General features: G+C 69.9%; 37 protein-coding genes, 1 tRNA gene, 2 rRNA genes and 1 pseudogene. 27 read left to right on the top strand and 14 right to left on the bottom strand.

Features of this window, described 5'->3' with window-relative positions:
• The 4 genes from ACIOKD_RS03715 to ACIOKD_RS03700 form a co-directional block, all read left to right on the top strand.
• Positions 1–74 (top strand): 23S ribosomal RNA (locus ACIOKD_RS03715); the annotation flags it as partial.
• Between the two features lie 110 nt (positions 75–184).
• Positions 185–301, top strand: a 5S ribosomal RNA gene (rrf, locus tag ACIOKD_RS03710).
• Positions 302–415: 114 nt separating this feature from the next.
• The gene (locus tag ACIOKD_RS03705) at positions 416–1,078 is read left to right on the top strand and encodes a DegT/DnrJ/EryC1/StrS family aminotransferase (protein WP_402077715.1); all 663 of its coding nucleotides are present in this window, start codon (positions 416–418) and stop codon (positions 1,076–1,078) included.
• Positions 1,079–1,172: 94 nt separating this feature from the next.
• Positions 1,173–1,245: transfer RNA gene (locus ACIOKD_RS03700), tRNA-Thr, on the top strand.
• A 79-nt stretch (positions 1,246–1,324) separates the two neighbouring features.
• Here ACIOKD_RS03700 and ACIOKD_RS03695 read toward each other — a convergent pair.
• On the bottom strand, positions 1,325–4,072 hold the full coding sequence (locus ACIOKD_RS03695; RefSeq protein ID WP_402077615.1) for a SpoIIE family protein phosphatase: 2,748 nt from the start codon (positions 4,070–4,072) through the stop codon (positions 1,325–1,327).
• 318 nt (positions 4,073–4,390) lie between these two features.
• On the opposite strand from ACIOKD_RS03695, the gene ACIOKD_RS03690 reads away from it, so the two are divergent.
• From ACIOKD_RS03690 to ACIOKD_RS03650, 9 genes are all read left to right on the top strand, one after another.
• A complete protein-coding gene (locus tag ACIOKD_RS03690) occupies positions 4,391–9,877 on the top strand; it encodes a HAMP domain-containing protein (RefSeq protein ID WP_402077613.1) in 5,487 nt (1,828 codons plus the stop codon).
• 313 nt (positions 9,878–10,190) lie between these two features.
• The gene (locus ACIOKD_RS03685; protein ID WP_107022506.1) at positions 10,191–10,877 is read left to right on the top strand and encodes a two-component system response regulator; all 687 of its coding nucleotides are present in this window, start codon (positions 10,191–10,193) and stop codon (positions 10,875–10,877) included.
• A gap of 247 nt (positions 10,878–11,124) precedes the next feature.
• The gene (locus ACIOKD_RS03680; protein WP_402077609.1) at positions 11,125–13,887 is read left to right on the top strand and encodes a DNA translocase FtsK; all 2,763 of its coding nucleotides are present in this window, start codon (positions 11,125–11,127) and stop codon (positions 13,885–13,887) included.
• Between the two features lie 520 nt (positions 13,888–14,407).
• Complete coding sequence (locus ACIOKD_RS03675) at positions 14,408–15,265, top strand: helix-turn-helix domain-containing protein (RefSeq protein ID WP_402077607.1); 858 nt, start codon at positions 14,408–14,410, stop codon at positions 15,263–15,265.
• A 150-nt stretch (positions 15,266–15,415) separates the two neighbouring features.
• A complete protein-coding gene (gene rimO / locus ACIOKD_RS03670; protein WP_402077604.1) occupies positions 15,416–16,897 on the top strand; it encodes a 30S ribosomal protein S12 methylthiotransferase RimO in 1,482 nt (493 codons plus the stop codon).
• Positions 16,894–17,739: a CDP-diacylglycerol--glycerol-3-phosphate 3-phosphatidyltransferase gene (pgsA, locus tag ACIOKD_RS03665; RefSeq protein WP_402077602.1), complete on the top strand. Its 846-nt coding sequence runs from the start codon at positions 16,894–16,896 to the stop codon at positions 17,737–17,739. The genes rimO and pgsA overlap by 4 nt, the downstream gene beginning before the upstream one ends.
• Complete coding sequence (locus tag ACIOKD_RS03660; RefSeq protein ID WP_402077600.1) at positions 17,736–18,281, top strand: CinA family protein; 546 nt, start codon at positions 17,736–17,738, stop codon at positions 18,279–18,281. Before pgsA ends, ACIOKD_RS03660 begins: the two co-directional genes overlap by 4 nt.
• Before the next feature lie 109 nt (positions 18,282–18,390).
• Complete coding sequence (locus tag ACIOKD_RS03655; protein ID WP_402077598.1) at positions 18,391–18,765, top strand: helix-turn-helix domain-containing protein; 375 nt, start codon at positions 18,391–18,393, stop codon at positions 18,763–18,765.
• Between the two features lie 285 nt (positions 18,766–19,050).
• Positions 19,051–19,521: a Dps family protein gene (locus tag ACIOKD_RS03650; RefSeq protein WP_402077712.1), complete on the top strand. Its 471-nt coding sequence runs from the start codon at positions 19,051–19,053 to the stop codon at positions 19,519–19,521.
• A 579-nt stretch (positions 19,522–20,100) separates the two neighbouring features.
• Here ACIOKD_RS03650 and ACIOKD_RS03645 read toward each other — a convergent pair.
• The 3 genes from ACIOKD_RS03645 to ACIOKD_RS03635 form a co-directional block, all read right to left on the bottom strand.
• A complete protein-coding gene (locus ACIOKD_RS03645; protein ID WP_402077596.1) occupies positions 20,101–20,865 on the bottom strand; it encodes an SDR family NAD(P)-dependent oxidoreductase in 765 nt (254 codons plus the stop codon).
• 31 nt (positions 20,866–20,896) lie between these two features.
• Complete coding sequence (locus tag ACIOKD_RS03640; RefSeq protein WP_402077594.1) at positions 20,897–21,745, bottom strand: DNA-formamidopyrimidine glycosylase family protein; 849 nt, start codon at positions 21,743–21,745, stop codon at positions 20,897–20,899.
• A 147-nt stretch (positions 21,746–21,892) separates the two neighbouring features.
• Positions 21,893–26,806, bottom strand: coding sequence for an ATP-dependent helicase (locus tag ACIOKD_RS03635; RefSeq protein ID WP_402077591.1), 4,914 nt, complete (start codon positions 26,804–26,806; stop codon positions 21,893–21,895).
• A gap of 181 nt (positions 26,807–26,987) precedes the next feature.
• On the opposite strand from ACIOKD_RS03635, the gene ACIOKD_RS03630 reads away from it, so the two are divergent.
• The 3 genes from ACIOKD_RS03630 to ACIOKD_RS03620 are packed head-to-tail and all read left to right on the top strand — an operon-like array spanning position 26,988 to position 28,926.
• Positions 26,988–27,932 (top strand): AraC family transcriptional regulator, encoded by a 945-nt coding sequence (locus tag ACIOKD_RS03630; protein ID WP_402077710.1) that lies wholly within the window; start codon positions 26,988–26,990, stop codon positions 27,930–27,932.
• Positions 27,854–28,621, top strand: a complete 768-nt coding sequence (locus ACIOKD_RS03625) for an AzlC family ABC transporter permease (protein ID WP_402077589.1) — start codon at positions 27,854–27,856, stop codon at positions 28,619–28,621. Before ACIOKD_RS03630 ends, ACIOKD_RS03625 begins: the two co-directional genes overlap by 79 nt.
• Complete coding sequence (locus ACIOKD_RS03620) at positions 28,618–28,926, top strand: AzlD domain-containing protein (RefSeq protein WP_402077586.1); 309 nt, start codon at positions 28,618–28,620, stop codon at positions 28,924–28,926. Before ACIOKD_RS03625 ends, ACIOKD_RS03620 begins: the two co-directional genes overlap by 4 nt.
• An 80-nt stretch (positions 28,927–29,006) precedes the next feature.
• Here the strand turns inward: ACIOKD_RS03620 and ACIOKD_RS03615 are convergent, their stop codons facing one another.
• On the bottom strand, positions 29,007–29,951 hold the full coding sequence (locus ACIOKD_RS03615; RefSeq protein WP_402077583.1) for a hypothetical protein: 945 nt from the start codon (positions 29,949–29,951) through the stop codon (positions 29,007–29,009).
• 80 nt (positions 29,952–30,031) lie between these two features.
• Here ACIOKD_RS03615 and ACIOKD_RS03610 point away from each other — a divergent pair, with 80 nt between their 5' ends.
• The 6 genes and pseudogenes from ACIOKD_RS03610 to ACIOKD_RS03585 all read left to right on the top strand — a co-directional run bounded on the left by ACIOKD_RS03610 (position 30,032) and on the right by ACIOKD_RS03585 (position 37,593).
• Positions 30,032–30,226, top strand: a complete 195-nt coding sequence (locus ACIOKD_RS03610; RefSeq protein ID WP_107021447.1) for a DUF3046 domain-containing protein — start codon at positions 30,032–30,034, stop codon at positions 30,224–30,226.
• 61 nt (positions 30,227–30,287) lie between these two features.
• Positions 30,288–31,550: an AI-2E family transporter gene (locus ACIOKD_RS03605; RefSeq protein ID WP_402077580.1), complete on the top strand. Its 1,263-nt coding sequence runs from the start codon at positions 30,288–30,290 to the stop codon at positions 31,548–31,550.
• 273 nt (positions 31,551–31,823) lie between these two features.
• A complete protein-coding gene (gene recA / locus ACIOKD_RS03600) occupies positions 31,824–32,954 on the top strand; it encodes a recombinase RecA (RefSeq protein ID WP_402077577.1) in 1,131 nt (376 codons plus the stop codon).
• Between the two features lie 3 nt (positions 32,955–32,957).
• A complete protein-coding gene (recX, locus tag ACIOKD_RS03595) occupies positions 32,958–33,944 on the top strand; it encodes a recombination regulator RecX (RefSeq protein WP_402077574.1) in 987 nt (328 codons plus the stop codon).
• Between the two features lie 310 nt (positions 33,945–34,254).
• A pseudogene (locus ACIOKD_RS03590) lies at positions 34,255–34,506 on the top strand (ArsR/SmtB family transcription factor); the annotation flags it as partial.
• A 555-nt stretch (positions 34,507–35,061) separates the two neighbouring features.
• Entirely contained in the window at positions 35,062–37,593 is a 2,532-nt protein-coding gene (locus ACIOKD_RS03585; RefSeq protein WP_402077707.1) for an FtsX-like permease family protein, read from the top strand.
• A gap of 302 nt (positions 37,594–37,895) precedes the next feature.
• Here the strand turns inward: ACIOKD_RS03585 and ACIOKD_RS03580 are convergent, their stop codons facing one another.
• The 8 genes from ACIOKD_RS03580 to ACIOKD_RS03545 form a co-directional block, all read right to left on the bottom strand.
• Positions 37,896–38,306 carry a rhodanese-like domain-containing protein gene (locus ACIOKD_RS03580; RefSeq protein WP_402077572.1) on the bottom strand — a complete coding sequence of 137 codons (411 nt, stop codon included), beginning with the start codon at positions 38,304–38,306 and terminating at the stop codon, positions 37,896–37,898.
• Complete coding sequence (locus tag ACIOKD_RS03575; RefSeq protein ID WP_402077570.1) at positions 38,303–38,845, bottom strand: cysteine dioxygenase; 543 nt, start codon at positions 38,843–38,845, stop codon at positions 38,303–38,305. Before ACIOKD_RS03575 ends, ACIOKD_RS03580 begins: the two co-directional genes overlap by 4 nt.
• 82 nt (positions 38,846–38,927) lie before the next feature.
• The gene (locus ACIOKD_RS03570) at positions 38,928–38,999 is read right to left on the bottom strand and encodes a putative leader peptide (protein ID WP_309544753.1); all 72 of its coding nucleotides are present in this window, start codon (positions 38,997–38,999) and stop codon (positions 38,928–38,930) included.
• A 103-nt stretch (positions 39,000–39,102) separates the two neighbouring features.
• Complete coding sequence (locus ACIOKD_RS03565; RefSeq protein ID WP_402077567.1) at positions 39,103–40,698, bottom strand: FAD-dependent monooxygenase; 1,596 nt, start codon at positions 40,696–40,698, stop codon at positions 39,103–39,105.
• A 208-nt stretch (positions 40,699–40,906) separates the two neighbouring features.
• Positions 40,907–41,803, bottom strand: coding sequence for an amino acid ABC transporter permease (locus ACIOKD_RS03560; protein ID WP_402077563.1), 897 nt, complete (start codon positions 41,801–41,803; stop codon positions 40,907–40,909).
• A complete protein-coding gene (locus ACIOKD_RS03555; protein WP_402077561.1) occupies positions 41,800–42,465 on the bottom strand; it encodes an amino acid ABC transporter permease in 666 nt (221 codons plus the stop codon). The genes ACIOKD_RS03560 and ACIOKD_RS03555 overlap by 4 nt, the downstream gene beginning before the upstream one ends.
• 90 nt (positions 42,466–42,555) lie before the next feature.
• On the bottom strand, positions 42,556–43,401 hold the full coding sequence (locus ACIOKD_RS03550; RefSeq protein ID WP_402077557.1) for a glutamate ABC transporter substrate-binding protein: 846 nt from the start codon (positions 43,399–43,401) through the stop codon (positions 42,556–42,558).
• Between the two features lie 58 nt (positions 43,402–43,459).
• Complete coding sequence (locus ACIOKD_RS03545) at positions 43,460–44,236, bottom strand: amino acid ABC transporter ATP-binding protein (RefSeq protein ID WP_402077554.1); 777 nt, start codon at positions 44,234–44,236, stop codon at positions 43,460–43,462.
• A 313-nt stretch (positions 44,237–44,549) separates the two neighbouring features.
• Between ACIOKD_RS03545 and ACIOKD_RS03540 the strand changes: the two genes are divergently transcribed.
• Both ACIOKD_RS03540 and ACIOKD_RS03535 read left to right on the top strand, forming a co-directional pair.
• Positions 44,550–45,236: a response regulator transcription factor gene (locus ACIOKD_RS03540; protein WP_402077551.1), complete on the top strand. Its 687-nt coding sequence runs from the start codon at positions 44,550–44,552 to the stop codon at positions 45,234–45,236.
• Positions 45,237–45,245: 9 nt separating this feature from the next.
• Complete coding sequence (locus ACIOKD_RS03535) at positions 45,246–46,652, top strand: ATP-binding protein (protein ID WP_402077548.1); 1,407 nt, start codon at positions 45,246–45,248, stop codon at positions 46,650–46,652.
• Positions 46,653–46,749: 97 nt separating this feature from the next.
• On the opposite strand, the gene ACIOKD_RS03530 is transcribed toward ACIOKD_RS03535, so the two are convergent.
• Entirely contained in the window at positions 46,750–47,745 is a 996-nt protein-coding gene (locus ACIOKD_RS03530; protein ID WP_402077545.1) for a TAXI family TRAP transporter solute-binding subunit, read from the bottom strand.
• A gap of 135 nt (positions 47,746–47,880) precedes the next feature.
• Between ACIOKD_RS03530 and miaB the strand changes: the two genes are divergently transcribed.
• The 3 genes from miaB to ACIOKD_RS03515 are packed head-to-tail and all read left to right on the top strand — an operon-like array spanning position 47,881 to position 50,499.
• Positions 47,881–49,401, top strand: a complete 1,521-nt coding sequence (miaB, locus tag ACIOKD_RS03525; protein WP_402077543.1) for a tRNA (N6-isopentenyl adenosine(37)-C2)-methylthiotransferase MiaB — start codon at positions 47,881–47,883, stop codon at positions 49,399–49,401.
• 35 nt (positions 49,402–49,436) lie between these two features.
• Entirely contained in the window at positions 49,437–49,706 is a 270-nt protein-coding gene (locus ACIOKD_RS03520; protein ID WP_328493580.1) for a hypothetical protein, read from the top strand.
• Positions 49,707–49,740: 34 nt separating this feature from the next.
• Complete coding sequence (locus tag ACIOKD_RS03515; RefSeq protein WP_402077539.1) at positions 49,741–50,499, top strand: class III extradiol dioxygenase subunit B-like domain-containing protein; 759 nt, start codon at positions 49,741–49,743, stop codon at positions 50,497–50,499.
• Positions 50,500–50,777 lie beyond the last annotated feature (278 nt).

Here is a 50,777-nt window from a genome sequence, read left to right as displayed (position 1 = left end):
GGTTGATAGGCCGGATGTGGAAGCCCTGTAAAGGGTGAAGCTGACCGGTACTAATAGGCCGAGGGCTTGTCCTCAGTTGCTCGCGTCCACTGTGTTGGTTCTGAAACCACGAACAACCCCATACCCCTTTTAGAGTGGCCACGGGGGGTGTGGTGCGGGTGTTTGAATCAGAGTTTCAAAGTGTTTCGGTGGTCATAGCGTGAGGGAAACGCCCGGTTACATTCCGAACCCGGAAGCTAAGCCTTACAGCGCCGATGGTACTGCAGGGGGGACCCTGTGGGAGAGTAGGACGCCGCCGAACTATTTTTGACAGAGCTGGTCCCTGAACTTAGGTTCAGGGACCAGCTCTTTTTTGTTGTGCGTCACTTGGAGTTCACGTTGCGCGACCAACATCACCGGCATGGGTACTGCTGCAATGCTCAGAGCCGCGGGTGTCGGAGCCGGTGACGAGGTCATCGTGCCGGCGTTCGGGAACGCCGAGGTGGCCGAGGCCGTCATCCTGGCCGGCGCACTGCCGGTGTTCGTCGACATCGATCCGAGTACGTACTGCCTCGACGCCGCCGAGGTGGAGGCGGCTGTCGGGCCGCGGACGGCCGCCCTGGTCGCCGTTCACCGCTTCGGGCGGCTCGCCGACATGTCCCGCTTGTGGGACATCGGCCGGCGGCGCGGGCTGCTGGTGCTCGAACAGGGCGAGTCCGAGGCGCCGTATGCCGAGGTCGAGGAGCGCAGGACTCACGCGACCTACCTCGATGGGCGGTTGCGGGGTGTACGGACTCCGGAGCGGGCCGCGGGGCACACCTACCAGCAGTACGTCGTGCGGGTGTTGGGGAACGGGCGGCCGGACCGGGACGCCTTCGCGCGGGCCGTGCGGGCCAAGGGCGTCGAGTGCAGGGTGCCGGTGAAGACACCGGTGCACCGGATGCCCGCGTTCAGGCGGGACGTCTGCCTGCCGGAGACCGAACGGGCCGCCGACGAGACGCTGGCTCTGCCCCTCGGTGCGTCGCTGACGAAGCGGGAGATGCAGCGGATCGTGTCCGCGTGCAATGCCCTCGGCGGGCTGCTCCAGCCTGCTTTCTAGGGCCAGAAAAGCGGTATCGAACGCAGTTGGGAGCACACCGGCGTTCGGGGTATGCTTTATCTCGTTGCCGAGAGGGAAACCTCGGAAGCAACAGGCCCCCATAGCTCAGTCGGTAGAGCGTCTCCATGGTAAGGAGAAGGTCAACGGTTCGATTCCGTTTGGGGGCTCAGACAGAAAAGGCCTCCGCCCTTGTGGGCGGGGGCCTTTTGCGTATCCCGGGGCCGATGGGGCCCCGGGACCGGTCCGTCAGTCCTTCTGCAGACCCGGGACGCGCATCGCCAGAATGGCCATGTCGTCGGACGGGGCGTCACTCGCGAAACGCTCGACCGCGCGCATGATGCGGGCGGCCACCGCACCGGCCGTCAGACCCGTGCAGGTGGTGAGTACTTCGGCGAGGCCGTCGTCGCCCAGCATGCGCGTGCCCTCGCGGCGTTCGGTGACGCCGTCCGTCACGCACAGCAGGACGTCCCCCGGATCGAGGGTCACCTCCTGCTCGTACAGCTCCAGGTCGTCCATGACACCCAGGAGCGGCTGTGGGTCGGCGGCCGGTTCCACCGTGCCGTCCGGGCGCAGGCGCAGGGGGAGCGGGTGGCCGGCGCAGACCACCTTCAGGAGCGCCGAGCCGTCCTCCTGGGGCCACAACTCCCCGTACAGCAGGGTCAGGAAGCGGCTTCGGGCGCCCTCGTCGAGGATCGCGGAGTTCAGGCGGTCCAGGACCGCCGGGCCGCCGTAGCCCTCGCGGGCCAGCAGGCGCAGCGCGTGCCGGGCGAGTCCGGTGACCGCGGCCGCCTCAGGTCCCGTACCGCAGACGTCTCCGATGGCGAAGCCGTAGGCGCCGTCGCGGATGGGGAAGAGGTCGTAGAAGTCGCCGCCGACCTCGTTGCCCTCGCCCGCCGCGCGGTAGATGACCTCGACCTCGACGCCGTCGATGTGGGGGAGTTCCGGCGGCAGGAGGCTGCGCTGGAGGGACTGGCTGATGGCCGTGCGCTCCGAGTACAGGCGCGCGTTGTCAAGGGCGAGGGCGGCCCGGCGGCTCAGGTCCTCGGCCAGTTCCAGGATCTCCTGGCGGAAGTGTTCGTCCGTCGGCTTGCCGAGCGTCAGCATGCCGATGACGCGGTTGCGGGCCACCAGGGGCAGGACGACCGTCTCGCCGCCGACCGCGCCGGCCGTCGCAAGCGTCGTGCCGATGCCGGAGCTGACCGAGGCCTGTCCGCTCAGGCCGAGACTGCGCATGGAGGTGCGCAGGGCCGCCGTGTGCGCCGCCTCCGCGGGGGCCGCCCACACCCGGGCGCCCGGCGTGGGGACCGGGTCCGGAGGGGCGATCTTCGAGAGGAGGGCCTTGAGGCCGTCGATGCGCTCTTCGTCCTCGTGCAGGACGTACGAAAGGTAGGGGTCGGAGGCCTGGTCGGCGATCGTGTAGACGGCACACCAGGTGGCCAGGGTCGGGACCGTCATCTGGGCCATCAGGGCCAGCGTCTGGTCGCGGTCCAGGGTGCCCGCGAGGAGGTCCGAGGCCTCGACGAGGAAGGACAGCGAGCCGCGGCGCAGCCGCTCCAGTTCGCCCAGCCGGGCCGACTCCACGGCGAGGGCGATGCGGTCGGCGGCGAACTGGAGGCGCAGGGCCTCCTCGTTCGAGTAGCGGCCCGGTGACTCGGCCGCCACGCCGAGCGAGCCGGTGAGCCGGCCCTCGACCTTGAGAGGGACCGTGACGACCGAACGCATACCGGTGCCACTGAGGAGCGGTACGGCCCCTGGGACGGCCGTGAGGTCCTCGTGGACGGCCGGCATGCGGGCCGAGCCGTAACGGCCGGTACCCGCCTCCACAGGGACGCGGGCGAAGCGCTGGCGGGCGGAGGGGAGCCCGGTGGAGGCACGTACCTCCAACTCCGTTTCGTCGTCGGTCGCGAGGAGGAGGAAGGCGGAGTCGCCGTCGAGCATGTCGCGGGCGCGCTCCACCGTGCGCTGGAGGAGGCCGTCCAGGTCGTCCGGGGCCGGTGAGCCGATGAAGACCTCGAAAGGGTCCGAGGCATGGCCCTCGGAGCTGGTGGTCGTGTCCGTGGCCGAGACGCGCAACGGGGTCTGCAGGACCGCTCGTTCGTGGTCGCGCACCAGCAGACAGACGGTCGACGGCTCACCGCCTGTGTCCCGTACGCGCAGGTGCGAGGCGTATACGGGGGTGACGCGGCCGTTGGCGCCGCGCAGGCCGTAACTGCCCTCCCAGCGGGAGAGCTTGAGGGCCTCGACGATGCCGGTGCTGGTGCCGGGGGTGTGCGGCCAGGCCGCGAGATCGGTCAGTGGCTTGCCGACGACCTGCTCCGCCGGGTAGCCGAAGAGTTCCTCCGCGTCCTCGTTCCAGGCGTTGATCGCGCCGGTGCGGTCGATCTGGACGACCGCCACGCGGACGCGGCCGTCGGCGAGAGGGAGCAGATGGGAGGGCAGGGAGGGGCCCGCGGTGCGGGTGCCCACCGCGCGCTCGGGGAGGTCGAGCTGGAACCAGACCTGTTTGCGGGTGGGCGTGTACTCGACACCCCAGCGGCCGGCCAGGGCGGCACAGAGCTGGAGGCCGCGCCCGCCCTCACGGTCGGGGTTGCCCATGTTGATGGCGTTGCCCTGGAGTGGAATCTCACGTTCCGGATAGTGGTCCGCCACCTCGATCCGTACGCCGTCGTCGCTGCGCAGGCACAGGACGTCCGCGGACGTGCCGGCGTGCACCACGGCGTTGGTGACCAACTCGCTGGTGAGGACCACGGCGTCGTCGACGATGTCGGCGAAGCCCCAGCCCTGGAGGGTGTCACGGACGAAGGAACGGGCGGTCGCGACGGACCGCCCGACAGGGTCGAAACTGGCGGCCGCGCGCGCGGTGATCACAGAACTCCTTGTCCGGTCGTAGGCGGGCTGGGCTCCGTGGTCGACCTGCCCCTGCCGGGGCAGGAGCTGGTTCTCGGTCGGCCGGGGATCCTGGGGTGGTCCCCCGGGATGCAGTCCGGTGGTCATGGTGCGGTGCCCTCCGATGCCTGCCCGCTCGTACTCGTGCCACCGCCCAGGCCGGAAGGACCGGCGTGGCTGGACAGCCGCATGCAAGGTTACTTACCTTCGCGGTCCATGCGGATGCCGGTCGCCAGTGTTTACGTCCCAAGGGTGTGCGGACCGTGTGCGAAGCTGCCGAACTGTTATGGCCTGGTTCAGCCATGGTGAAACACTGGGCAGGCTTCAAGGGAAGGTCCGGGCAGGTTGAGAGCCTTCCGGCACGCGGAGCAAGAAGTACCCGAGTACGCCGAGCAGTAAATGGTCGACCCTTGCGGGAGGGACACAGTGGAGTCTGGCGCAGCGACGCGGGGCACTAAGACGCGCGCGAAAGGCGGACAGTCCCTGAGTAATCAACGTAAACCGCGCAATGGCACCACAGAGGTGGACACGGCGGCCCTCAACAGGCTGTTGGCGGCCCTGGTGTCGATGCGGGACGGCAACTTCCGTAAGAGGCTCACGGTCTCCGGCGACGGCGTGATGTCCGAGATCGCGGCTGTCTTCAACGAGGTGGGCGACCGGAACCTGCAGCTGACGGGTGAGCTGTCGCGGGTGCGGCGCATGGTCGGCCGTGAGGGAAAGCTCACGGAGCGGCTGGAGACGGGCGCCTGCGAAGGCTCCTGGGCCGCGGCGATCGACGCCTCCAACGCGCTCGTCGACGATCTCGTACGGCCCGTCTCCGAGGTCGGCCGGGTGCTGTCCGCGGTGGCGGAGGGCGATCTGTCGCCGCGTATGGAGCTGCGGGCGCAGGCCGCGGACGGCAACGGGCATCCGCTGCGCGGCGAGTTCCTGAAGGTCGGGCGAACGGTCAACAACCTGGTCGACCAGCTGTCCACGTTCACCGACGAGGTCACGCGGGTGGCCAGTGAGGTCGGTACCGAGGGCAAGTTGGGCGGGCAGGCCCGGGTGCGCGGTATGTCCGGTTCGTGGAAGGACCTCACGGACTCGGTCAACACGATGGCGTACCGGCTGACGGCCCAGGTGCGGGACATCGCGCTGGTGACGACGGCGGTCGCCAAGGGTGACCTGTCCCGGAAGGTCACGGTTCACGTGGCCGGCGAGATGCTCGAACTGAAGAACACCGTCAACACGATGGTGGATCAGCTGTCCTCGTTCTCCTCCGAGGTGACGCGGGTAGCGCGCGAGGTGGGCACCGAGGGTGAGCTGGGCGGGCAGGCGCAGGTGCCCGGGGTGGCCGGGGTGTGGAAGGACCTCACCGATTCGGTGAACCTGATGGCCGGCAACCTGACCGCGCAGGTGCGCGGGATCGCCCAGGTCACGACGGCGGTCGCCAACGGTGATCTGTCGCAGAAGGTGACCGTGTCCGCGCGCGGCGAGGTCGCGCAGCTCGCCGAGACGATCAACCAGATGACCGAGACGCTGCGGACGTTCGCGGACGAGGTCACCCGCGTCGCCAACGAGGTCGGCGGCGAGGGGCGGCTCGGCGGGCAGGCGAATGTGCCGGGCGCGGCGGGGACCTGGAAGGACCTCACCGATTCGGTGAACACGGTCTTCCGGAACCTCACCACCCAGGTGCGGGACATCGCCGCAGTAACTACTGCGGTGGCCAACGGCGATCTGTCGCAGAAGGTCAGCGTCGAGGTCGCCGGCGAGATGCTGGAGCTCAAGAACACCGTCAACACGATGGTCGACCAGCTGTCCAGCTTCGGCGCGGAGGTCACCCGCGTGGCGCGGGAGGTCGGTGTCGAGGGTGAGCTGGGCGGTCAGGCGCAGGTGCCGGGCGCGGCCGGTACGTGGAAGGACCTCACCGACTCCGTCAACACGGCGTTCCGGAACCTCACCGGACAGGTGAGGAACATCGCCCAGGTGACGACGGCGGTGGCCAACGGCGATCTGTCGCAGAAGGTCACCGTGGACGTCTCCGGCGAGATGCTCGCGCTGAAGAACACCGTGAACACCATGGTCGACCAGTTGTCGTCCTTCGCCGACCAGGTGACGCGGATGGCGCGTGACGTGGGCACGGAGGGCCGGCTGGGCGGCCAGGCGCGCGTGGACGGCGTGTCCGGTACGTGGAAGGACCTCACGGACTCCGTCAACTTCATGGCGGGCAACCTCACGTCCCAGGTGCGGCAGATCGCGCAGGTGACGACGGCGGTGGCGCGCGGTGATCTGTCGCAGAAGATCGAGGTGGACGCGCGCGGCGAGATCCTCGAACTGAAGAACACCATCAACACCATGGTCGACCAGCTCAGCGCCTTCGCCGAGCAGGTGACCCGGGTGGCCCGCGAGGTGGGCACGGACGGCCGTCTTGGCGGTCAGGCGCAGGTGCCGGGTGTCGCGGGCGTGTGGCGGGACCTCACCGACTCGGTGAACGGCATGGCCGGCAACCTCACCGCGCAGGTGCGCAACATCGCGCAGGTCGCGACGGCGGTGGCCCGCGGTGACCTCTCGCAGAAGATCGACGTGGACGCGCGCGGCGAGATCCTGGAGCTGAAGAACACCCTCAACACGATGGTGGACCAGCTGTCGAACTTCGCCGAGCAGGTCACGCGGGTGGCCCGTGAGGTGGGCACCGAGGGCATTCTCGGCGGGCAGGCCGAGGTGCAAGGTGTCTCCGGCACCTGGAAGGACCTCACGCAGTCCGTGAACTTCATGGCGAACAACCTGACCATCCAGGTGCGCAACATCGCCGAGGTCACGACCGCCGTCGCCAAGGGCGATCTGTCGAAGAAGATCACCGTCGACGCGAAGGGCGAGATCCTCGAACTCGTCACCACCGTCAACACGATGGTCGACCAGCTGTCGTCGTTCGCCGAGCAGGTCACGCGGGTGGCCCGTGAGGTGGGCACCGAGGGCATCCTCGGCGGGCAGGCGCACGCGTCGGGTGTCACGGGCATCTGGAAGGACCTCACCGACAACGTCAACCTGATGGCCAACAACCTGACCGTGCAGGTGCGGAACATCTCCCAGGTCGCGGCGGCCGTCGCCAACGGCGACCTGACGCGGACGGTGACGATCGAGGCGCGCGGCGAGGTCGCGCAGCTCGCCGACACCTTCAACACCATGGTGAAGACGCTGAGTTCGTTCGCCGACCAGGTCACCAAGGTGGCCCGCGAGGTGGGCACGGACGGCATTCTCGGCGGCCAGGCACGCGTACCGGGGGTGTCCGGGACGTGGAAGGACCTCACCGAGTCCGTGAACGGCATGGCGTCCAACCTGACCGGCCAGGTGCGCAACATCGCGATGGTCACCACGGCCATCGCCAAGGGCGATCTGACCAAGAAGATCGACATCGACGCGCGCGGCGAGATCCTGGAGTTGAAGACCACCATCAACACGATGGTCGACCAGCTGTCGTCGTTCGCCGAGGAGGTCACCCGGGTCGCCCGCGAGGTGGGCACCGAGGGGCAGTTGGGCGGCCAGGCGCGGGTACGCGACGTCGACGGCACCTGGCGCGACCTCACCGAGTCGGTGAACGAGATGGCCGGGAACCTGACCCGGCAGGTGCGCGCCATCGCGCGCGTGGCGACCGCCGTGACCCGCGGCGACCTCAACCTGAAGATCGACGTGGACGCCTCCGGTGAGATCCAGGAACTTCAGGACTACATCAACAAGATGATCGCGAACCTCCGCGACACCACCATCGCCAACAAGGAGCAGGACTGGCTGAAGGGCAACCTCGCCCGGATCTCCGGTCTGATGCAGGGCCGCCGCGACCTCGCCGACGTGGCCTCGCTCATCATGGGCGAGCTGACTCCGGTGGTCTCGGCGCAGCACGGCGCGTTCTTCATGGCGATGCCGCTGGACGACGGCAAGCACGTGGGCGCCGCGAACGACGACTCGTACGAGCTGCGCATGCTCGGGTCGTACGGATACTCGATGGGCTCCATGCCGACGTCGTTCCGGCCCGGGGAGACGCTGATCGGGACGGCCGCCAAGGAGAAGCGCACGATCCTCGTGGAGAACGTGCCGCCGGGGTATCTGAAGATCGCCTCCGGGCTCGGGGAGGCACCTCCGGCGCATGTCATCGTGTTGCCGGTGCTCTTCGAGGGGACCGTCCTCGGGGTGATCGAACTGGCGTCGTTCCACTCGTTCACGCACATCCAGAAGGACTTCCTCAGCCAGATCGCCGAGATGATCGCGACGAGCGTCAACACCATCGCGGTCAACACCAAGACCGAGGTGCTGCTCAAGCAGTCGCAGGAGCTGACCGAGCAGCTCAGGGAGCGGTCGGCGGAGCTGGAGAACCGGCAGAAGGCGCTCCAGGAGTCCAACGCGGAACTGGAGGAGAAGGCCGAGCTGCTGGCCCAGCAGAACCGGGACATCGAGGTCAAGAACACCGAGATCGAGGAGGCCCGGCAGGTTCTGGAGGAGCGCGCCGAGCAACTCGCGGTCTCCATGCGCTACAAGAGCGAGTTCCTCGCCAACATGTCCCACGAGCTGCGTACGCCGCTCAACTCGCTGCTGATCCTCGCCAAGCTGCTCGCCGACAACGCGGACACCAACCTCACCCCCAAGCAGGTCGAGTTCGCCGAGACGATCCACGGGGCGGGTTCCGACCTGCTCCAGCTGATCAACGACATCCTCGACCTGTCGAAGGTCGAGGCGGGCAAGATGGACGTGTCGCCGACGCGTATCGCGCTGGTCCAACTCGTCGACTACGTAGAGGCCACTTTCCGTCCGCTGACGGCGGAGAAGGGCCTCGACTTCTCCGTACGGGTGTCGCCGGAACTGCCGGCCACGCTGCACACGGACGAGCAGCGGCTCCTCCAGGTGCTGCGCAACCTGCTCTCGAACGCGGTGAAGTTCACCGACTCCGGAGCGGTCGAACTGGTCATCCGGCCGGCGGGCGCGGAGGTGCCGGTCGCCATCCGGGAGCAGCTGCTTGAGGCCGGCTCGCTGCGGGACGCGGACGCGGACCTGATCGCGTTCTCCGTGACCGACACGGGCATCGGGATCGCGGCCAGCAAGATGCGGGTGATCTTCGAGGCGTTCAAGCAGGCGGACGGTACGACGAGCCGGAAGTACGGCGGTACGGGACTGGGCCTGTCCATTTCGCGCGAGATCGCGCGGCTGCTCGGCGGCGAGATCCACGCGCAGAGCGAGCCGGGACGCGGCTCGACGTTCACGCTGTACCTGCCGCTGCACCCGAGCGAACTCCCGCCGCAGGGCTACCCGCAGCTGTCCCCGCCCATGGAGAACGGCGCGCTGCCGGCGGGCCCGGAGAACGAGGCCGAGGGCCGGGTGGAGACACCGGCGGAGGTCAGGTCCTACCAGGAGACCCAGAACGGGCCCGCCGCGCTCTTCAGGCGGCGTCGCAGGGCGGTGTCCGCGGCCGAGCAGCGCCCCGTGCTGCCGGGGACGCAGACGCAGGCTCCGGAGGCCTGGGACTCGGGTGGTGAGGAGGTGGCCACGCGGGCGCGTGCGGTCTTCCGCTTCGAGGGCGAGAAGGTGTTGATCGTCGACGACGACATCCGCAACGTGTTCGCGCTCACCAGCGTCCTGGAGCAGCACGGTCTGTCGGTGCTGTACGCCGAGAACGGCCGCGAGGGCATCGAGGTGCTGGAGCAGCACGACGACGTGACGGTCGTCCTGATGGACATCATGATGCCGGAGATGGACGGATACGCGACCACGACGGCGATCCGCAGGATGCCCCAGTTCGCCGGGCTGCCGATCATCGCGCTCACCGCGAAGGCGATGAAGGGCGACCGGGAGAAGGCCATCGAGTCGGGTGCCTCCGACTACGTGACGAAGCCGGTCGATCCCGATCATCTGCTCTCGGTGATGGAGCAGTGGATGCGGGGGGAGTGATCGGAGGGCGGGTTTCGCCGGGCGGCCGAGGATGATTGAGTGGTGGGGAAATGATCGCGTCCACGGGCCGGTCGGGTGGCGGCACGGTATGCCGAGTCGCTGACTGATTGTGCCCGGAGCCGTGTAGAAACCGGGATTCGGGGAACCTTCTGGTCTCCCGCTGCGTTTCTGCTACGTGCACAGTGACATCGCGGTGACAGGGTGTGGCGACAGGCGGGGTGCGGCTACCATGACCGGCACAAGGACGGGCGGCGCTCAGAAGCCGTCCCCTGGGGCGGCGCCCGGTGCACTGCCGGGACGAGGAGGGCGGGCCATGGTACAGAAGGCCAAGATCCTCCTGGTCGATGACCGGCCGGAGAATCTGCTGGCGCTGGAGGCCATCCTCTCTGCGCTCGATCAGACACTGGTACGGGCATCTTCCGGGGAGGAAGCGCTCAAAGCGCTGCTCACGGACGACTTCGCGGTCATTCTGCTGGACGTCCAGATGCCGGGCATGGACGGTTTCGAGACCGCCGCGCACATCAAGAGGCGAGAACGGACCCGGGACATCCCGATCATCTTCCTCACCGCGATCAACCACGGGCCGCACCACACGTTCCGCGGGTACGCGGCGGGTGCGGTGGACTACATCTCCAAGCCGTTCGATCCGTGGGTGCTGCGCGCGAAGGTCTCGGTGTTCGTCGAGCTCTACATGAAGAACTGCCAACTCCGGGAGCAGGCGGCGCTGCTGCGTCTGCAGCTGGAGGGCGGCGGTGGCAAGTCGGTGCTCGGTGACACCAAGGAGCCGGCCGGACTGCTCGCCGAACTCTCCGCGCGGCTGGCGGCCGTCGAGGAACAGGCCGAGGCTCTCTCCAAACAGCTGGACGACGATTCGGCGGACGCGGCGGCGGTGGCGACCGCGGCCCATCTCGAACGAAAACTGACGGGTCTGCGTCGCGCGCTGGACGCGCTGGAGCCGGGCACGGGGAGCGGGGCGGCTTCGTTGCCGTCCCAGAACTGAGCCCTTCTCGGAGCTTGAAGAGGCCTCTTGCGAGGCTTGTGGGTTGCCGTTGATCGCGGTGGGCCCGGTGGGGTCTGCCTTGATCGGCCCTCTCGCGCCGCACGGCTGATGATGGGCCGAACGGCGTTCTCCGCGGCCGGGGTTGTCGCCGAGGCACCGTCAGTTCGGCGCCGGTGACGGGCGACACGTACGGGTGAAGCAGTAGGCACACGTGTCCGCAGGGGTCTCCACCGGTAACCTCACACCCATGGCCTCACGTCAGCCCGCAGCCAAGAAGCCGCCCGCGAAGAAGGCGGTCGCTCCGACGAAGGCTGTGGCGAAGAGGCCCCCCGCGAAGAAAGCTTCCGCGAAAAGGCCGCCCGCGAAGAAGGCCGCAGTCCGCAAAGCCGCGCCCCCTAAGCCGGCGCCCAGTCCAACAGGGGGCGTTTACAGGCTCGTACGCGCCCTCTGGCTCGGTGTCGCGCACGCCGTCGGCGCCGTGTTCCGCGGCATAGGGCGTGGTGCCAAAGGGCTCGATCCGGCGCACCGCAAGGACGGTCTCGCGCTTCTGCTGCTCGGTCTCGCCCTGATCACCGCGGCGGGGACCTGGTCCAACCTCCGCGGCCCGGTGGGCGACCTCGTGGAGATGCTGGTGACCGGCGCCTTCGGCCGCCTCGACCTGCTCGTGCCGATACTGCTGACGGTCGTCGCCGCCCGGCTCATCCGGCATCCCGAGAAGCCCGAGGCCAACGGACGCATCGTCATCGGTCTCTCCGCGCTCGCCGTCGGAGTGCTCGGCCAGGTCCACATCGCCTGCGGGGCGCCCGCGCGCAGCGACGGCATGCAGGCGATAAGGGACGCGGGCGGGCTCATCGGCTGGGGCGCGTCGACTCCGCTGACGTACACCATGGGTGACGTGCTGGCTGTGCCGCTTCTCGTGCTGCTCACGGTCTTCGGGCTGCTGGTGGTCACCGCCACTCCGGTCAACGCGATTCCGCACCGGCTGAGGCTGTTGGGGGTCCGGCTGGGCGTCCTGCAGCCGCGGGCGAGCGACGACGTGTTCGCGGAGGACGACGACGAGCGCTACGACGAGCAGTGGCGTGAGGCGCTGCCTGAGAGCCCCAGGAGGCGCCGGGCGGCGCCCGAGGCGTACGACCCGGACGACGCCGAGCAGGAGGCGCTCTCCGAGCGCCGGAGCCGCCGCAGGCGGCCCGCGGTGCAGCAGCCCGCGCTGGACCGGCCTCTGGACGCCGTCGACGTGGCCGCTGCCGCCGCCGCGGCGCTCGACGGCGCGGTGCTGCACGGGATGCCGCCCTCGCCCCTGGTGGCCGACCTCACACAGGGCGTCGGCACCGACCGGGGCGAGCGCGAGGACTCGGGCATCGGCGGGGAGACCGGCCGGCGTGAGGAGCCCACCGCGGTGCCCGCCGCGCGCGCCAGAACCGCCAGGCCCAAGCAGGAGATGCTGAAGGCCGAGGTCGCCGACCTCACCAAACCCGCCCCCGACACGTCCCGGGATCTCCCGGCACGGGCCGAGCAGCTCCAGCTCCGCGGCGACATCACCTACTCCCTGCCGTCGCTCGACCTGCTGGAGCGCGGCGGCCCCGGCAAGACGCGCAGCGCCGCCAACGACGCGGTCGTCGCCTCGCTCCAGAACGTCTTCAGGGAGTTCAAGGTCGACGCCTCCGTCACCGGCTTCACCCGCGGGCCGACGGTCACCCGGTACGAGGTCGAGCTCGGCCCCGCCGTGAAGGTCGAGCGGATCACGGCGCTCGCCAAGAACATCGCGTACGCCGTCGCCAGCCCCGACGTGCGGATCATCAGCCCGATCCCCGGCAAGTCGGCGGTCGGCATCGAGATCCCGAACTCCGACCGCGAGATGGTCAACCTGGGCGACGTACTGCGTCTCGCGGACGCCGCCGAGGACGACCATCCGATGCTCGTCGCGCTCGGCAAGAACGTCGAGGGCGGCTACGAGATGGCCAACCTCGCGAAGATGCCGCACGTCCTGGTGGCCGGAGCGACCGGCTCCGGAAAGTCCTCGTGCATCAACTGCCTGATCACCTCGGTCATGGTGCGGGCGACCCCCGAGGACGTGCGCATGGTCCTGGTCGACCCCAAGCGCGTGGAGCTGACCGCGTACGAAGGCATCCCGCACCTGATCACGCCGATCATCACCAACCCGAAGCGCGCCGCGGAGGCGCTGCAGTGGGTCGTACGGGAGATGGATCTGCGGTACGACGACCTGGCTGCCTTCGGGTACCGGCACATCGACGACTTCAACGCCGCCATAAGGAAGGGCAAGGTCAAGCTGCCCGAGGGCAGCGAGCGGGAGCTGTCCCCGTACCCGTACCTGCTGGTGATCGTCGATGAGCTCGCGGATCTGATGATGGTCGCGCCGCGTGATGTCGAGGACTCGATCGTGCGCATCACACAGCTCGCGCGCGCGGCCGGCATCCACCTCGTGCTCGCCACCCAGCGGCCGTCCGTCGACGTCGTCACCGGTCTGATCAAGGCGAACGTGCCGTCCCGGCTCGCCTTCGCCACGTCCTCGCTCGCGGACAGCCGCGTCATCCTCGACCAGCCCGGCGCCGAGAAGCTGATCGGCAAGGGCGACGGGCTCTTCCTGCCGATGGGGGCGAACAAGCCCACCCGTATGCAGGGCGCCTTCGTCACCGAGGACGAGGTCGCCGCCGTCGTGCAGCACTGCAAGGACCAGATGGCGCCGGTCTTCCGGGACGACGTCACCGTGGGCACCAAGCAGAAGAAGGAGATCGACGAGGACATCGGCGACGATCTCGACCTGCTGTGCCAGGCCGCCGAACTGGTCGTCTCCACGCAGTTCGGGTCGACCTCGATGCTCCAGCGCAAGCTGCGCGTCGGCTTCGCCAAGGCCGGGCGGCTCATGGACCTCATGGAGTCCCGCAACATCGTCGGACCCAGCGAGGGATCCAAGGCTCGTGACGTTCTTGTGAAGGCTGACGAGCTGGACGGAGTGCTGGCGGTCATCCGGGGGCAGGCGGAGTCCTGAGGGCTGTCCCGTAATCCCCGGCGGGCGCACGACGACAGCTACGGCACCTCGCCGCGTTGTCGGATCGCCCGAATACGCCCAGTATGAGGACGACCCTCCGCCTTGCGATGCACCGCATCTGACGCCGCGCGCTGATCCACCGGGGATTACGGGACAGCCCTCAGGGAGACAGGACGGGCCGCTTCTCCGGACCGGAGCGGGCCGGCCTTCCGGGAGAGCGGGCCGTTTCCCTCCACGAGAGTGGACCGCTTCCCTCCGTGCGGTGGGTCGGGCCACCCGGGTGTCCCTGTCGGGGCCGTCGGGGTGATCCGAACGTGACTCACCCGTAAGGAAACGGTGAGCAACCGTTTCCCTTCGTCGCACGTCAAGTTGAGGGACAGGGCAGAGACATGTCCCAGCATCAGGATGACCGGCCATTCTGATGGCGTACAAAGTCCTACCGCCCGGTTGCCCCGCCCTTTCACACCCCCCCTAGACTGAACCTCCAGCACAGGTGGCTTGACGCTCGAAAGGCGCCCCCGTGTCCATCGGCAACTCCCCTGACGACCACTCCTCTGACGACAACTCCCCTCAGGACGAGCGCCCCTCCGTAGAGGACGATCAGCCTTCGGTGGGCCACACCCTGCGGCAGGCGCGCATCGCGGCGGGGCTGACCGTCGACGACGTCAGTAACGCCACCCGGGTCCGTATCGCCATCGTGCACGCGATCGAGCAGGACGACTTCGGCCCCTGTGGCGGTGACGTCTACGCGCGCGGGCACATCAAGACGCTCGCCCGAGCCGTCGAGCTCGACCCGTCCGCGCTGCTTGAGCGCTACGACGCGGACCACGGCGGGCGGCCCGCGCCGACCCCGGCCGCACCCATGTTCGAGGCGGAGCGGATCCGTCCCGAGCGCCGGGGTCCCAACTGGACCGCGGCCATGGTCGCGGCGATCGTCGCCGTGATCGGCTTCGTCGGATTCACGATGTTCAGCGGTGACGACGGCGACGGCAAGACGACGCAGGTGGCGGAGGGATCGACACCCACCGCCAGCAAGCCCGCCAAGACCAAGCCGACGCCGACCAAGCCCGACACCCCGAAGTCCGATCCGTCCGACGCCATCGCGGCCGCGCCGCAGGACAAGGTCACCGTCCAGGTCAGCGCCCCCGACGGCCGCAGCTGGATCTCGGCCAAGGACCACAACGGACGGCTGCTCTTCGACGGCCTCCTGGAGCAGGGTGACTCCAAGACCTTCCAGGACAAGGAGAAGGTCGACCTCGTCCTCGGCGACGCGGGCGCCATCCAGCTGTACGTGAACGGCAAGAAGATCGACGACGAGTTCCAGTCGGGCCAGGTGGAACGCCTGACGTACACGAAGGGCGACCCCGAGGTCGGCTGAGCCGGAACGCGGCGAGAGGCGCGTGTTCGTACATCCGCCGGGCTTCTCGGGCAGTCCGCCCGGCTTCTCGGACAGGCGGAAACGGGGTTGGCCGGGATCGGCCAACCCCGTCGACATGGGCTGTCAGTGGGACGAAGTAGTCTTGAGCCCATGCCTGAACGCCGTACCGTCGCACTCGTCACCCTTGGCTGCGCCCGTAACGAGGTGGACTCGGAGGAGCTCGCAGGCCGCTTGGAGGCGGACGGCTGGCACCTCGTGGAGGACGCCGTGAACGCGGACGTCGCCGTCGTCAACACCTGTGGCTTCGTCGAGGCCGCCAAGAAGGACTCCGTCGACGCCCTCCTGGAAGCCAACGATCTCAAGGGTCATGGCAGAACCCAGGCGGTCGTCGCCGTCGGCTGCATGGCCGAGCGGTACGGCAAGGAACTGGCCGAGGCCCTGCCCGAGGCCGACGGCGTACTCGGCTTCGACGACTACGCCGACATCTCCGACCGGCTCCAGACCATCCTGAACGGCGGAATCCACGCCGCCCACACCCCGCGCGACCGGCGCAAGCTGCTGCCGATCAGCCCCGCCGAGCGGCAGGACGCCGGAGCGGACGTCGCCCTTCCGGGACACGGCCCCGCCGACCTCCCCGAAGGACTCGCCCCCGACTCGGGCCCCCGTGCGCCCCTGCGCCGGCGGCTCGACGGCTCCCCGGTGGCCTCCGTGAAGCTCGCCTCCGGCTGCGACCGGCGCTGCTCCTTCTGCGCCATCCCGTCCTTCCGCGGCTCCTTCATCTCGCGCCGGCCCAGTGACGTCCTGGGCGAGACGCGCTGGCTCGCCGAGCAGGGCGTGAAGGAGGTCATGCTGGTCTCCGAGAACAACACGTCGTACGGCAAGGACCTCGGCGACATCCGCCTCCTGGAGACGCTGCTGCCCGAGCTCGCCGAGGTCGAGGGCATCGAGCGGGTGCGGGTCAGCTACCTGCAGCCCGCCGAGATGCGCCCCGGACTCATCGACGTACTGACCTCCACGCCGAACATCGCCCCCTACTTCGACCTGTCCTTCCAGCACTCCGCCCCGGGGGTGCTGCGCGCGATGCGGCGCTTCGGGAACACCGAGCAGTTCCTGGGCCTTCTCGACACGATCCGCTCCAAGGCCCCGCAGGCCGGCGTGCGGTCGAACTTCATCGTGGGCTTCCCCGGCGAGACCGCGGACGACCTGGCGGAGCTGGAGCGCTTCCTGACCGCCGCGCGTCTGGACGCCATCGGCGTCTTCGGGTACTCCGACGAGGACGGCACCGAAGCGGCGACCTACGAGAACAAGCTGGACGAGGACGTCGTCGCCGAGCGCCTCGCGCGCGTGTCCCGGCTCGCCGAGGAGCTGGTCTCCCAGCGGGCGGAGGAGCGCGTCGGCGAGACCCTCCAGGTGCTGGTCGAGTCCCTTGGATCGGCCGCGGAGGACGAGCCCGCGTACGGCCGCGCCGCGCACCAGGCGCCCGAGACCGACGGCCAGGTGCTGTTCACAAGCGGCGAAGGACTGACCGTCGGCCGTATGGTCGAGGCGAAGGTGGTCGGTACGGAAGGTGTCGACCTGGTGGCCGAGCCGCTTCCGGGCTCGCTCGTGTGTACTGAGGAGGCGGCCAGATGACCGGAGTCCCGGCACCTGCGGCGGGCGGCTCCGGTGCGCCCCGTACACGCGGTGCTGCCGGTGCTCCCGACGCCCCTGTCGCGGGAGTCTCCGGCACGGGAACTACCGGTTCGGGAGTCTCCGGCACGAGCGCTTCCGGTACGGGTGTCTCCGGTACGGGCGCTTCCGGTACGGGTGTCTCCGGGACGGGCGTGTCGGGTGCCCAGGGTCCGAAGGCGCCGCGCGGCGGCAAGCTGATCGACGCGGCCGTCAATCAGGCCAGCGTGTGGAACGTCGCCAATCTGCTCACCATGCTCCGGCTCGTACTCGTGCCGGGCTTCGTGGCGCTGATGCTCGCCGACGGCGGATACGACCCCGTATGGCGGGCCTGGGCCTGGGCGGCCTTCGCCGTCGCCATGATCACGGACGTCTTCGACGGTCATCTCGCGCGGACGTACAACCTCGTCACCGACTTCGGGAAGATCGCCGACCCGATCGCCGACAAAGCCATCATGGGGGCGGCGCTGATCTGTCTCTCCTACCTCGGCGATCTGCCGTGGTGGGTGACGGCGGTGATCCTCGGACGAGAGCTCGGGATCACCCTGCTGCGCTTCTGGGTGATCCGCTACGGCGTGATCCCGGCCAGCCGCGGCGGCAAGCTGAAGACGCTGACCCAGGGCATCGCCGTCGGGATGTACGTCCTGGCGCTGACGGGGCCCCTGGCGACCCTGCGGTTCTGGGTGATGGCTGGGGCGGTCGCCCTGACCGTCGTCACCGGAGCCGACTATGTGAGACAGGCCATTGTGCTGAGACGTGAGGGAATGGCCGAGCGGAAGGCCGCCGCCGAGGAGGCGGAAGCGTGACGTCCACGGCCGCCGAAGTGCTGCGACTACTCACAGTGAGGGGTGAAACCCTTGCTGTCGCCGAGTCGCTGACCGGCGGTCTGGTGGCCGCGGAACTCGCGGCGGTGCCCGGGGCCTCCAAGGCCTTCCGCGGCTCGGTGACCGCGTACGCCACCGACCTCAAGCGTGACGTACTGGGTGTCGACGCCACGCTGCTGGATCAGCGAGGGGCGGTGGATCCGCAGGTCGCGGCCCAGATGGCGGCCGGTGCCCGCAAGGTGCTCGGCGCGGACTGGGGAATATCGACCACCGGAGTCGCGGGCCCGGAGCCCCAGGACGGGCAGCCGGTCGGCACGGTATTCATCGCTGTGGACGGGCCGTCCGAGGCGACGAATGAACGCGCTCTTGGCGGGAAAGTGTCCGCGCTGCGGTTGAACGGCTCCCGGACGGAAATCCGTATGGAGAGTGTACGGAGCGTGCTCGCCCTGCTTCTGGAGCGGCTTGTGAGCGAACACCCTGAGAATGATCGGGCACAGCATACGGAACAGAACGGGGGGTTTTGATGTTTGCAGCCCTGAGTGAACACGACATCGCTCCCCGCACGGCCGCGGCACAAGGCGGTACGGTGGGGCGAGAAGGATGCGGCTACGCGGACCGAGGAGGGAGCCACCGATGATTCTGCTCCGTCGCCTGCTTGGTGACGTGCTGCGTCGGCAGCGCCAGCGCCAGGGCCGTACTCTGCGCGAAGTCTCCTCGTCCGCCCGAGTCTCACTCGGCTATCTCTCCGAGGTGGAGCGGGGGCAGAAAGAGGCTTCCTCCGAACTGCTCTCCGCGATCTGCGACGCGCTCGACGTACGGATGTCCGAGCTCATGCGGGAAGTGAGCGACGAACTCGCACTGGCCGAACTGGCCCAGTCGGCAGCGGCCGCCGAGCCTGTACCCACACCGGTACGCCCGAGGCTCAACTCCGTCTCGGTGAGCAGTGTGCCGCCGGAACGGGTGACCATCAAGGCGCCTGCGGAGGCGGTCGACGTCGTCGCCGCGTGACGCTCATCGGCTCACGCCTGTGAGCTGAGAAAAGCGCCGTTCGCAGTGCTCGTTCGCAGCGCTCAGAACAGTAGCGCTCAGAACAGTACTGAGAAGAACTGTGTGTGAGCCCCGGCCGGGGCTTCTCCGGGGAAGACCTGGGGAAGTGCGGTCGGGGTTTTTGCGTTGCCTTCGGGCTGCATCCCCATGTCGTGATGCTTTTGTCGCGTTTGCCGGTATTGGCTGGGGCGGCGATGGTGGAGGGCGGGGGCAAGGCCCGGGGGTGCTGCTGACCGGAGGATGTCGATGTATGTAGTGAAGAGCCCGCTGTCCGATGCCAGTCTGAAGACCGTGTCCGAGGCGCTGCAGGGCGCTCTGGTCGACCTGGTGGATCTGTCGCTCGTGGCGAAGCAGATCCACTGGAACGTGGTCGGGCCGCGCTTCCGGACCGTCCACCTTCAGCTCGACGAGGTCGTCGACACCGCCCGGCTGCACTCCGACGCCGTGGCGGAGCGTGCCTCCACGCTCGGTGTCCCACCGGACGGGCGCGCCGCGACCGTCGCGAACAGCAGCGGGATCGGGCCCGTGAAGGGTGGATGGGTGAAGGACACCGACGCGGTGGGAGCCCTCGTGGATGCCCTCGGAGCGGTCATCGGGCGGATGCGGCAGCGGGTGGAGGCGACGGGGGAGGCGGACCCGGTGAGCCAGGACGTCTTCATTCAGATCACCGCGGATCTTGAGAAGCACCACTGGATGTTCCAGGCGGAGAACGGGTAGCGGCGGGGTTGCTTCTGCTCGGGGCGTGCGGCGGTGGGGCGGGAGCCGTCGGTGCGCCCGGTGCGCTCCTGTTGTGCTGGTGCGCCCTGTCGAGAGGGAAACGCGGCGGTCTAGCGTCGGGCTGGAGGCGGTGCCATGACTGGGCGGATGGGACGGATCGGGCGAATAGGCAGGTGGGGGCTGGCCCTGGGTGCCGGAGGGCTGTGGTGGTGGGCGGTGATACGGCTGGCCTTCGCCGCCGACGCCGGCGTCCTGGAGGGAGCGGTCGCGGCCGGTGGGTGGGGGCTGAGCCTGCTTCCGGTGCACTGCGTGCCCAAGGGGCGGGCCGTGAGGGCTGCCGGGTCGGACCAGTGGCTGCGGCGGGCTTCGCGGGTCTGGCGGAGGCGGCGTGGGCCGCTGATGGGGTCGGGTGAACCTTTTTGAGGCGCCCGGTTGTGTCTGTTTGTGCCTGCGACGCTCTGTGGTGCTCTGTGGTGCCCGCTGTGCCTGAGGTGCTTGGTGGTGCCTGAGGTGCCTGAGGTGCCTGAGGTGCCGAGGTGCCTGAGGTAGTGGTGGGGCGGTGCGGTTGTTGTTTCGCCTCTACCAAGGCATCGCCACGCCCCCGTTCGGGCGGAGGATCTGGCCCGTCGTGAACGCCGAGGCGTCGGAGGCGAGGTACAGGACCGCGTGGGCGATGTCCTCGGGATCGCCGACCCGGCCCAGTGGCGACATCCGTGACATGAACGCCTCCGTCCGCGCCTGAGCCTCGTCGTCATGGCGGTCGGTCATGGGCGTACGGATCCAGCCCGGCGCGACCGCGTTGACCCGGATACCGTGCGGACCCATCTCCGTCGCCAGGGTCTTCGTCAGTTGCACGACGGCCGCCTTCGCGGCTCCGTAGCAGAGCAGGCCCGGCCCGCCGGTGTCCACGGCTCCCGAGGCCATCGTGATGACGCTGCCGTGCGTCCCCGAGGCCAGCATGGAACGGGCCGCCGCCTGGCAGGCGTAGAGGACGCCCTTGAAGTTGACCGCCAGGACCCGGTCGAGGTCCTCGTCGCGCGTCTCCAGGACCGGGCTGCTGTGCATGACCCCTGCGACAGCGGCCATGACGTCCAGGCGTGCGCAGGTCGCGACCGCCTCGCCGAGCCGGGCGCGGTCGGTGACATCGAGGGGGTGGGTACGGGCCGTACCGCCCGCGTCCTTGATCAGGGCCGCCGTCTCGTCGAGGCCCAGGGTGTCCAGGTCCGCGCAGTGGACGGTCGACCCCGCCTCCGCGAGCAGCACGGCACAGGCGCGGCCGATGCCACTCGCCGCGCCGGTGACGAAAGCGGTGCGTCCGGTGAGGTCGTACGCCGTGACGGGCATGCGGGGACCGTACGAGCGATCTGACGGATCGTCAATTGGTCTTGCGGGATGCCGGTTCCCTGCTGGGCCGTTGGCACGTGCCGGGCTGCGGGGACGGACCCGGCTGGCAGGCCGGGCACCAGTACGTGGGGCGCTCGCGGGAGCCGTCGCCCTGGTTCGCCACGCGGATCCGGGTGCCGCAGCGCAGGCAGGGGCGGCCCGCGCGGCCGTAGACGAACAGGGTCTGGTCGCTGCGGCCGGTGGTGACGCGGGTGGGGCGCTCGCGGTTGAACTCCAGGAGCTTCTTGGAGACCGTCGGCAGGTGGGCGGCGTACTCGGCGGGGAGCTTGCCGATGGACAGCCAGGGGGTGACGCGGAGCAGGAAGCAGATCTCGCTCTTGAAGACGTTGCCGATGCCGGCGAGATTGCGCTGGTCGAGGAGGGCTTCACCGAGGGCGCGGTCGGGGTCGCCGAGGAGGTTCGCCAAGGCCTTGTCGGGATCCCAGTCGGGGCCCAGGAGGTCGGGGCCGAGATGGCCGACCGCGCGGTCCTCGTCGGCGGTGTGGAGCAGCTCCAGGACGGGGAGCCGGTAGCCGACGGCCGTGCGTTCCTCGGTGCCGAGAATCGCGCGGATCTGGTGAGAGGGGCCCCCGCGCCAGCGCTCGCCGGGGGCGTAGATCTTCCAGGAACCGTCCATACGCAGGTGCGAGTGCAGGGTCAGGCCGCCCTCGACGCGGGTGAGCAGGTGCTTTCCGCGCGGGATGACGCTCAGGACCGTGCGCCCGGTGAGGTCGGTCAGGGCGTATTTGGGGACCCGGAGGTCGGAAACGGTCAGCACGTGGCCCGCGAGGGCGTTGTGCAGGCGCCGGGTGGCCTGCCAGACGGTGTCTCCTTCGGGCATGGCATCCAGGGTTGCACGGGGCGGGCGGAGCGTCCTGCGGGTGGGGGGCGCTCTCGGGCCGGGGAGTGAGGGGGAGGGGCGGCTGAAAGGGGTGTGGGGGCGGGGGCGTGCGGAGCGTTCTGGCGTGAGGCCTGTCGCAGGGTGTCTTCAGGCGCGTAGGCGCAGTCCGCGGGGGGTCGCGTGGAAACCGGCTCCTTCCAGGAGGGTGCCGAACTCGGATGTCAGCGCGGAGGCGCCGTTGACCCGCTCCACGGTGACCGTGCCGAGGGAACCCGCGCGGGCGGCCTCGGCGAGTGCTTCGGCGGCGGTGCGCAGGCGGGCGTCGTGCAGGGGTGTCTCGTCCGGTGCGGAGGGCCAGGCCAGGAGTGTCTTGCCGCCGCGCTCCATGTAGAGGGTCAGTTCGCCGTCCACCAGCACGACCAGGGAGCCTGCCTTGCGGCCCGCCTTGTGGCCCGCGCCGGTCGGGGGTTCGGGCCAGGGGAGGGCCGCGCCGTAGGCGTTCGCGGGGTCGGCGGCGGCCAGCACGATGGCGCGGTTCGTACTGCTCGCACGGGTGCGGGAGGAGGGGCCTCCGGGGAACGCCTGCGGGGCCGAACGCGGGGAGTCGGCGTACGGAGACGCGTAACCTCGCGCGGAACGGCCGTGCAAGGAGTACGGGTCGTTGTCCGCGCTCGCGTCGGTGGACAGGAAGTCCAGGTTGCCGTCGAAGGGGTCCGGGTGCCCGGCGGAGCCGTCGAAAGGGTCCGGGGTGGGCGCGCCGGAGTGACTGAGCGCCGGAGCGCCAGGGAAAGCCGGCTCCGGCTCCGGCATCGACTCGCCCCGCTCCCGGGCCGTGGCCGCCGCCCGCAGTCGGTCCACCGCGCCGTCCATCGCGAACTGCGCGGCCCCCAGCCCCTCCACCACATAGCCTCGGCGCGCCTGGCCGCTCTCCTCGAAGACGGACAGGATGCGGTAGACGGCGGAGAAGCCGCCCTCCACGCCCTCTGCGGCTACCGCGCCCCGGGTGACCACACCGTGCCGGTCGAGCAGGGTGCGGGCCAAGGCGTGGGCGCGCACTGTGGCGTCGGGCTCCCGGTCGGGCAGCAGCGACCAGCGGCCCGCGACCGTCGGCGGGCCCGTGCGCGAGGTGGGACGCGCGGCGGCTGTCAGGCTTCCGTACCTCCCCCGGGGCACCGTGCGCTTCGCGCGGTGCGCGGTGGAGCCCGCGGTGCGGCCCGAACCCAGCAGGGAACGCATCGGGCCGAGCGTGTCGTTCGTCAGGCGGCCCGACCATGCCAGGTCCCAGACGGCGTCTGCCAGCTGGGCGTCGGTGGCCCCCGAGTGCGTGGTGGCCCGGACCTGGTCGGTGATCTGGCGGAAGAAGAGGCCGTAACCGCCGGAGAGGGCGTCCAGGACCGACTGGTGGAGCGCTGTCAGTTCCAGGGGATGCGGAGCCGGGAGGAGGAGCGGTGCCGCGTCCGACAAATACAGGGAGACCCAGCCGTCCTTGCCCGGCAGCGCGCCTGCACCGGCCCAGACCACCTCCCCCGCGGCCGTCAGCTCGTCGAGCATCGTGGGAGCGTAGTGCGAGACGCGGGACGGCAGGACCAGCTTCTCCAGTGCGGACGCCGGTACCGAGGCGCCCTGCAGCTGCTCGACCGCGCGTACGAGTCCGTCGAGGCCACGCAGGCCGTGCCCGCTGCCCAGGTGCTGCCACTGCGGCAGGAACTGCGCCAGTGCGGCCGGCGGCACCGGCTCCAGCTCGTGGCGCAGCGCGGCGAGCGAACGGCGCCGCAGTCTGCGCAGCACCGCCGCGTCGCACCACTCCTGGCCGATGCCCGCCGGATGGAACTCGCCCTGTACGACACGGCCGCTGCCCGCGAGTCGCTGCAGGACGCCCTCGGTGACCGCGACACCGAGACCGAAGCGTGCCGCCGCGGTGGTCGAGGTGAAGGGGCCGTGCGTGCGCGCGTACCGGGCGAGTAGGTCACCGAGCGGGTCCTTGACCGGCTCGGTGAAGGCTTCTGGGACGCCGACGGGCAGGGCGGTGCCGAGCGCGTCGCGCAGTCGGCCCGCGTCCTCGATCGTCGCCCAGTGGTCCGCCCCGGCGATCCTGACCCGGATGACGCGGCGGGCCGCGGCCAGTTCACGGGCCCACTCCGGATCCGCTCCGCGCTCCGACAGCTCGGTCTCGGTCAGCGGGCCGAGCATCCGCAGCCGGTCCGCGACGCCCTCGATGTCCTTGATCCGGCGGTCCTCGGTCAGCCACTGCAGCTCGTGCTCCAGCTCCGTCAGGACATCCGCGTCCAGGAGCTCGCGCAGCTCCGCCTGGCCGAGCAGCTCGGCGAGCAGACGTGAGTCCAGCGACAGGGCCGCGGCGCGCCGCTCGGCCAGGGGCGAGTCGCCCTCGTACAGGAACTGGGCGACGTAACCGAACAGCAGTGAGCGGGCGAAGGGGGACGGCTCGGGGGTCGTGACCTCGACGAGCCTGACCTTGCGGGACTCCAGGTCGCCCATCAGCTCGACGAGGCCGGGGACGTCGAAGACGTCCTGGAGGCATTCGCGGACCGCTTCGAGGACGATCGGGAAGGAACCGAACTCGCTGGCCACCTGAAGCAGTTGGGCGGCGCGCTGGCGCTGCTGCCACAGAGGGGTGCGCTTGCCCGGGCTGCGGCGCGGCAGCAGCAGGGCGCGGGCCGCGCACTCACGGAAACGGGAGGCGAACAGGGCCGAGCCGCCGACCTGGTCCGTGACGATCTGGTTGACCTCGCCCTTGTCGAACGCGATGTCCGCCGCGCCCACGGGGGCCTGCTCGGCGTCGTACTCCGTGCCCGGCTTCAGGGGCTCCTGGTCGAGCAGGTCCAGGCTCATCAGGTCGGCGTCCGGAAGGCGCAGCACGATGCCGTCGTCGGCGTGCATGACCTGCGCGTCCATGCCGTACCGCTCGGAGAGACGGGCGCCGAGCGCGAGCGCCCAGGGCGCGTGGACCTGCGCGCCGAAGGGGGAGTGCACGACGACCCGCCAGTCGCCCAGCTCGTCGCGGAACCGCTCGACGACGATGGTGCGGTCGTCCGGGATGTGGCCGCAGGCCTCTCGCTGTTCGGCGAGGTAGGAGAGAACGTTCTCCGCGGCCCAGGCGTCCAGGCCCGCGGCGAGGAGCCGCAGCCGGGCGTCGTCCTTGGGCATCGAGCCGACCTCGCGGAGGAATGCGCCCAGCGCGCGGCCCAGTTCCAGCGGGCGTCCGAGCTGGTCGCCCTTCCAGAACGGCAGTCTGCCCGGCACACCGGGCGCGGGAAGGACCAGGACGCGGTCGCGTGTGATGTCCTGGATGCGCCAGGAACTGGTGCCCAGGGTGAAGACGTCTCCGACCCGGGACTCGTAGACCATCTCCTCGTCCAGCTCGCCCACCCGGCCGCCGCCCTTCTTCGGGTCGGAACCGGCCAGGAACACGCCGAAGAGGCCGCGGTCGGGGATCGTGCCGCCGGAGGTGACGGCCAGGCGCTGTGCGCCGGGGCGGCCTGTGACCGTGCCGGCGACCCGGTCCCACACGACGCGTGGGCGCAGTTCCGCGAAGGCGTCCGACGGGTAGCGGCCCGCGAGCATGTCGAGGACGGCCGTGAACGCCGACTCGGGGAGTGAGGCGAACGGGGCCGCCCGGCGGACCGTGGTCAGCAGGTCGTCGTACTGCCAGGTGTCCAGCGCCGTCATCGCCACGATCTGCTGGGCCAGTACGTCGAGGGGGTTCGCCGGGACGCGGAGGGACTCGATGGAGCCGGTGCGCATGCGCTCGGTGACCACCGCGGCCTGTACGAGGTCGCCGCGGTACTTGGGAAAGACCACGCCTGTGGAGACCGCCCCTACCTGGTGGCCCGCGCGGCCTACGCGCTGGAGGCCCGATGCCACGGAGGGCGGGGACTCCACCTGGATCACCAGGTCCACCGCTCCCATGTCGATGCCCAGCTCAAGGCTGGAGGTGGCCACCACCGCGGGCAGGCGGCCTGCTTTGAGGTCCTCCTCGACGAGGGCGCGCTGTTCCTTGGAGACCGAGCCGTGGTGGGCGCGGGCGATGACCTGCGGGGCGCCCTGGGTGGCGCCGGAGCCGCCCATCAGTTCGGCCGGAGAGTGGTGCTCCTCCAGGGGCTCGCCCGTCGCCCTCTCGTACGCGATCTCGTTGAGCCGGTTGCAGAGGCGCTCCGCGAGGCGGCGGGAGTTGGCGAAGACGATCGTCGAGCGGTGGGACTGGACGAGGTCGGCGATCCTTTCCTCCACGTGCGGCCAGATGGAGGGTTTCTCCGCGCCTTTGTCGGAGTCGGCCACCGGGGAGCCGCCCAGCTCGCCCAGGTCCTCGACGGGCACCACCACGGAGAGGTCGAATTCCTTGCCGGAGGGAGGCTGGACGATCTCCACCTTGCGGTGGGGGGAGAGGTAGCGGGCGACCTCGTCCACCGGGCGGACCGTGGCGGAGAGGCCGATCCGGCGGGCCGGTTTCGGCAGGAGTTCGTCGAGCCGCTCCAGGGTCAGGGCCAGGTGAGCGCCGCGCTTGGTGCCCGCGACAGCGTGCACCTCGTCCAGGATCACTGTCTCGATGCCCGTCAGCGCCTCGCGCGTGGCCGAGGTGAGCATCAGGAACAGTGACTCGGGAGTCGTGATCAGGATGTCCGGGGGGCGGGTGGCCAGTGTGCGGCGCTCGGCGGGTGGGGTGTCGCCCGAGCGGATGCCGACTTTCACCTCGGGCTCGGGCTGACCCAGGCGGACGGCTTCCTGTCGGATGCCGGTCAGGGGGCTGCGGAGGTTTCGCTCCACGTCCACCGCCAGGGCTTTGAGCGGAGACACGTACAGGACTCGGCAGCGCTTCTTGGGGTCGGCCGGGGGTGGTGTCGAGGCCAGCTGGTCCAGCGCGGCGAGGAATGCGGCCAGGGTCTTGCCGGAGCCGGTCGGGGCTACCACCAGCACGTCCGAGCCCTCGCCGATGGCCTTCCACGCGCCTGCCTGGGCGTCGGTGGGCGCGGAGAAGGCTCCCGTGAACCAGGCGCGGGTCGCGGGGGAGAAGCCGCCCAGGGCTCGGTGTGCGTCGCTGACCATGCGTCCATCCTGCACCCGGGCACTGACAATGGCGCTGACCTGCGGAGGGGGAGGGAGAGGGAGGGAGGGGGAAAGGGAAAGGGCTGTGGCTCGTGGGTGAGCCGGCCTGCCCGGTGGTGGTGGGGGCGGGGCCGACCGGGGAGAGGAGGGCGCATGGTGTTCGGTGGCGGAGAATGAGGGCATGGCGGGTGCGGGGCAGGAGCGGGCTCGGCACTGGCAGTACGCGGAGCTGCCCGGTGTCGATCTGCTGCGTGCCCGGTATGTTCGTAAGACCTTCGTGCGGCATACGCACGAGAACTTCGTCATCGCCGCCATCTCCGACGGGGTGGAGGTCTTCCACCACGGTGGGGCCGATCAGTACGCCGGGGCCGGGGCTCTTGCACTGGTCAATCCCGACACTCCGCACACGGGGCGTGCCGGTGTTCCGGAGGGCTGGCGGTACGGGGCGGTCTACCCGTCGCCCGAGCTCGTGGCGGAGATCGCCGCTGAGACCATGGTTCTTCGTGGCGCGCCCGGCTTCATGAGCCCGGTCGTCGATGATCCGTACACCGTGGGGTTGGTGCATCAGGTGTTGCGCGCCGCCGACGAGGGCAATGCGCTTGCCGCGGACACGTTGTTGCGGGTGGCCGTGACTCGGCTGCTGAGGGTCAACGGGGGAACGCCGCCGCAGCGGGTTCCGCGGACGGCGGGGGCCCGGACGGCCGCACGCGCGCGTGCCGTGCTCGAAGAGCGGATCGCGTGGCCGCCCACTCTGGAACGGCTCGCCGGGGATCTGGGGACCAGCCCCTTCGCGTTGCTGCGCGCCTTTCGGGACGCCTATGGCATGCCGCCCCACGCCTGGCTCACCGATGTCCGCGTGCGGCGCGCACGGCGGCTGCTGGACGCGGGAGTCGCGCCTGCCGAGGTGGCGCTCACCGTGGGCTTCACCGACCAGCCGCACCTCAATCGGCATTTCACCCGGATCGTGGGCGTACCGCCGGGGGCCTATCAGCGCGAGCGCAAGAACGTACAAGATCCGCGAGAGGGGTTCCGCCTAAGGTCCGGGGCGTGGCAGAAGAAACAGTTCCCGCGGACATACGAAGTGACGACAGTGGAGAGGGAGGGAAACCCGACGCCGCCGTCGTGAGGGACGCACTCGGTGTCGGAGTGGCCGTCGGGCTTTCCGGGTTCGCCTTCGGGGTGACCTCGGCGGGCAGTGGGCTCACGGTGCTGCAGACCTGTGCTCTCAGTCTTCTGGTGTTCACCGGCGCCTCGCAGTTCGCCCTGGTGGGGGCGCTGGCAGGCGGGGGCAATCCGTTCACTGCAGCGGCGGGCGCGTTCTTCCTCGGGGTGCGCAACGCCTTCTACGGACTGCGTCTGTCGCAGCTACTGGCCCTCCCGCGCGCGGTGCGGCCGTTCGCCGCTCAGTGGGTCATCGACGAGACCACGGCCGTGGCCCTCGCCCAGCCCACGCGGCGCGGCGTGCGGATCGGGTTCACCGTCACCGGGCTGTCTCTCTACGTGCTGTGGAACCTCACCACACTGCTTGGCGCGCTGGGCGCCGAGGCCATCGGGGACACCGATGCGTGGGGCCTCGACGCGGCAGGGCCGGCTGTTTTCCTGGCGCTGCTCGCGCCTATGGTCAGGACAGGTCTGGAGCGTGTGGTCGCGGGTCTTGCGGTCGTTCTGGGGCTTGGGCTGCTGCCCGTGCTGCCTTCCGGTGTGCCCGTCCTGGTGGCCGCGCTTGCCGCCCCGGTCGCCCTCTGGGCCGATGGTCGCCGCAGGGCGCGTACGGAGTCCGTCGGCGGGCGTGACGCGGCGGAGGAGAAGCGTTGAACATCTGGATCGCCATCGGTGTGACCGCTGTCGGTTGCTATGTCATGAAACTCATCGGGCTGCTGATTCCGGCGGGCGTTCTGGAGCGGCCGCTCGTCCAGCGGTTGGCCGCCCTGCTGCCCGTCGCCCTGCTGGCCGCTCTGACCGCTCAGCAGACCTTCGCGGACGGCCGTCTACTGGTGCTGGACGCGAAAGCCGCGGGGCTCGCCGCGGCCGCCGTGGCGCTGCTGCTGCGTGCTCCCTTCCTGTTGGTCGTCGCCGCGGCTGTGTTGGTCACGGCAGGAGTGCGGGCCATGACCGGCTGAGGGGCAGCGATGGCGGGCTGGGGCGGCGACGACGGGTTCGGAGGTGGCGATTCCGGTTGAGGGTGGGTCGAGGGGAGGCGTCAGCCGATCGGCAGGCCGTGTGCCCGTAGGGTGCGCAGGGCCTCGATCGTGACGATCGGGCGGGCCTCCAGGGCCGTGCCCGGAGCCCATTGGCGCCAGCTGATCGGCCAGCCGCCGTCCTCCCGCTGCTGTGTTCTCAGGAAGCTCAGTGAGCGGGTCATCTCCTCGTCAGTGAACCACGCGCGCGCGAGGGAGCCCGGCGTCTTCGCGTAGTCGTGCGGCAGGTGGTGTTCCTCCGGCGCGTATCCGGGCGCCACGGGGAACGCGTCGAGATGTTCCGGATCCAGCACCGCGAGTCGTTGTTCGCGCACCAGACGGCCGAGCCGGTCGGCGGCCGCTTCCGCGCGTGGCCGGTCGGGAGCGGAGTCCAGGAAGGCCACGGCGGCCTCGACCTCGTACGGATGCGTCTTCTCCAGGGACTCCACCGCCTGCCAGCAGAAGTCGGTGGCCCGGAACAGCCAGGCGTGCCACACCTCGTTGCGGTGCAGCAGGCCCACCACAGGGCCGGTGGCGAGTAGTTCGCTGGGCGGATTGTCCACGATCGGGACGAAGGGCGCCGAGGGATAGCCCCGCTGGCTGGGACGGATCGCCGGAAGCGCGCCGTCCAGGGTCGACACAGAGGTGAGATAACGGCACACGCGTTCCACCCGCTGTCCGCCGCAGCGCCCGATCGAGTCCAGCACGCGCAGCGCGTGCCCGACGTGCAGGGGCTGGCTGACCGGGCCTCGCAGATCGGGTTCCAGCGCGTGGCCGTACCCGTCGTCCTCGTTGCGGTAGGCGGACAGCGCGGTCTCGACCGCGTCCGCGCCGCCGCCCAGGAAGTGGTACGCGAAACGCCGCTGCTCCAGTACGCGCGCGGTGAGCCAGACGAACTGCTCGGCGCGGGCGGCGGGAGTGTGCGCCGGGGGCGTCGGGGGGAGTGGGGATGCTCCTGTTTCGGCCATGGGTCAGACCGTAGGACGGAAAGCGTTCTCGGCAAGCGGTCCCGGCTCGGGCCCACCCTCAGGGGCGGGATAATGGAGTCATGCGGTTGACGGTCTTCTGGGAGCGGATGTCGGATCACTTCGGTACGGAGTACGCCGACACCTTCGCGCGCGATCACGTGATGTCGGAACTCGGCGGACGTACGGTGCGGCAGGCGCTGGACGCGGGCTGGGAGGCGAAGGACGTGTGGCGCGCGGTGTGTACCGCGGTGAACGTCCCCCACGAATCGCGCTGAGCGATCACGAAGATCCGGGGGAGTGGGGTCGATTGCCGGTGGCGTGGGCGAGACTTGGCCCGTGGCATCGACAGATGAGACCGCGCAGGTCGGACAGCACGCATCACCGCTCGGCACGACACCTCCAAGGCCCCCGGCCGGAGGCGCGGCGGCGGGGGGCGTCCGTATGCCGCGCTGGCTGCCGCGGGCCATGGTGCTCGCCCTCACCCTCATCGCCTGTTTCCAGCTGGGCAGTTGGGCTTTTCACCAGCTGACCGGGCTGCTGATCAACATCCTGATCGCGTTCTTCCTGGCCCTCGCCATAGAGCCCGCGGTGAGCTGGATGTCCTCGTTCGGCATGCGCAGAGGGCTGGCCACCGGCCTTGTGTTCCTCCTCACGATAATCGTGAGCGCGGGCTTCATCACGCTGCTCGGCTCGATGCTCGCCGGGCAGATCATCGACATCGTCGAGGACTTCCCGAAGTACGTCGACTCGGTGATCAGCTGGATCAACACCACCTTCCACACCGAGCTCAGCCGCGTCGACATCCAGGACAGCCTGCTGCGCTCCGACTGGCTGCAGAAGTACGTGCAGAACAGCGCCACCGGCGTCCTGGACGTGTCCGCGCAGGTACTGGGCGGCCTCTTCCAGCTCCTGACGATCACCCTGTTCGCGTTCTACTTCGCCGCCGACGGCCCGCGGCTGCGGCGCGCACTGTGCTCGGTTCTGCCTCCGTCCCGGCAGGCGGAGGTCCTGCGCGCGTGGGAGATCGCCGTCAACAAGACCGGCGGGTACATCTACTCGCGCGGCCTGATGGCGCTCATCTCCGGCCTGGCGCACTACGTCCTGCTGGAGTTCCTCGGCGTGGACTACGCGCCCGTGCTCGCCGTCTGGGTGGGACTGGTCTCGCAGTTCATCCCCACCATCGGTACGTATCTCGCGGGCGCCCTGCCGATGCTGATCGCCTTCACGGTCAACCCCTGGTACGCGCTGTGGGTGCTGATCTTCGTCGTGATCTACCAGCAGTTCGAGAACTACGTGCTGCAGCCCAAGCTGACCGCGAAGACCGTGGACATCCACCCGGCGGTCGCCTTCGGGTCGGTCATCGCGGGCACCGCCCTGCTGGGAGCGGTCGGCGCGCTGATCGCCATCCCCGCGATCGCCACCCTCCAGGCCTTCCTGGGGGCGTATGTGAAGCGGTACGCCGTCACGGACGACCCGAGGGTGCACGGGCGCCGGGAACGGGGCTCAGGAACCCTCCTGAAGCGCGTACGGCGGCTGCTGCGCGGGGACTCTCAAGAGGCGCCGCCGCTTGACGGCGACGGGCCCCGCTCCTCTTCCTGACGCCGCCCCGCGCTGCCCGCACGGGCCCCGGAACAGCCCGGCGGCACAGGTGACGACACGCCCTCGCCGCGGTGCGTGATGCGCTTGACATCGAAATCGAACATCCATTCTCATGGAGGCTCCGGCGGAGCCCGGGACGGGATGCGGGCGGGGATTTCATGCGGAAGTGCCCGAGTTATCCACAGGCTGGACGGGCGTCGGGGCGCATTGTCAGTGGCAGGCGTTAGCGTCTTTGACGTGAAGCGATCGACACAAGCAAATCGGGTGGAACCCATGGCAGGAACCGACCGCGAGAAGGCGCTCGACGCCGCGCTCGCACAAATTGAACGGCAATTCGGCAAGGGCGCGGTGATGCGCCTCGGCGAGCGGCCGAACGAGCCCATCGAGGTCATCCCCACCGGCTCGACGGCACTCGACGTCGCTCTCGGCGTCGGCGGCCTGCCGCGTGGCCGGGTGGTGGAGGTGTACGGGCCGGAGTCCTCCGGCAAGACGACCCTGACCCTGCACGCCGTGGCGAACGCGCAGAAGGCCGGCGGCCAGGTGGCCTTCGTGGACGCGGAGCACGCCCTCGACCCCGAGTACGCGAAGAAGCTCGGCGTCGACATCGAGAACCTCATCCTGTCGCAGCCGGACAACGGCGAGCAGGCTCTGGAAATCGTGGACATGCTGATCCGCTCGGGCGCGCTCGACCTGATCGTGATCGACTCCGTCGCGGCCCTGGTTCCGCGGGCCGAGATCGAGGGTGAGATGGGCGACTCGCACGTGGGTCTGCAGGCCCGTCTGATGAGCCAGGCGCTCCGCAAGATCACCAGCGCGCTCAACCAGTCGAAGACCACCGCGATCTTCATCAACCAGCTCCGCGAGAAGATCGGCGTGATGTTCGGCTCGCCGGAGACCACGACCGGTGGCCGGGCGCTGAAGTTCTACGCCTCGGTGCGCCTCGACATCCGTCGTATCGAGACGCTGAAGGACGGCACCGACGCGGTCGGCAACCGCACCCGCGTCAAGGTCGTCAAGAACAAGGTCGCCCCGCCCTTCAAGCAGGCCGAGTTCGACATCCTCTACGGGCAGGGCATCAGCCGAGAAGGCGGCCTGATCGACATGGGCGTGGAGAACGGCTTCGTCCGCAAGGCCGGCGCCTGGTACACGTACGAGGGCGACCAGCTCGGCCAGGGCAAGGAGAACGCGCGCAACTTCCTCAAGGACAACCCCGACCTCGCCGACGAGATCGAGAAGAAGATCCTGGAGAAGCTGGGCGTCGGTGTGAAGCCGGAGAAGGAGAAGTCCGCTGCCGAGCCTGGTGCGGATGCGGCGGCGCCTGTCGCGGCAGGGGAGGGCGCGAAGACCGTTCCCGCTCCCGCGGCCAAGACCGTCAAGCCCAAGGCCGCGGCGGCCAAGAGCTAGTCCGTGACACGACGAACGGACTGGGCCGATCACGTCTACCCCGTCGCCTCCCAAGGGCAGGGCCACGGGGGAGACTTCGGCTCTGCCGACAGGGGCAGCGCGTACGAGGGCAACGGATCGTACGAAGGTGATGAGCCGTTCGGTTCCGGTGCCTCGGGCGCGGACGGGGCACACGGCGAGTACGGGGGAGACCGCCGGCCTGTGGGTGGTCGGCGGCGAGGCGGCGATGGTACGTCCCGCGGTGACGGTCCGCGGGAAGGCGGCGATCCATCGTCGGGCGCCGGCTCAGGGCGCGGCGCCGGTGGGTGGCCGTACGGGGACGGGGACGGAGGAGACCGGGACGGCGGGGCGCGGGACGAGGGCGCTCCGGGGCGCGGAGGCCGTGCTCGGCGGGCGCGCGGCCGGCGCAGTGGCTTCGGAGAGTCGTCCGGCGACGCACAGGACGGTGGTGCCCCTTCCTCGTCGAGGGCCGAGAAGGCGGAGTCGCCGAAGGACCCGGCTGAGCAGGCGCGGGCGATCTGTCTGCGCCTGCTCACCGGGACCGCGCGCACCCGCAAACAGCTGGCGGACGCGTTGCGCAAGCGAGAGATCCCGGACGACGTGGCGGACGAGGTGCTGTCACGCTTCGAAGAGGTCGGGCTGATCAACGACGGCGCCTTCGCGGACGCCTGGGTGGAGTCCCGCCACCACGGTCGGGGTCTCGCCCGGCGGGCACTCGCCCAGGAGCTGCGGACCAAGGGCGTGGACTCCACGCTGATCGACGAGGCGGTCGCACAACTCGACTCCGACCAGGAGGAGGCGACCGCACGCGCACTCGTGGCGCGCAAGCTGCGTTCCACGCGCGGCCTCGACCGCGACAAGCGCATACGGCGCCTCGCGGGCATGCTCGCCCGCAAGGGCTACTCCCAGGGCACCGCCCTGCGCGTGGTCCGCCAGGCGCTTGAGGAAGAGGGCGAGGACACGGAGTTCCTCGGCGACGAGGAGATCTGAGGGAGCCGAGAGGCTGCACCGAGGAGATTGCGTTCCCTGCCATTCAGGGCAGGGCCTGGGCACGGTGGACGCGCGGGGGCGCCCATCGTGCTCGGGCCCTGAGCCGTAGGGCGGGTCGCCGTAGGGCGGGTCGCCGTCACGCTGTCTGTCAGTGGAGTACTTCGATCCGAGTAGGTGACAACTCCCCGGCAGAGGGCTTCTGTTGTACTGGTTCTCGTCGTGGTCGTGGGGGGGACGGGGGTTAACCCCCCTCCCAGGACGCCGGGCGACCGCAGTGCACAGACACCTGTGCACAGACGACTGTGTACGCATGGCACAGACACCCGGCGTCCCAGACCCCACGGAAGCAGGGCGCGCGTCTCCCGCGTCCGAGGAGACCGGCCGCGCCCCGGTCGAACTCTCCGACCTGGCCACGCTCAAAGCACTCGCCCAGCCCCGTCGACAGCGGATGCTGCAGCACCTCACCGTGCACGGCCCCGCCACCTCCGCGACCCTGGCCCGGGCGCTCGGGCTCAACACCGGTGCCACCAGCTATCACCTGCGTGAACTCGCGCGTTACGGCTTCGTCGAGGAGACCGGTGCCCACGGCCAGGGTCGGCAGCGCTGGTGGCGGGCCGTTCCCGGCGACCGCCGTTTTCCGCCCCGCAGCCGCCAGAGCCCCGAGATGCGGCTCGTGATGGACGAACTCAACCACCACGCCTACGCCGCCGACCTCGAACTTTTCGAGCAGCTTCAACTGGACGCGGCCGACGAACCGTGGGCGGACGCCTTTCCGTACTCACGGGGCACGATCCGGCTGACCCTTCCCGAACTCCGCACGTTCTTCGAGGAGTACATCGGCCTCCTCAACCGGTACAAGCGCCCCGCTGCCGATACTCCGGCCGGCGCCCGCACGGTACTCACCCGGTTCCTCGCCTTCCCCGCCCAGACCGCCGCCGCGGACGGCCAGGACCTGGAAGACCAAGGCGTGGAAGACGAAGACGAAGACCAAGACGAGGACGAAGACCAAGACCAAGGCCAAGGCCAAGACCAAGGCCTGCCAAGGCCAAGACCAAGACCAAGACCAAGGCCAAGGCCAAGGCCAAGACCAAGACAACAGGAGAGAGGCCGAGACGCCATGATGCTGCGCTATGCCCTGCGGACCGTCCGGCACCGCAAAGGCGGCTTCCTCGGCGCCTTCCTCGCCCTGATGTGCGCTGCCGCCCTCATCACCGCCTGCGGCACCCTCCTCGAAACCGGACTGCGTGGCACCATCCGCACAGAGCGTTACGCCGCCACCCCCGTCGTGGTCTCCGCCGACCAGAACGTCCACCAGACCACCGTCAAGCACAAGAAGGGCAAGACCAAGACCAAGCACAAGGCCAAACCCATCGCCGAACGGGCCTGGTTGCCGGAGAACCTCGCAGCGCGGCTCGGCGAGGTTCCCGGCGTCGAGCGGGTCATCCCCGAGCTGACGTTCCTCGCTCAGCCGTTGACACCCACCGGAACCGGCGACCGGACCGCCTACGGCCACGCCTGGGACTCGGCGGCCCTCACCCCGTACACCCTCGCCACCGGTACCCCGCCCCGCGCGTCGGACGAACTGGTGGTGGACCGCTACCTCGCCGACCGCGCCCGGATCGGGCCCGGCGACCGGCTCAGCGTCCAGTCCACGCAGAGCCCGCGTACGTACCGCGTCACCGGCATCGCGGTGCCCGCGGGAGACGGTATACGTCACCAGACCTCCCTCTTCTTCTCGGCCGCCGAAGCCCGGCGCCTCGCCGCCCATCCGGGCCAGGTCACGGCCTTCGGCGTGGTACCGGACAAGGGCACCGATGCGGCCGCACTCGAAAGCGCCGTGGCCAAGGCGCTGCACGGCACCACCGCGCAGGTCGGTGCGGGGGACGAGCGAGGCCCCGTCGAGTTCCTGGACGCTGCCGCAGCCCGGATCAAACTCGTCAGCATGGGGGGCGCGATGGGTGGCACATCCCTTCTCGTCGCCGTTCTCGTGGTCGTCGGCACCTTCGCGCTCTCCGTCCAGCAGCGGCACCGCGAACTCGCCCTGCTGCGCGCCATCGCCGCCACTTCAGGACAGGTCCGTAAGCTTCTCGGCCGGGAGGCGCTGCTGGTCGGCGCTGCCGCAGGCGTCATCGGAGCGCTCGCCGGACTGCCGCTGGGCGGGTGGCTGCACGGAAGGTTCGTCGCCCTCGGTGCCGTCCCTGCCACGCTTCAGCACACGGTCAGCGTGTTCCCGCTGTTCGCCGCGGTCGCCGCCACCCTCTTCGGTGCCTGGGCCGCCGCGCGTGTCTCATCCCGTCGCATCGCCCGTATGCGCCCGGCCGAGGCACTCGCCGAGACCGGCGCCGCACTCACCCGGCCCGCCTGGGGCCGCATCCTCGCGGGACTCGTGCTGCTGGCCGGAGGGACGGTCCTCGTTGTCCTGCTCAGTGTGCTGCGCACCGAACCCGCCTCGACTCCCGTGACGTTCCTCGCGGTGGTGGTCCTTTCCTCCGCCGTCGCCCTGCTCGGCCCGCTTCTGGTCCGGGCGGCTGTGGCGGTCCTGGGCGCTCCACTGCGACTCACCGGGCCGGGTGGCAGGCTCGCCGCCGCCAACCTGCGCGGCAACGCCGCCCGCATGGCCTCCGTCGTCACCCCTCTCACCCTCCTCATCGGTATGACCTGCACGGTCCTCTTCGTCCAGCCGACCCTGGGGCACGCCGCCCGGGGCCAGGCCCGCGAGGGCACCCGCGCGGACTGGGTCCTCGCCGCACAGGGCCCAGGCGTCCCGGCGCAGGCCGCGCAGCAGCTGCGTACGGGCGATGACGTCGCCACCGAGGTCGTCCGCACCACCGTCCGCGTCGGGCTCTCCAAGTACGCGGCACAGGGCGTCACACCCCAGGGGCTGACCCGTACCTGGGATCCCGACGTCACGGCCGGCTCCCTCGCCGGACTCGCGAAAGACACCATCGCCGTCAGTGAACTCGCCGCGGACCAGCTCCACGTGCGGCCAGGCAGCACGCTGAAGCTCACCCTCGGCGACGGAACGCCCGTCACCCTCACCGTCGCCGCGGTCTACGCCAGGGGGCTCGGCTTCGGCGACCTCACCATGGCCCATGACCTGGTCGCCCGGCACGTCGACAACCCGCTCGCGGCCACGGTCCTCGTCTCCACCCACCGTTCACAGGAAGAACTGGCGACGGCCGTGCGGAAGTTCCCGGGAGTCAGGGTCGTCTCACCGGCCACCGCGGACTCCTTGCAGGCCGAGCGGCAGCAGGCGAACGCCGAGGTCAACTACTTCGCCATGGGCCTCGTGCTCGCCTTCACCGCCATCGCGGTCGTCAACACGCTCGCCATGGCGATATCGGAACGCGTCCGCGAGTTCGCGCTGCTCCGCCTCGCCGGCGCCACCCGCCGGCAGGTGCTGCGCATGCTGCGGATCGAGGCGCTGTCGGTCCTGCTGCTGGCCACAACCCTCGGCAGCGGGATCGCGCTCGCCGTCCTCACGGCCTTCAGCATCGGGATGACGGGCAGCGCGGCCCCGGCCGTCACGCCGCTGGTGTACATCGCGGTAGTGGCGTCCGCCGGCCTGCTGGCCCTGGTCGCGAGCGCGCTGCCCGGCCGCGCGGCTCTCCGGGTCCGCCCCGTCACGGCGGCGACGGCCAGGGAGTGATGGGGGAGTAAGGGGCGGTACGCAATGGTGGGGGCCCCTTACATGAAGGGACCCCCACCGCAAGCCATGCCCGAGGGACTGACGGGGTATGCCGGAGCCGGGCTGAAGCCGAAGCCGAAGCCGAAGCCGAAGCCGGAGCCGGGGCTGAAGCCGGAACTGAAGTCGAAGCCGGTCGGAAGCCGGAGCCGGCTCCGGGGCCGGAACCTGAGGTGAAGTCGTGGCCGCAGGTGGGCCCAAAGGCGTGACCCTAGCCGCAGCCGCAGCCGCAGCCGCAGCCGCAGCCGCAGCCGCAGGGCCGAGACCTAGGCCCTGGCCGTAGGCTTGGCCACCGGCAGTCCCGCCGTTCGCCAAGCCTGGAAGCCTCCCACCAGGTCCGTGGCCCGGTGCAGTCCCAGCTGCCGCAGGGAGACGGCCGCGAGGCTCGACGCGTAGCCCTCGTTGCAGACGACCAAGACACGCAGGTCATGGCCCGTGGCTTCGGGGGCGCGATGGCTGCCCTGCGGGTCGAGCCGCCACTCCAGTTCGTTGCGCTCGACGACGAGCGCTCCAGGGATCAGCCCGTCGCGCTCGCGCAGCGCCGCGTACCGGATGTCGACCAGCAGGGCGTCGCCTGCCTCCGCGGCCTCATGGGCGGTCTCCGCCTCGACCCGGTGCAGGTCCGCACGGACCCGCTCCAGCAACTCATCGATCCCCACCGGGCATTCGGCCGTCACTGCCAGTCCTCGGGGCGCTCGACCTGCTCCAGGCGCAGCACCTGGCCGGTACGGCTGTAGCGGCTGATCCGGGGGAGCGGCGGGTAGTACGCGTGCACGGAGACGGCGTGCTCCTCGGTGGACTCGTTGAGCACCTCGTGCACATGGTGGCGGCCGAAGGAGCGGCCCTTGCCGGCCGACAGCCGCCGCTCACGGTCGATTCCCTCGGTGAGTTCGAGGGTCTTCCAGCCGTCGGTGGGCAGCCGTGCGACGAGCGAGTTCTCTTTCAGTTCGCCGGACGCGGTGAGGAAGGCGCCCACCGACTCGGCGTGGTCGTGCCAGCCGGTGCCCGTACCGGGCGGCCAGCCGATGAGCCAGGCCTCGCTTCCGCCGGGACCTTCGAGGCGTACCCACGTACGGCCTTCGGGATCGAGCGGCAGGGAGGCGATCAGTTCGGCGTCGGCGGCCGTGCGCCGTACGAAGTCCAGCAGCTCGGCCTGGGTGGGGGTGCGGGCCTCGGTGGAACCGGCGGAAGCGGGAGCAGAGGGTGACACAGACACGGGTACCGTCCTGACAAGCGTTCGCGTGGGTGCGCGTGGCCGCCGAAGGGCCTCACGCGCGGGATTTCAGGGGGGCGCGAATTCAGCAGGACGGGCGACACACGCAGCCCGCATAGCGGACCAGGTCCATATGGACCCTCCGCCACAGGCGCACACAGGTGTCAGTCACGATCCGGAGTAGACCATGACGGTGCGGGCCGGTCAACTCAGTGTCATCGGTTGGACAACAGCCCTCTGCACAGGGAAACAAACCCCCTTCAGGACGTGCCCGCAGGCGCCTCCGCCGTGGCCCGGGGGCCACCCAGTGCCGCCTCAGCGGCCTCGTAGAGGTCGGCGGGGCGCACCCCGCCGAGCGCCGTGACCAGGTGCCCGTCCGGGCGGATCAGCAGCACGGTGTGCGCGGCCGCGCCCGGATAGCTCTCGGCGACCAGCAGCTCGGCCCGGTGCGGCAGCGCGGTCACGGCGGCGGCGAGCCGCGGCATGATCCCGGCCGTCACCCAGTGCTTGCGGTCCCACACCACGGTCCCCGGCGCGATCAGCAGCACGAGCAGCGCGCCCCTGCCCAGCCGGTCGCGCAGGGCCACCGACGAACCGTCCTCGGCCGTCACCCGTACATCGGCGATCGCGGCACCCGCCGCCGTGTCGACCTCGACCTCGGACTCGGCGTGCGGAGGTGCGAGCGGCGAATCAGCGTACGCCCCCGGCGTGCCCAGTGGACCGCGCCCCAGGTGTCCGTCCGTGAGGAGGGCGTCGTGGCCCCGGGCCGCCCCGGGCACCGCGGAACGCAGTCCTCCGCCTCGCAGCAGCGGCAGTGCCTGGTCGGTGGCGCGCAGGCGCGCGGCGACGATCGCGCGCCGCTCCACCTGGTAGCTGTCGAGCAGTGCCTCGTGCGGACCGTGGTGCCAGGCGAGGGCCAGCTTCCACGCGAGGTTGTCGGCGTCCCTCAGGCCCTCGTCGAGGCCCTGGGTGCCGAGTGCGCCGAGCAGATGCGCCGAGTCCCCGGCGAGGAAGACCCGGCCGGCCCGCCAGCGCCGCGCCAGCCGGTGGTGGACCGTGTGGACGCCGGTGTCGAGCAGCTCGTACGGCGGGGTGGTGCCCCCGCTCCAGCCCGCGAGGGTCTCCCGGACGCGTGCCACCAGGAGGTCCGGTGTGACCAGGTCCTTGCCCGGTGGCAGCAGCCAGTCCATGCGCCACACGTCGTCGGCGAGGGGGCGCGCGGTCACTTCGGAGACCGGGGGGCCCGAGGTCCGCCACGGCGGCGTGCGGTGCAGCAACGCCTTGCGGTGCCACGGGAGTTCCGTACGCAGTGCGGCGACGGCGTGGCGCTCCACGGCCGTACGGCCCGGGAAACGAATGTCCTGGAGCTTGCGGACCGTCGAGCGGGGCCCGTCGCAGCCGACCAGGTAACTGCCGCGCCACCAGGTGCCCCTGGGGCCCCGGGTGTGCGCGGTGACGCCGGCGGCCTCCTGCTCAAGGGAGTCGAGACGGCTGTCCACGGCGACCCCGACCAGGCGTTCGGTGCCGATCGCCTTGCGCAGGGCGGCGGTCAGAACGTGCTGGGGAAGGTGCAGCAGCGCGGGATCGTCCTCGCCGAACGTGATCTCCCGCATCACCTGCTTGCGCCGCATCGACCGCCATCCGGCCCAACGGAAACCGGCCTCGGCGACGGGGAAGCCCGTCAGCCGTCCGACCAGCGCGGCCGTGTCCTCGCGCAGGACGGCCGTTCGCGCGAGCCGCTGTTCGTCGTTGCCGGCGCTCTCGTCCAGGACGACCGACGGGACCTCCTGACGCGCCAGCGCCAGGGCGAGCGTGAGTCCTACGGGCCCCGCTCCGACGATGATCACCGGGTCCACGGCGCGGTGCCCCCTGCCCGGAGCGGCATCCAGAGTGTCCTACCGGGACTTGCAGGTGGAGCGGGGTACACGATCACAGAACGTATGCAACCTATTGCCGGTGCTTGCGTCAAGTGACGGAGGCAGCGGCGACCACGCCACTGCCTCCGGTTGCTCACATCTCGTCAGTTCTTCCGCGTACGCGGTCCGTTCGGCGACCCCTGTCGGCTCAGCGGGTCCCGTCCATGTGCTCACCGGGCGTGTTGAGCTCTTCGACCGCGTCCGCGCCGAGGACCGCGCCGGTGGACTTCTTGCCGCGGCGCAGCCTGGTCTCCAGCCAGCCGGCGAAGGTCGTGAGCGAGAAGTTGATCACGATGAAGATCACCGCGACGACCGTGAAGCTGGCGATGGTGTTCGCGCCGTAGTAGGCACTCATCGTGTTGGCCGCGGCGAGCAGTTCGGCGAAGGTGAGGACCGCGCCGCCGAGTGCCGTGTCCTTCACGATCACCACGAGCTGGCTGACGATCGCCGGCAGCATCGCCGTGACCGCCTGCGGGAGCAGGATGAACCGCATGACCTGGTTCTTGCGCAGGCCGATGGCCGACGCGGCCTCGGCCTGTCCCCTGGGCAGCGAGAGGATGCCCGCCCGGACGATCTCGGCGAGGACCGAGGAGTTGTAGAGCACCAGGCCGGTGACGACCGCGTACAGGGGACGGTCGTCCGAGCTGACGTTCGTGTACTCGGAGTACGCGGCGTTGGCGAAAATCATCAGGATCAGTACCGGGATGGAGCGGAAGAACTCCACCACGGCGCCCGCGGGCACACGGAGCCAGGCATGGTCGGACAGCCGGGCGATGCCGAAGAACGCACCGAGCGGCAGAGCGATGATCATCGACAGCGCCGCGGCGATCAGGGTGTTCTTCAGGCCGGGCCAGATGTACACCGACCAGGCCTCGGTGCCGGTGAAGAAGGGCTTCCACAGCACCCACTCCAGCTGGCCCTTCTCGTCGAGCGTCTTGTAGACCCACCACAGCACCGCGGCGAGGGCGGCGAGGAACACCACCGTGAAGACGACGTTCCGGCGCTTGGCGCGCGGGCCCTGTGCGTCGTAGAGGACCGAGCTCATCGCTTCACCGCCACCTTCTTGCTCACCCAACCGAGGATCAGACCGGTCGGCAGTGTCAGGCAGATGAACCCGAAGGCGAACACCGCCGAGATCAGCAGGAGTTGCGCTTCGTTCTCGATCATCTCCTTCATCAGCGCCGCTGCCTCGGCCACGCCGATCGCCGCGGCCACCGTGGTGTTCTTCGTCAACGCGATCAGGACGTTCGCCAGTGGACCGACGACCGAACGGAACGCCTGCGGCAGCACGATCAGCGACAGCACCTGGGTGAAGTTCAGGCCGATGGCGCGAGCCGCCTCGGCCTGGCCGACCGGCACCGTGTTGATGCCTGAACGCAGGGCCTCACACACGAAGGCCGAGGTGTACAGGGCCAGCGCGAGCACCGAGAGCCGGAAGTTGATGACGACGAAATCGCTTGAGCCCATGTTGAAGCCCAGCGTCTGACTGAGGCCCAAAGAAGAGAAAAGAATGATCACGGTCAGCGGAATGTTCCGCACGATGTTGACGTAGGCGGTACCGAAACCGCGCATGAGGGGCACCGGGCCGACTCGCATGGCGGCCAGCAGGGTTCCCCAGATCAGGGAGCCGACAGCGGACAGCACGGTCAGTTTCACCGTCGTCCAGAAGGCTTCCCACAGGTCGTAACCTTCAAGAAAATCGAACACGATCTCCCGCGCTTCCGCGTGTGGGGAGGGCTCCTCCTGACTGGTGCGCCGCCCCAGGAGGACGACGCACCGGTCAGGACGGATCCCGCTTTACTTGACGACGTCGCCGATCTTCGGGGCGGGCTCGTTCTTGTAGTCGGCCGGGCCGAAGTTGTCCTTCACGGCCTTGTCCCACGACTTGTCGGAGACCATCTCCTCAAGGGCCGTGTTGATCTTGGCCTTGAGGTCGCTGCCCTTCTTGACACCGAGGCCGTAGTTCTCGTTGGTCATCTTGAAGCCGCCGAGCTTGAACTTGCCCTTGAAGCTCGCCTGCGAGGCGTAACCGGCGAGGATCGAGTCGTCCGTGGTCAGCGCGTCGATGGCGCCGCTCTGCACACCGGTCAGACACGCGGAGTACGTCGGGTACTCCTGCAGCTGGGCCTTCGGGGCGAGCTTGTCCTTGACGTTCTGCGCCGAGGTCGAGCCCGTGACCGAACACAGCTTCTTGCTGTTGAGGTCCGCCGGCGACTTGATCGATGTGTCGTCGGAGCGGATCAGGACGTCCTGGTGGGCCAGGAGGTACGGGCCGGCGAAGTCGACCTTCGCGGCGCGCTCGTCGTTGATCGAGTAGGAGGCGGCGATGAAGTCGACGTCACCACGCTGGAGCATGGTCTCGCGGTCGGCGCTCTTCGCCTCCTTCCAGGTGATCTGGTCCTCGCTGTAGCCGAGCTTCTTCGCGACGTAGGTCGCCACGTCGACATCGAAGCCCGTGTAGCCGTCCGGCGTTTTCTGGCCGATGCCGGGCTGGTCGAACTTGATACCAATGGTGATCTTCTTGTCGCCACTCCCGGAGGAGGAGCTGCTGCTGTCGTCCTTGTCGTCGGAACCGCACGCGGTGGCGGCGACAGCGAGTGCGAGGACGGCGGCCGAGGCGGCGGTGACCCTGCGGAGCTTCATGGTGAACATCCTTTGAGTGGTGAAGGAGTGCGATCCGGCGTGCGGGTGACGTAGGTCGTCAGTGATGCAGGATCTTCGACAGGAAGTCCTTCGCCCGGTCGCTGCGCGGGTTGCTGAAGAACTGGTCCGGCACAGCCTCTTCGACGATGCGTCCGTCCGCCATGAAGACGACGCGGTTGGCCGCCGAACGGGCGAATCCCATCTCGTGGGTGACTACGACCATCGTCATTCCGTCACGCGCGAGCTGCTGCATGACTTCCAGGACCTCGTTGATCATCTCCGGGTCGAGAGCCGACGTCGGCTCGTCGAAGAGCATGACCTTGGGGCCCATCGCCAGCGCTCGTGCGATCGCGACACGCTGCTGCTGCCCGCCGGAGAGCTGCGCGGGGTACTTGTCGGCCTGGGCGGAGACACCCACCCGGTCGAGCAGACCCCGGGCCTTCTCCTCGGCTTCCTTCTTGTCCGTCCTACGGACCTTGAGCTGGCCCAGCATCACGTTTTCGAGCACTGTCTTGTGCGCGAACAGGTTGAACGACTGGAAGACCATGCCGACGTCGGCACGCAGGCGGGCGAGTGCCTTGCCCTCCTCGGGCAGCGGCTTTCCGTCGATCGTGATGGATCCCGACTCGATCGACTCCAGGCGGTTGATCGCGCGACACAGGGTGGACTTTCCGGACCCGGAGGGTCCGATGACCACGACAACCTCACCACGGGCGATGGTCAGATCGATGTCCTGAAGTACATGCAACGCACCGAAGTGCTTGTTGACGTTCTTCAGTACGACCAGATCGTCGGCCGTGGGCAGGGCGTCCTTGGTCACCGATACTTCGGTCATCGGCCTCTAGCTCCGTCCTCCTCGGTTGCGGAGGACAGTAGTGACGCCGCACGATCAGCGTCATCACATCTGAGGGGAAATTGAGCATAACGATCCGGCGGCGGACAGACACTCTTCGTGAAGGCCGCCTCGGGCGCGTACCGGCTGCGTAACGGATGCGGGCCGCGCCCCGAACACGCTTGACGCCGTCCGCGTCCATCGGCCTGACTGCCAGGGGACACGCGCGCGTGGCCGAGTCCGACCGCTGAGAACGTATGTCTGTCCACTGTCTACGCGCCGACAACGTACGAACGATGAACTGAAGGGGGCCGTAATGAGACTGCTCCTTGTCGAGGACGACAACCACGTCGCAGCCGCTCTGTCCGCGGTCCTCGCACGCCACGGCTTCGCCGTCACACACGCCCGCAGCGGCGAGGAGGCCCTCCAGGCCCTCGTTCCGGAGGGCAACGGCTTCGGAGTGGTGCTCCTCGACCTCGGCCTGCCCGACCAGGACGGATACGAGGTCTGCGGCAAGATCCGCAAGCGGACGAGCACGCCCGTGATCATGGTCACCGCGCGCGCGGACGTCCGCTCCCGGATCCACGGACTCAACCTCGGCGCCGACGACTACGTGGTGAAGCCCTACGACACCGGGGAACTCCTCGCCCGTATCCACGCCGTCGCCCGGCGCACCGTCCCCGACGACGCGGCGGCCTCGGGTGACGACGCGCTGCACCTCGGGCCCGTACGCATCGAGCTGCCCACACGGCAGGTCAGCGTCGACGGTTCGGTCGTCCAGCTGACCCGCAAGGAGTTCGACCTGCTGGCGCTCCTCGCCCAGCGGCCCGGAGTGGTGTTCCGGCGGGAGCAGATCATCAGCGAGGTCTGGCGCACCAGCTGGGAGGGGACCGGCCGCACCCTGGAGGTGCATGTCGCGTCGCTGCGCTCCAAGCTGCGCATGCCGGCCCTGATCGAGACCGTGCGCGGCGTCGGCTACCGGCTCGTCGCGCCTGCCGCGTAGCGGGCCCCGGTGCGCACACGCCTTCTTCCGCTGCTCATCGTCCTGATGGCGGCCATCCTGCTCGCCCTGGGCATCCCTCTCGCCGTCAGCCTGGCGGCCGCCCAACAACAGAAGGTGGTCGTCGACCGCATCGACGACACGGCGCGCTTCGCGTCCCTGGCCCAGTTCGTTGCCGACCGCCCGGAGGGTTCACGGGTCAGCGCCACGGAACAGCGCGGCGAGACGCTCCGGCAGGAACTGGGCACGTACCAGAGGCTGTACGGGATCAACGCGGGCGTCTTCTACCGCGACGACGACATCATGGCCAACGCGCCCGAGGACTGGACCATCCCCAGGAAGGGCGAGGTCCGCGCCGCCTTCGACGAAGCGCTCCAGAGCCGCCGCAGCCATGACCCGGAGCAGGTCTGGCCGTGGCAGCGGGACCGTCTCGTCGTCGCGTCCCCGGTCATCCGGGACGGTGACGTCGTCGCGGTCGTGGTCACCGACTCGCCCACCGGACAGATGCGGTCCAGAATCCTGCACGGCTGGCTCGTCATCGGCGCCGGGGAGACCGGCGCGATGCTCCTCGCGCTCGGTGCCGCGCTGCGTCTGACCGGCTGGGTGCTGCGGCCCGTGCGCGTCCTCGACGCCACCACCCACGACATCGCGACCGGCCGCCTGAAGTCCCGGGTCGCCGCCGCGGGCGGACCGCCGGAGCTCAGGCGCCTGGCCCGGTCCTTCAACGAGATGGCCGACAACGTCCAGGAGGTCCTGGAGCAGCAGCGCGCCTTCGTCGCCGACGCCTCGCACCAGCTGCGCAACCCCCTGTCCGCCCTGCTGCTGCGCATCGAACTGCTCGCGCTGGAACTGCCCGAGGGCAATGACGAGATCGCTGCCGTCCGTACGGAGGGCAAGCGCCTGGCCCACGTCCTTGACGACCTCCTGGACCTCGCTCTCGCCGAGCACGCCGACGCGGACCTGCGGCTCACCGACATCGGCGAGCTCACCGCCGAACGTGTGGCCTCCTGGTCGCCGGTCGCCGACGACAAGGGCGTTCGGCTCGTCGGGGCGTGCCCGGCGACGACCGCCTGGGTCGACGCCGTCGCCCTGTCCAGCGCCCTGGACGCGGTCATCGACAACGCGCTGAAGTTCACGCCCGAGGGAGAGTCCGTCGAGGTCGGGGTGGCCTCGAACGGCGAGGTCTCGACGATCGTCGTCACCGACCGCGGACCCGGCCTGAGCGACGAGGAACTGACCCGCGTCGGCGACCGCTTCTGGCGCAGCGCGGGCCACCAGAACATCAAGGGCTCGGGTCTCGGCCTGTCGATCTCCCGGGCACTGCTCTCCGCGGGCGGCGGCTCCATCGCGTACGCCCGCCACGAGCCGCACGGGCTGAAGGTGACGGTGTCGGTGCCTCGGACGATGCCCGGGGCCTGAGCGGGCGTACAGGGGCCTCAGGAGGCCCTTGGAGGCCTCAGGAGGCATCCATGGGCCGGGAAAGGCCCGCTCAAGGACCCCGCCTCCGGCCGGGCGGCTACGGCTTGTTCGAGCGGTAGTAGCGCTGTGCGCCCTCGTGCAGGTCCAGAGGGTCGGTGTAGATGGCGGTCCTCAGGTCCACGCGCTGTGCGGCGTGCACCTCCCTGCCGATGCGGTCGCGGCTGTTGATCACTGTCCGGGTCATGCCCTCGGTGAGCGTCGCGTCCGTCCCGGCCCGCGTCACCAGCAGGTTCGCCACCGCCACCGTCGGTACCGCGGCATTGTTGCGCTCCCCGTGGTAGGTGTCCGCCGGCATGAGGGCCGACCGGTAGTAGCTGGACCCCGCGCCCGGCCGGTGCAGTCTCGCGACCAGGTCGGCCGTGATCGGGACCAGCTTGATGTCGAAACGCTCGGAGAGGTCCGTCACGGCGCCGGTCGGAAGCCCGCCGGACCAGAAGAACGCGTCGATCTTCTTCTTCTCCAGCATCTTCGGCATCTTCGAGATACCGGCGTACACCGGCTCGACGTCCTTCGGACCGAGGTCCGCAGCCGCCAGCACGTGCTCCGCGATCAGGAGCACTCCGGAACCCGGCTGCCCCATCGCCACCTTCTTGCCCTTCAGGTCCGCGATGGAGTTCACCGGGGAGTCCTGGGGAACGACCACGTGCACGTAGTCGTCGTACAACCGCGCGCAGCCGCGCAGCAGGTCCGCGCCGGGTTTGCCGCTCTCCTTGTACTTCTCGACCGCGTCGGCCGCGGCGATGGTGAAGTCGGCCTCTCCGGTGGCCACCCGTTCCACGTTCTCCTGCGAGCCCTCGCTCTGTCGCAGGTCCACGTCGAGGCGCGGCATGTCCTTGGCGAGCGCGTCCTGCAGCAGGTTTCCGTACAACTGGTACACACCGGTCCGTGTCCCCGTACTGAAGACGACCTTCCCGCTCGGCGAGCTCTCGCCCAGTGGCAGCAGCCACCACAGGAGCAGCCCGAAGGCCACGAAGGCGGCGGCCGAACCCTGCAGGGCCCGGCGGCGGCCGGCGGGGGAGAGTGCCTGGAACATGCGCGCGATCCTGCCAGCTCACCGGCACGGATGACCAGGGCGGTGCCCACGGGGCGAGCCCATGGCCGCATGGGGTGGGGCGCACTCGGAGCCCAGGGGGCGGGGCGCACTCCGGGCACCACCTACCCTTGTCGCATGAGCAGCAGCGACCGGAGCCGGGCAGTGGACCTGACCAGAACGTATGAAGTACGCACTTACGGATGTCAGATGAACGTCCACGACTCCGAGCGGCTCTCCGGGCTGCTGGAGGGCGCCGGTTACGTACGCGCTCCCGAAGGCTCCGACGGTGACGCCGACGTCGTCGTCTTCAACACCTGCGCGGTGCGGGAGAACGCCGACAACCGTCTCTACGGGAACCTCGGCAGGCTCGCGCCGATGAAGACGAAGCGGCCCGGCATGCAGATCGCCGTGGGCGGCTGTCTCGCCCAGAAGGACCGCGACACCATCGTGAAGAGGGCGCCCTGGGTGGACGTCGTCTTCGGGACGCACAACATCGGCAAGCTCCCCGTCCTCCTGGAGCGCGCCCGCGTCCAGGAAGAGGCGCAGGTCGAGATCGCCGAGTCGCTGGAGGCGTTCCCTTCGACGCTGCCGACCCGCCGCGAGAGCGCGTACGCGGCCTGGGTCTCCATCTCCGTCGGCTGCAACAACACCTGCACCTTCTGCATCGTCCCGGCGCTGCGTGGCAAGGAGAAGGACCGCAGGACCGGCGACATCCTGGCCGAGATCGACGCCCTCGTCGGTGAGGGCGTCTCCGAGATCACCCTGCTCGGACAGAACGTGAACGCCTACGGCTCCGACATCGGCGACCGTGCGGCCTTCAGCAAGCTCCTGAGGGCCTGCGGGAAGATCGAGGGCCTGGAGCGGGTGCGCTTCACCTCGCCGCACCCGCGCGACTTCACGGACGACGTCATCGCCGCGATGGCCGAGACCCCGAACGTCATGCCGCAGCTCCACATGCCGATGCAGTCCGGCTCGGACACCGTCCTGAAGGCGATGCGCCGTTCGTACCGCCAGGACCGGTTCCTCGGGATCATCGACAAGGTCCGTGCCTCGATCCCGCACGCCGCGATCACCACCGACATCATCGTGGGCTTCCCCGGCGAGACCGAGGAGGACTTCGAGCAGACCCTCCACGCCGTCCGCGAGGCCCGCTTCGCGCAGGCGTTCACGTTCCAGTACTCCAAGCGCCCCGGTACCCCCGCGGCCACCATGGAGGGGCAGATCCCCAAGGAGGTCGTGCAGGAGCGCTACATGCGCCTGTCGGCCCTCCAGGAGGAGATCTCCTGGGACGAGAACAAGAAGCAGATCGGCCGCACGCTGGAGCTGATGGTCGCCGAGGGCGAGGGCCGCAAGGACGGCGCCACGCACCGCCTCTCCGGCCGCGCCCCCGACAACCGCCTGGTGCACTTCACCAAGCCCGACGCCGAGGTCCGCCCCGGCGATGTCGTCACCGTCGAGATCACGTACGCCGCCCCGCACCACCTCCTCGCCGAGGGGGCCACGCTGGACGTGCGCCGCACGCGCGCGGGGGACGCCTGGCAGAAGCGCAACGCCGCCGAGGCCGCGAAGCCGGTCGGCGTCATGCTGGGACTGCCGCAGATCGGCGTCCCGGAGCCGCTGCCGGTCGCCACGGGCAGTGGTTGCGCTGTCGACTGACGTCCTGGCACATTACGGGCGGGAAGGAGCATCACGTGTTGCCCTACAGAGTTGCGTTCACCGAAGAGGCCGCCCAGGTACGCGACAGCCTGCCCGCTGACCGGCGTGACGTGCTGGAGCGCGGCCTGGCCATACTGGTGACCGAGCCGCGGCACAAGCTCTCCCATTCCGTTCGCGGTGACGAGTCGACGCGTGAGATCGCGTTGTCGCGCAACCTGTTCGTCGAATACGTGATCAGCGACGGCAAACTGGTTGTGCTCGTGCTCACCGTCATCGACCTCACCGACGTGCTGATCGAGGACTGACACCCGGCCGCCGTGCGGGGTTACGCTGCCGATCATGCTTGTCGCCGCCGCCGTGTGCCCCTGCCCGCCCCTGCTCGTGCCCGACGTGGCCGCGGGGGCCGCGCCCGAACTCGACGCCGCACGTGCCGCCTGCACGGATGCCCTGGGGGTACTGGCCGCCGCCCGCCCGGACCGGCTGGTGGTCGTGGGCCCCGCCGAGGAGAGTGGGCGCGGACCGCATCCGGAGGGCTCCCACGGTTCGTTCCGCGGTTTCGGTGTCGACCTCGACGTGCGGCTCGGCGGGAACGGGCCCCGGAACGGAGCCGGTGGCTCCGAGGGCCCTGCCGCGCCCTCCTCCGAAGCCGCCGGACGTGTGCTGCCGGCCTCGCTGGCGGTCGCCGCCTGGCTGCTGGGCCGTACGGACTGGTCGGACGCTCCTGTCGAGGGCCTCGGCGTGGGGGAACCACTCGCCGCCGAGCGGTGCATCCAGGTCGGGCAGCAGATCGCCGCCGGGACGGGGAGAGTGGCACTGCTGGTGATGGGCGACGCGAGCGCGTGCCGCACGCTCAAGGCGCCGGGCTACCTGGACGAGCGGGCGGCGGGCTTCGACGCGGAGGTCGCGCGTGCGCTGGGCACGGCGGACGTGGCCGCACTCAAGGCCATGGACGTGGAGCTGGCGTACGAACTGAAGGCTTCGGGCCGGGCCCCCTGGCAGGTGCTCGCGGGCGCGGCCCAGGGAGCGGGCCTCGACGCCACCCTGCTGTACGAGGACGCGCCCTACGGAGTCGGCTACATGGTCGCGACCTGGTCGTAGGCCCCGCCAGGGGCGCGGGGAACTGCGCGACCGGTCACGACGGACCGGGGCCCGAAGAGCGACGCATGCGCCCCGGCCGACCACAGCGCCGAGCGCCCTTGACCGCGCAAGCCTCACCGCCCCAGGGGCGCGGGGAACTGCGCGACCGGTCACGACGGACCGGCGCCCCGAAGAGCGACGCATGCGCCCCGGCCGACCACAGCGCCGAGCGCTCTCGACGCGCGAGCCCCACCGCTCCAGGGGCGCGGGGAACTCCGCGACCGGTCACGACGGACCGG

It is taken from the genome of Streptomyces sp. NPDC087844 (assembly GCF_044742785.1).
Classification (GTDB): domain Bacteria; phylum Actinomycetota; class Actinomycetes; order Streptomycetales; family Streptomycetaceae; genus Streptomyces.
Note: the sequence above shows the minus strand (reverse complement) of the source record. Positions and strands in the feature narration are given on the sequence as shown.

Excerpts from the sequence above, each read along its gene's own strand:
- ACIOKD_RS03705 (WP_402077715.1), top strand. The coding sequence starts at position 416 with ATGCTCAGAGCCGCGGGTGTCGGAGCCGGTGACGAGGTCATCGTGCCG.
- ACIOKD_RS03695 (WP_402077615.1), bottom strand. The coding sequence starts at position 4,072 with ATGACCACCGGACTGCATCCCGGGGGACCACCCCAGGATCCCCGGCCG.
- ACIOKD_RS03685 (WP_107022506.1), top strand. The coding sequence starts at position 10,191 with ATGGTACAGAAGGCCAAGATCCTCCTGGTCGATGACCGGCCGGAGAAT.
- ACIOKD_RS03680 (WP_402077609.1), top strand. The coding sequence starts at position 11,125 with ATGGCCTCACGTCAGCCCGCAGCCAAGAAGCCGCCCGCGAAGAAGGCG.
- rimO (WP_402077604.1), top strand. The coding sequence starts at position 15,416 with ATGCCTGAACGCCGTACCGTCGCACTCGTCACCCTTGGCTGCGCCCGT.
- pgsA (WP_402077602.1), top strand. The coding sequence starts at position 16,894 with ATGACCGGAGTCCCGGCACCTGCGGCGGGCGGCTCCGGTGCGCCCCGT.
- ACIOKD_RS03655 (WP_402077598.1), top strand. The coding sequence starts at position 18,391 with ATGATTCTGCTCCGTCGCCTGCTTGGTGACGTGCTGCGTCGGCAGCGC.
- ACIOKD_RS03650 (WP_402077712.1), top strand. The coding sequence starts at position 19,051 with ATGTATGTAGTGAAGAGCCCGCTGTCCGATGCCAGTCTGAAGACCGTG.
- ACIOKD_RS03645 (WP_402077596.1), bottom strand. The coding sequence starts at position 20,865 with ATGCCCGTCACGGCGTACGACCTCACCGGACGCACCGCTTTCGTCACC.
- ACIOKD_RS03640 (WP_402077594.1), bottom strand. The coding sequence starts at position 21,745 with ATGCCCGAAGGAGACACCGTCTGGCAGGCCACCCGGCGCCTGCACAAC.
- ACIOKD_RS03635 (WP_402077591.1), bottom strand. The coding sequence starts at position 26,806 with ATGGTCAGCGACGCACACCGAGCCCTGGGCGGCTTCTCCCCCGCGACC.
- ACIOKD_RS03630 (WP_402077710.1), top strand. The coding sequence starts at position 26,988 with ATGGCGGGTGCGGGGCAGGAGCGGGCTCGGCACTGGCAGTACGCGGAG.
- ACIOKD_RS03615 (WP_402077583.1), bottom strand. The coding sequence starts at position 29,951 with ATGGCCGAAACAGGAGCATCCCCACTCCCCCCGACGCCCCCGGCGCAC.
- ACIOKD_RS03610 (WP_107021447.1), top strand. The coding sequence starts at position 30,032 with ATGCGGTTGACGGTCTTCTGGGAGCGGATGTCGGATCACTTCGGTACG.
- recA (WP_402077577.1), top strand. The coding sequence starts at position 31,824 with ATGGCAGGAACCGACCGCGAGAAGGCGCTCGACGCCGCGCTCGCACAA.
- ACIOKD_RS03585 (WP_402077707.1), top strand. The coding sequence starts at position 35,062 with ATGATGCTGCGCTATGCCCTGCGGACCGTCCGGCACCGCAAAGGCGGC.
- ACIOKD_RS03560 (WP_402077563.1), bottom strand. The coding sequence starts at position 41,803 with ATGAGCTCGGTCCTCTACGACGCACAGGGCCCGCGCGCCAAGCGCCGG.
- ACIOKD_RS03550 (WP_402077557.1), bottom strand. The coding sequence starts at position 43,401 with ATGAAGCTCCGCAGGGTCACCGCCGCCTCGGCCGCCGTCCTCGCACTC.
- ACIOKD_RS03545 (WP_402077554.1), bottom strand. The coding sequence starts at position 44,236 with ATGACCGAAGTATCGGTGACCAAGGACGCCCTGCCCACGGCCGACGAT.
- ACIOKD_RS03540 (WP_402077551.1), top strand. The coding sequence starts at position 44,550 with ATGAGACTGCTCCTTGTCGAGGACGACAACCACGTCGCAGCCGCTCTG.
- ACIOKD_RS03530 (WP_402077545.1), bottom strand. The coding sequence starts at position 47,745 with ATGTTCCAGGCACTCTCCCCCGCCGGCCGCCGCCGGGCCCTGCAGGGT.
- miaB (WP_402077543.1), top strand. The coding sequence starts at position 47,881 with ATGAGCAGCAGCGACCGGAGCCGGGCAGTGGACCTGACCAGAACGTAT.
- ACIOKD_RS03515 (WP_402077539.1), top strand. The coding sequence starts at position 49,741 with ATGCTTGTCGCCGCCGCCGTGTGCCCCTGCCCGCCCCTGCTCGTGCCC.